The organism is Cryobacterium sp. TMN-39-2, assembly GCF_004402745.1.
In the GTDB taxonomy this organism is placed as follows: domain Bacteria; phylum Actinomycetota; class Actinomycetes; order Actinomycetales; family Microbacteriaceae; genus Cryobacterium; species Cryobacterium zongtaii.
Genome location: NZ_SOFX01000031.1, coordinates 1 through 55,306, shown reverse-complemented (window position 1 = coordinate 55,306; position 55,306 = coordinate 1). Strand labels below are relative to the sequence as shown.

The 55,306-nt window shown below is 68.7% G+C and carries 54 protein-coding genes, 3 tRNA genes and 1 rRNA gene (1 of these 58 cut by a window edge); 24 read left to right on the top strand and 34 right to left on the bottom strand.

Annotated elements, in window-relative coordinates; all coding sequences use genetic code 11:
* Both E3O57_RS11395 and E3O57_RS11390 read left to right on the top strand, forming a co-directional pair.
* Positions 1-722, top strand: the 3' portion of a protein-coding gene (locus E3O57_RS11395) for a hypothetical protein (protein ID WP_088454934.1). 82 nt of this gene lie to the left of the window's left edge; 722 of the gene's 804 nt are visible here — the last part of the coding sequence; the start codon falls outside the window, past its left edge; its stop codon occupies positions 720-722.
* 16 nt (positions 723-738) lie between these two features.
* Positions 739-1,473 carry an ABC transporter permease gene (locus E3O57_RS11390; protein WP_165787869.1) on the top strand — a complete coding sequence of 245 codons (735 nt, stop codon included), beginning with the start codon at positions 739-741 and terminating at the stop codon, positions 1,471-1,473.
* 11 nt (positions 1,474-1,484) lie between these two features.
* Here the strand turns inward: E3O57_RS11390 and E3O57_RS11385 are convergent, their stop codons facing one another.
* Positions 1,485-2,426: a diacylglycerol kinase family protein gene (locus E3O57_RS11385; RefSeq protein ID WP_103478758.1), complete on the bottom strand. Its 942-nt coding sequence runs from the start codon at positions 2,424-2,426 to the stop codon at positions 1,485-1,487.
* Between the two features lie 129 nt (positions 2,427-2,555).
* Here E3O57_RS11385 and E3O57_RS11380 point away from each other — a divergent pair, with 129 nt between their 5' ends.
* The 3 genes from E3O57_RS11380 to E3O57_RS11370 all read left to right on the top strand — a co-directional run bounded on the left by E3O57_RS11380 (position 2,556) and on the right by E3O57_RS11370 (position 4,147).
* On the top strand, positions 2,556-3,002 hold the full coding sequence (locus E3O57_RS11380) for a MarR family winged helix-turn-helix transcriptional regulator (protein ID WP_088454931.1): 447 nt from the start codon (positions 2,556-2,558) through the stop codon (positions 3,000-3,002).
* Positions 3,003-3,247: 245 nt separating this feature from the next.
* On the top strand, positions 3,248-3,433 hold the full coding sequence (locus E3O57_RS11375) for a DUF1918 domain-containing protein (RefSeq protein ID WP_088454930.1): 186 nt from the start codon (positions 3,248-3,250) through the stop codon (positions 3,431-3,433).
* 93 nt (positions 3,434-3,526) lie between these two features.
* Positions 3,527-4,147, top strand: a complete 621-nt coding sequence (locus E3O57_RS11370; protein ID WP_241990385.1) for an NUDIX hydrolase — start codon at positions 3,527-3,529, stop codon at positions 4,145-4,147.
* A gap of 18 nt (positions 4,148-4,165) precedes the next feature.
* On the opposite strand, the gene glsA is transcribed toward E3O57_RS11370, so the two are convergent.
* The 5 genes from glsA to E3O57_RS11345 all read right to left on the bottom strand — a co-directional run bounded on the left by glsA (position 4,166) and on the right by E3O57_RS11345 (position 7,670).
* On the bottom strand, positions 4,166-5,092 hold the full coding sequence (gene glsA / locus E3O57_RS11365) for a glutaminase A (RefSeq protein ID WP_103478757.1): 927 nt from the start codon (positions 5,090-5,092) through the stop codon (positions 4,166-4,168).
* Between the two features lie 65 nt (positions 5,093-5,157).
* Positions 5,158-5,230 (bottom strand) — tRNA-Arg (locus E3O57_RS11360).
* A gap of 52 nt (positions 5,231-5,282) precedes the next feature.
* Complete coding sequence (locus E3O57_RS11355) at positions 5,283-5,690, bottom strand: MmcQ/YjbR family DNA-binding protein (RefSeq protein ID WP_103478756.1); 408 nt, start codon at positions 5,688-5,690, stop codon at positions 5,283-5,285.
* 2 nt (positions 5,691-5,692) lie between these two features.
* Complete coding sequence (locus E3O57_RS11350) at positions 5,693-7,078, bottom strand: MFS transporter (protein ID WP_241990384.1); 1,386 nt, start codon at positions 7,076-7,078, stop codon at positions 5,693-5,695.
* Between the two features lie 4 nt (positions 7,079-7,082).
* Complete coding sequence (locus E3O57_RS11345) at positions 7,083-7,670, bottom strand: nucleoside deaminase (protein WP_088454926.1); 588 nt, start codon at positions 7,668-7,670, stop codon at positions 7,083-7,085.
* A 234-nt stretch (positions 7,671-7,904) separates the two neighbouring features.
* On the opposite strand from E3O57_RS11345, the gene E3O57_RS11340 reads away from it, so the two are divergent.
* Genes E3O57_RS11340 through E3O57_RS11330 form a run of 3 tightly spaced genes read left to right on the top strand, consistent with a single transcriptional unit; the run spans position 7,905 to position 11,512 of the window.
* Positions 7,905-9,104, top strand: a complete 1,200-nt coding sequence (locus E3O57_RS11340; protein WP_103478754.1) for an MFS transporter — start codon at positions 7,905-7,907, stop codon at positions 9,102-9,104.
* A 32-nt stretch (positions 9,105-9,136) separates the two neighbouring features.
* Positions 9,137-9,865 carry a flavodoxin family protein gene (locus E3O57_RS11335; RefSeq protein ID WP_088454924.1) on the top strand — a complete coding sequence of 243 codons (729 nt, stop codon included), beginning with the start codon at positions 9,137-9,139 and terminating at the stop codon, positions 9,863-9,865.
* A 57-nt stretch (positions 9,866-9,922) separates the two neighbouring features.
* Positions 9,923-11,512, top strand: coding sequence for a carboxylesterase/lipase family protein (locus E3O57_RS11330; protein ID WP_103478753.1), 1,590 nt, complete (start codon positions 9,923-9,925; stop codon positions 11,510-11,512).
* A gap of 20 nt (positions 11,513-11,532) precedes the next feature.
* Here the strand turns inward: E3O57_RS11330 and E3O57_RS11325 are convergent, their stop codons facing one another.
* On the bottom strand, positions 11,533-11,871 hold the full coding sequence (locus E3O57_RS11325; RefSeq protein WP_241990386.1) for a helix-turn-helix domain-containing protein: 339 nt from the start codon (positions 11,869-11,871) through the stop codon (positions 11,533-11,535).
* A gap of 216 nt (positions 11,872-12,087) precedes the next feature.
* Between E3O57_RS11325 and E3O57_RS11320 the strand changes: the two genes are divergently transcribed.
* The 3 genes from E3O57_RS11320 to E3O57_RS11310 all read left to right on the top strand — a co-directional run bounded on the left by E3O57_RS11320 (position 12,088) and on the right by E3O57_RS11310 (position 15,416).
* Positions 12,088-12,942: an SDR family oxidoreductase gene (locus E3O57_RS11320; RefSeq protein ID WP_103478751.1), complete on the top strand. Its 855-nt coding sequence runs from the start codon at positions 12,088-12,090 to the stop codon at positions 12,940-12,942.
* A 122-nt stretch (positions 12,943-13,064) separates the two neighbouring features.
* Positions 13,065-13,562: an FBP domain-containing protein gene (locus E3O57_RS11315; RefSeq protein WP_088454920.1), complete on the top strand. Its 498-nt coding sequence runs from the start codon at positions 13,065-13,067 to the stop codon at positions 13,560-13,562.
* 87 nt (positions 13,563-13,649) lie between these two features.
* Positions 13,650-15,416: a bifunctional diguanylate cyclase/phosphodiesterase gene (locus E3O57_RS11310; protein WP_088454919.1), complete on the top strand. Its 1,767-nt coding sequence runs from the start codon at positions 13,650-13,652 to the stop codon at positions 15,414-15,416.
* On the opposite strand, the gene E3O57_RS11305 is transcribed toward E3O57_RS11310, so the two are convergent.
* Positions 15,403-15,924, bottom strand: coding sequence for a metallophosphoesterase family protein (locus tag E3O57_RS11305; RefSeq protein ID WP_088454918.1), 522 nt, complete (start codon positions 15,922-15,924; stop codon positions 15,403-15,405). The two genes, E3O57_RS11310 and E3O57_RS11305, sit on opposite strands and share 14 nt — an antisense overlap.
* Positions 15,925-15,977: 53 nt before the next feature.
* On the opposite strand from E3O57_RS11305, the gene E3O57_RS11300 reads away from it, so the two are divergent.
* On the top strand, positions 15,978-16,967 hold the full coding sequence (locus E3O57_RS11300; RefSeq protein WP_088454917.1) for a DUF389 domain-containing protein: 990 nt from the start codon (positions 15,978-15,980) through the stop codon (positions 16,965-16,967).
* A gap of 53 nt (positions 16,968-17,020) precedes the next feature.
* Here E3O57_RS11300 and E3O57_RS11295 read toward each other — a convergent pair.
* The 5 genes from E3O57_RS11295 to serS form a co-directional block, all read right to left on the bottom strand.
* Positions 17,021-17,111, bottom strand: a tRNA-Ser gene (locus E3O57_RS11295).
* 92 nt (positions 17,112-17,203) lie between these two features.
* On the bottom strand, positions 17,204-18,481 hold the full coding sequence (locus tag E3O57_RS11290) for an LCP family protein (protein WP_241980016.1): 1,278 nt from the start codon (positions 18,479-18,481) through the stop codon (positions 17,204-17,206).
* Between the two features lie 42 nt (positions 18,482-18,523).
* A tRNA-Ser gene (locus E3O57_RS11285) sits at positions 18,524-18,608 on the bottom strand.
* Positions 18,609-18,760: 152 nt separating this feature from the next.
* The gene (locus E3O57_RS11280; RefSeq protein WP_088454915.1) at positions 18,761-19,573 is read right to left on the bottom strand and encodes an HAD family hydrolase; all 813 of its coding nucleotides are present in this window, start codon (positions 19,571-19,573) and stop codon (positions 18,761-18,763) included.
* A complete protein-coding gene (serS, locus tag E3O57_RS11275) occupies positions 19,570-20,835 on the bottom strand; it encodes a serine--tRNA ligase (RefSeq protein ID WP_088454914.1) in 1,266 nt (421 codons plus the stop codon). The genes E3O57_RS11280 and serS overlap by 4 nt, the downstream gene beginning before the upstream one ends.
* Before the next feature lie 49 nt (positions 20,836-20,884).
* On the opposite strand from serS, the gene E3O57_RS11270 reads away from it, so the two are divergent.
* On the top strand, positions 20,885-21,928 hold the full coding sequence (locus tag E3O57_RS11270) for a diacylglycerol kinase family protein (protein ID WP_174776337.1): 1,044 nt from the start codon (positions 20,885-20,887) through the stop codon (positions 21,926-21,928).
* A 4-nt stretch (positions 21,929-21,932) separates the two neighbouring features.
* On the opposite strand, the gene E3O57_RS11265 is transcribed toward E3O57_RS11270, so the two are convergent.
* Together E3O57_RS11265 and pheA are read right to left on the bottom strand one after the other, a co-directional pair.
* Positions 21,933-22,469 carry a hypothetical protein gene (locus E3O57_RS11265; RefSeq protein WP_103478750.1) on the bottom strand — a complete coding sequence of 179 codons (537 nt, stop codon included), beginning with the start codon at positions 22,467-22,469 and terminating at the stop codon, positions 21,933-21,935.
* Positions 22,466-23,410, bottom strand: a complete 945-nt coding sequence (gene pheA, locus E3O57_RS11260; RefSeq protein ID WP_088454912.1) for a prephenate dehydratase — start codon at positions 23,408-23,410, stop codon at positions 22,466-22,468. Before pheA ends, E3O57_RS11265 begins: the two co-directional genes overlap by 4 nt.
* Before the next feature lie 36 nt (positions 23,411-23,446).
* On the opposite strand from pheA, the gene pgm reads away from it, so the two are divergent.
* Positions 23,447-25,063, top strand: a complete 1,617-nt coding sequence (gene pgm, locus E3O57_RS11255; RefSeq protein ID WP_088454911.1) for a phosphoglucomutase (alpha-D-glucose-1,6-bisphosphate-dependent) — start codon at positions 23,447-23,449, stop codon at positions 25,061-25,063.
* A 27-nt stretch (positions 25,064-25,090) separates the two neighbouring features.
* Here the strand turns inward: pgm and E3O57_RS11250 are convergent, their stop codons facing one another.
* Positions 25,091-25,771, bottom strand: a complete 681-nt coding sequence (locus tag E3O57_RS11250) for an amidase domain-containing protein (protein WP_165787868.1) — start codon at positions 25,769-25,771, stop codon at positions 25,091-25,093.
* 212 nt (positions 25,772-25,983) lie between these two features.
* Positions 25,984-26,841, bottom strand: a complete 858-nt coding sequence (locus E3O57_RS11245) for a D-alanyl-D-alanine carboxypeptidase family protein (protein WP_241990383.1) — start codon at positions 26,839-26,841, stop codon at positions 25,984-25,986.
* A gap of 93 nt (positions 26,842-26,934) precedes the next feature.
* Here E3O57_RS11245 and E3O57_RS11240 point away from each other — a divergent pair, with 93 nt between their 5' ends.
* The gene (locus E3O57_RS11240) at positions 26,935-27,630 is read left to right on the top strand and encodes an NAD(P)H-binding protein (protein WP_103478748.1); all 696 of its coding nucleotides are present in this window, start codon (positions 26,935-26,937) and stop codon (positions 27,628-27,630) included.
* A 57-nt stretch (positions 27,631-27,687) separates the two neighbouring features.
* On the opposite strand, the gene E3O57_RS11235 is transcribed toward E3O57_RS11240, so the two are convergent.
* The 3 genes from E3O57_RS11235 to E3O57_RS11225 form a co-directional block, all read right to left on the bottom strand.
* Positions 27,688-28,599 (bottom strand): carbohydrate ABC transporter permease, encoded by a 912-nt coding sequence (locus E3O57_RS11235; protein ID WP_088454907.1) that lies wholly within the window; start codon positions 28,597-28,599, stop codon positions 27,688-27,690.
* Positions 28,596-29,648 carry a carbohydrate ABC transporter permease gene (locus tag E3O57_RS11230; protein WP_103430255.1) on the bottom strand — a complete coding sequence of 351 codons (1,053 nt, stop codon included), beginning with the start codon at positions 29,646-29,648 and terminating at the stop codon, positions 28,596-28,598. The genes E3O57_RS11235 and E3O57_RS11230 overlap by 4 nt, the downstream gene beginning before the upstream one ends.
* A gap of 81 nt (positions 29,649-29,729) precedes the next feature.
* A complete protein-coding gene (locus E3O57_RS11225) occupies positions 29,730-31,058 on the bottom strand; it encodes an ABC transporter substrate-binding protein (protein ID WP_103478747.1) in 1,329 nt (442 codons plus the stop codon).
* Positions 31,059-31,319: 261 nt separating this feature from the next.
* Here E3O57_RS11225 and E3O57_RS11220 point away from each other — a divergent pair, with 261 nt between their 5' ends.
* Positions 31,320-32,348 (top strand): LacI family DNA-binding transcriptional regulator, encoded by a 1,029-nt coding sequence (locus tag E3O57_RS11220; protein ID WP_103478746.1) that lies wholly within the window; start codon positions 31,320-31,322, stop codon positions 32,346-32,348.
* Positions 32,349-32,366: 18 nt separating this feature from the next.
* On the opposite strand, the gene E3O57_RS11215 is transcribed toward E3O57_RS11220, so the two are convergent.
* Entirely contained in the window at positions 32,367-33,293 is a 927-nt protein-coding gene (locus tag E3O57_RS11215) for an LLM class F420-dependent oxidoreductase (protein WP_088454904.1), read from the bottom strand.
* Positions 33,290-34,195: a site-specific DNA-methyltransferase gene (locus tag E3O57_RS11210; protein ID WP_103478745.1), complete on the bottom strand. Its 906-nt coding sequence runs from the start codon at positions 34,193-34,195 to the stop codon at positions 33,290-33,292. The genes E3O57_RS11215 and E3O57_RS11210 overlap by 4 nt, the downstream gene beginning before the upstream one ends.
* A 34-nt stretch (positions 34,196-34,229) precedes the next feature.
* On the opposite strand from E3O57_RS11210, the gene E3O57_RS11205 reads away from it, so the two are divergent.
* Complete coding sequence (locus tag E3O57_RS11205) at positions 34,230-34,550, top strand: GNAT family N-acetyltransferase (protein WP_241983728.1); 321 nt, start codon at positions 34,230-34,232, stop codon at positions 34,548-34,550.
* A 42-nt stretch (positions 34,551-34,592) separates the two neighbouring features.
* Here the strand turns inward: E3O57_RS11205 and E3O57_RS11200 are convergent, their stop codons facing one another.
* Both E3O57_RS11200 and E3O57_RS11195 read right to left on the bottom strand, forming a co-directional pair.
* Positions 34,593-35,642, bottom strand: a complete 1,050-nt coding sequence (locus E3O57_RS11200; RefSeq protein WP_088454901.1) for a biotin/lipoate A/B protein ligase family protein — start codon at positions 35,640-35,642, stop codon at positions 34,593-34,595.
* A 9-nt stretch (positions 35,643-35,651) separates the two neighbouring features.
* The gene (locus E3O57_RS11195; protein ID WP_103478743.1) at positions 35,652-36,581 is read right to left on the bottom strand and encodes an alpha/beta fold hydrolase; all 930 of its coding nucleotides are present in this window, start codon (positions 36,579-36,581) and stop codon (positions 35,652-35,654) included.
* Between the two features lie 162 nt (positions 36,582-36,743).
* Between E3O57_RS11195 and E3O57_RS11190 the strand changes: the two genes are divergently transcribed.
* The 4 genes from E3O57_RS11190 (at position 36,744) to E3O57_RS11175 (ending at position 39,551) form a co-directional block, all read left to right on the top strand.
* Positions 36,744-37,259 carry a MarR family winged helix-turn-helix transcriptional regulator gene (locus E3O57_RS11190; RefSeq protein ID WP_103478742.1) on the top strand — a complete coding sequence of 172 codons (516 nt, stop codon included), beginning with the start codon at positions 36,744-36,746 and terminating at the stop codon, positions 37,257-37,259.
* Complete coding sequence (locus tag E3O57_RS11185; RefSeq protein ID WP_165787867.1) at positions 37,256-38,647, top strand: MFS transporter; 1,392 nt, start codon at positions 37,256-37,258, stop codon at positions 38,645-38,647. Before E3O57_RS11190 ends, E3O57_RS11185 begins: the two co-directional genes overlap by 4 nt.
* Before the next feature lie 64 nt (positions 38,648-38,711).
* Positions 38,712-39,107: a sortase gene (locus tag E3O57_RS11180; RefSeq protein WP_240632329.1), complete on the top strand. Its 396-nt coding sequence runs from the start codon at positions 38,712-38,714 to the stop codon at positions 39,105-39,107.
* 78 nt (positions 39,108-39,185) lie between these two features.
* A complete protein-coding gene (locus tag E3O57_RS11175) occupies positions 39,186-39,551 on the top strand; it encodes a LysR family transcriptional regulator (protein WP_088454897.1) in 366 nt (121 codons plus the stop codon).
* A 50-nt stretch (positions 39,552-39,601) separates the two neighbouring features.
* On the opposite strand, the gene rocD is transcribed toward E3O57_RS11175, so the two are convergent.
* Entirely contained in the window at positions 39,602-40,867 is a 1,266-nt protein-coding gene (rocD, locus tag E3O57_RS11170; protein ID WP_165787866.1) for an ornithine--oxo-acid transaminase, read from the bottom strand.
* Complete coding sequence (gene ddaH / locus E3O57_RS11165) at positions 40,864-41,655, bottom strand: dimethylargininase (protein ID WP_088457798.1); 792 nt, start codon at positions 41,653-41,655, stop codon at positions 40,864-40,866. The genes rocD and ddaH overlap by 4 nt, the downstream gene beginning before the upstream one ends.
* Positions 41,656-41,962: 307 nt before the next feature.
* Here ddaH and E3O57_RS11160 point away from each other — a divergent pair, with 307 nt between their 5' ends.
* The 3 genes from E3O57_RS11160 (at position 41,963) to E3O57_RS11150 (ending at position 43,798) form a co-directional block, all read left to right on the top strand.
* Positions 41,963-42,400, top strand: coding sequence for an Lrp/AsnC family transcriptional regulator (locus E3O57_RS11160; RefSeq protein ID WP_088454895.1), 438 nt, complete (start codon positions 41,963-41,965; stop codon positions 42,398-42,400).
* A gap of 70 nt (positions 42,401-42,470) precedes the next feature.
* Complete coding sequence (locus tag E3O57_RS11155) at positions 42,471-43,439, top strand: hypothetical protein (RefSeq protein WP_103478740.1); 969 nt, start codon at positions 42,471-42,473, stop codon at positions 43,437-43,439.
* On the top strand, positions 43,436-43,798 hold the full coding sequence (locus E3O57_RS11150; RefSeq protein WP_103462024.1) for a GntR family transcriptional regulator: 363 nt from the start codon (positions 43,436-43,438) through the stop codon (positions 43,796-43,798). Before E3O57_RS11155 ends, E3O57_RS11150 begins: the two co-directional genes overlap by 4 nt.
* Positions 43,799-43,838: 40 nt before the next feature.
* On the opposite strand, the gene E3O57_RS11145 is transcribed toward E3O57_RS11150, so the two are convergent.
* The 8 genes from E3O57_RS11145 to rrf form a co-directional block, all read right to left on the bottom strand.
* Entirely contained in the window at positions 43,839-44,279 is a 441-nt protein-coding gene (locus tag E3O57_RS11145) for a YdeI/OmpD-associated family protein (RefSeq protein ID WP_088454892.1), read from the bottom strand.
* 336 nt (positions 44,280-44,615) lie between these two features.
* A complete protein-coding gene (locus tag E3O57_RS11140) occupies positions 44,616-45,587 on the bottom strand; it encodes an NAD(P)-dependent oxidoreductase (RefSeq protein ID WP_103478739.1) in 972 nt (323 codons plus the stop codon).
* Positions 45,584-48,325: an alpha/beta fold hydrolase gene (locus tag E3O57_RS11135; RefSeq protein WP_103478768.1), complete on the bottom strand. Its 2,742-nt coding sequence runs from the start codon at positions 48,323-48,325 to the stop codon at positions 45,584-45,586. Before E3O57_RS11135 ends, E3O57_RS11140 begins: the two co-directional genes overlap by 4 nt.
* The gene (locus E3O57_RS11130; RefSeq protein WP_088454890.1) at positions 48,322-49,323 is read right to left on the bottom strand and encodes a 3-oxoacyl-ACP synthase III; all 1,002 of its coding nucleotides are present in this window, start codon (positions 49,321-49,323) and stop codon (positions 48,322-48,324) included. Before E3O57_RS11130 ends, E3O57_RS11135 begins: the two co-directional genes overlap by 4 nt.
* Positions 49,324-49,542: 219 nt before the next feature.
* Positions 49,543-50,169 (bottom strand): hypothetical protein, encoded by a 627-nt coding sequence (locus E3O57_RS11125; protein WP_103462027.1) that lies wholly within the window; start codon positions 50,167-50,169, stop codon positions 49,543-49,545.
* Positions 50,170-50,205: 36 nt separating this feature from the next.
* Positions 50,206-53,832 (bottom strand): bifunctional proline dehydrogenase/L-glutamate gamma-semialdehyde dehydrogenase, encoded by a 3,627-nt coding sequence (locus tag E3O57_RS11120; protein ID WP_103478738.1) that lies wholly within the window; start codon positions 53,830-53,832, stop codon positions 50,206-50,208.
* Positions 53,829-54,848 (bottom strand): adenosine deaminase, encoded by a 1,020-nt coding sequence (locus E3O57_RS11115; protein ID WP_103478737.1) that lies wholly within the window; start codon positions 54,846-54,848, stop codon positions 53,829-53,831. The genes E3O57_RS11120 and E3O57_RS11115 overlap by 4 nt, the downstream gene beginning before the upstream one ends.
* A gap of 175 nt (positions 54,849-55,023) precedes the next feature.
* Positions 55,024-55,140, bottom strand: a 5S ribosomal RNA gene (rrf, locus tag E3O57_RS11110).
* Positions 55,141-55,306 lie beyond the last annotated feature (166 nt).

The following is a 55,306-nucleotide window of genomic DNA, read 5'->3' as shown; positions in this document are numbered from 1 at the left end:
TGCTGCCCGTGCTGACCATCGCCCTCACCGGTTCGTTGACCTACCTCGCGGGCCGCTCGGAGGTGGCGGCAACCGGGGGCGACCTGGCCGGGGCAACCTCGGCGACCAACCCGCAGCTGTACTCCGCTCAGCCGCTGCCCGTGGAGTATCAGGGGTTCGACATGATGAACATCGGGCTCATCCTGATGATCGCGCTCGGCGCACTGTATGCCGGCAGCGAGTACCGCACCGGGCTGCTCCGCAGCTCCCTCATCGCTGACCCGCACCGGCTCCGACTCTTCGCTACCCGGACAGCGGTTCTCGCTCTCGTGGTCGCGGTGACCGCCAGCGCGGCGATGGGTGGCGGCACCGTGCTCCGGCACCTCGCGCTCGGCGACCAAGGCCTGGACCCGCTGGCCTTTCCGCCGCTCGTGTGGCGAAACATCGCCGGCGTCGCGCTGACCTGGACGGCACTCGCCCTGCTGGCGTTCGCGATCGGCGTGCTGGCCCGCAACGCGATCCTGCCGCTGGTCGTCATCGTGCCGCTGTCGGTAGGCCTGGGCGACTTTCTCACCACCCTGTGGGCACCCGCACGATTCGTCCCGCCGGCCGCCGGCGCCAGCCTGTACACGCCGGCGGACGGCACCCACCTTGGCGCCGCGGCCGGCGCGATCGTGCTGGTCGCGTGGGTTGTCGCTAGCCTCACACTGGCCGGCATCGTGTTCCGGCGCCGTGATGCGTAGCCGGGGCGGAGCGCTCATGTATCGAGCGATCGCCGCGGAGCTGACGAAGATCCGCACGTTCCCCGCCGCCCTGGCGACGATCAGCGCCGCCCTCGTGCTGCCGCCGGCGCTGTCTTTCGCGATGGGGCTGAATGTCGCCGCCTCCCGTTCACCGGCCGCGACCGGCGACGACACGGGCGGGTTCGAGGTCGCCGGCTTCGGCCAACCGCTCGTCATCCTGCTCGCTGCACTCATCGTCGGCTGCGAGTACCAGAACGGTCTGCTTCGCAGTTCCCAGCTGGCCGTCCCGAACCGGCTGCGACTCCTGGGCGCGAAGGCGATCGTCGTCGCCGCCCTCGCCTTCCTGCTGGCGGTCGTCGCCGTCGGGTTCGGCGTCGCCGTGCGTCAGGTATCGACCGGGGGAGCGGGCATCGCCGAGCTGGAGCTCACCCCGGCGATGACGCTGAACCTGCTCATGGTCGGCCTGAACTGGACCTGCATCAGCCTCATCTCGGCCGCGCTGACAGTTCTCGCCAGGTCCATCCTGCTTCCGGTGATCGTCCTAATCCCCCTGGTCCTGGGGCTCGGGGTGGCGCTGGTCGGTCTGCTCCCCTGGCTGAAGTTCGCCCCCGACCTCGCGGGGCTGCAACTCATCTCGCGGTACCCGGGCATGGGGCTGCTCGAGCCACTCCCCGGCGGTGTCGTCATGGTCGCCTGGGTCGTCCTGCTCCTGGCTCCCGCGTTCGTGCTCTTCGGTCGTCGGGATGCCTGATCCGAAGCCGCTCAGCGCCGGCCGAGCCTGGCGGGAACGGGCAGCCGCACGACCAGGGCGCCAGGATCAACACTGAACCGACCGGCACGGGTCTCGCCGACCGGGTCACCGTCGATCTCGGCGAGCACCGGGCGGTCGAGCTGAAACCCGAAGTCGCGACCCGACCATTGGCGCAGCGATGCGGCCCCGTTGCGGATCCGCGCGGCGACCTCGACCGCCACGCCCAGCCAACCGGCAACGACGTTGGGCCGCAGCACCACCAGGTCCAGTCGTTCATCGTCGACCTTCGCGCCGGTGGCGAGTTCGATGTTGGCCACCACCGAGCTGCAGTTGCAGGCCAACACCATGAGGCACTCGTGGCTCGTGTGCTCCTCACCGTCGACAGACAGGGTCACCCCGAATCCCTCGCGGAACATCGTCGCTCCACCGGCGACGACATAGGCGCCCCAGCCCACCTTCTTCTTGAGGCCATCATCGGTCTGCGCCATGATGTCGGCGTCCAGGCCGACTCCGCCCATGACGACGAACACCCGTTCTTCGCCATCGTCGAAGGTAGCCAGTCCCACGTCGATGGCGTGGTTCTGCCCCAGGAACGCGATCTCCAGGGCGTCATCGAGAGAATCGACCGGGATGCCCAGGTTGCGGGCGAGCAGGTTTCCCGTGCCGCTGGGGAGCAGACCGCACGGCACCGAGGTGCCGCGCAGCACGCCCGCTGCCGCCCGCACCGTGCCGTCGCCGCCCATGACGCAGACGAGGTCCAGGGCAAGCGCCAGTGCCGACCGGGCCGCGGCGACGCCCGAATCATCCCTGTTCGTCTCGAACCACAGGGGGTCATCCCAGCCGAGGCGGCTCGCGGCGGCGCCAACCCGAGCCTTCGTTTCCTCAAGATCCGGGAACTTGCTCGGATTGATGACGACGGCGACGGACGGGGTTCGACTTCGCGAGGCATCCATACGCGCACTATAGAACGGTCCGGCCGCACGGGCGGCAATGCGCGATCGACCGGGCTAGGCTGCCGGGGACGCCGCGCCGATCCCATATTGTTGAACACGGGATGCCCGGGGGCACGGTGAGGAGGCAACATGGTCGATCGTGCAATAGCCGTCGGCGCGTGGGAGTCGCTGTTTCGCGCCCAGGTCGCCATCATGCGCAGCCTGGCCGAGGACTTCCCGTCCCGCGAGATCTCCTTCAACGAGTACGACGTGATGTTCAATCTGTCCCGCCAGCCCGAACGCAGCATCCGGTTGCGGGAGTTGAACAAGCATGTGTTGCTCACCCAGCCCAGCGTGAGCCGGCTGGTGGACCGCCTGGCGTCCAGGGGCTACGTGCTCAAGCACGCCGACCCCGACGACGGTCGCGGCGCCATCGTGCAGCTGACGGATGCCGGCTTCGCGCTCTTTCGGCGGGTGGCGCTGGACCACATGGGCTCGATCAGCACGCGGGTGGGCGACAGCCTGAGCGACGATGAACTCCTGCAGCTCACCGCCCTGTGCGACCGGCTACGGCTGGGACCGGACCAGCCGGTCTGAGCCGCCGCGGGTGGCGGCGAGGTAAGGGCCCTACCCCTCACCTCGCCGTGGCACTCCCTTGCAGGACTGCCATCTCGGCCAGACGACCCGAACGCTGCCTGACTGAGAATCCGTGTGGCGCGTTGGATAAAACTAAGGTTAGCTCAGTTTTGTGCCCGCTGCGGCGCTGCGGGAATCTCGCCGAGCGCCACCGCCCCTGTGCAGGCGGAGGCCGCGAGCGTAATCTCCCCGACAGGAGGTGCGTTATGCGCGCAGCAGAGAACGACCGGATCATCATCCGCGGCAAAACCGATTCAACGCCTGACCGGCACGGCACCATTCGCGAGGTCCGCGGCCCCGAGGGCGAGCCGCCCTACCTGGTCTCCTTCGACGACGGTCACGAGACCCTGGTCTTCCCCGGCACCGACTTCGTGGTCGAGCACGCCCGCTGACCGGCGCAACCGTTGCCGCAGCGGACAACTGCGCCCGGCGTACCGGGCGCAGTTGTCCGCACGGGCACCAGTTGCCGGCGGCTACCCTCAGGTATGCCCGATCCCGACCTCCGCTCCCCCGCCACCGATCCGGCCGGCGGACCCGTCGCCGCGCGCGCTGACGATCTGATCGACCGGCTTCGGGCCTGGATGCCGCTCGCACCCGGGCAGGCCGTGCTGCGGGACGAGTACCTCGGGTTCGTCCTCGGCTCGCCCGAGGCAGCGCTGGAACGCCACGGCGGCCCCGAACACGTCACCGGGAGCTGCTTCGTCTTCACCCCCGACCTGGCGCAGGTGCTGCTGTGCTTTCACAAGAAGGGCCGGTTCTGGGTGCAATTGGGCGGTCACGTCGAGGCGGCCGACGGCTCCGTTGTCGACACCGCCCTCAGGGAAGCCCGCGAGGAATGCGGAATCGACGACCTCGATCCGGTCGGCGGCGGCATCCTGGATCTGGACCGGCACAACCTCGGTGACGGCTTCAGCTGCCGTACGCACTGGGACGTGGGCTTTGCGGCGATGGCCAGACCGGAGGCCGCCCCGGTGGCGAGCGACGAAAGCGACGATGTCGCGTGGTGGCCGGTGGATGCGCTGCCGCAGAACGTTCCCCCGCAGTTCGCGCTCCGCCTGGCCGGTGTGCTCGCCGAGCTCGGCCACCGGCAGCGGGCGACGCACTAAGCGCCGACCGGGTGGCGGTCAGCCGAAGGCGTGGAGGCCGAGGTCGACGCTGAGCCGATCGCTCACGAGACGCCCGCGCACACTGGTGCCCTGCGCGTCCAGCGGCGGGCTGACCACGGCGGCGCCGAGCCGGCCGGGTGCTGCCAGCACGATGGCGCCGGAGACGCTCGACTTCGCCGGAATCCCGACACTCTGCATCCACCGGCCCGACCCGTCGTAGACCCCGCAGGTGGCCATCACCGACACGACGTCGCGGGCGATCCCGGCCGGCACCACCCGCTCCCCGGTAACGGGGTTCACGCCCCGGCAGGCCAAGGTCGCGCCCATCACCGCGAGGGCCCGGGCGTCGACGAGCACGGCGCAGGCCCTGGCGTACACTTCCACGGCGTCGTCGGCGCTGACCCGCAGGGTGCCCTCCGACCGCATCAGGTGCGCCAGAGCGTGGTTGCGGTCGCCGAGTAGGTGTTCGGTGCGGGCGATGCCCTCGTCCACCTCGAGCGGGCGCCCGGCGAAAGCCGACAGGCCCCGCAGGATGCGGTCGTTCCGGGCGGCGACGTCGTCACCGTCGACGAGGGCGGCGGTGAGCAGTGCTCCGGCGTTGACCATGGGATTCGGTGGGCGGCCGGTGCCGCTTTCGAGCTTGATGGCGTCGAAGGCCTCACCGGTCGGTTCGATGCCGATGCGATCAAACGCTTCGCCGTGGGTGTCCAGCAGGGCCAGGGCGAAGAGGAAGGGCTTCACGGCCGACTGCACACTGAAGAGCACGTCGGCCTGTGCACTGCTCCGCACGGTGCCGTCCGGCAGCACGAGCGCGATTCCGCACAACCCCGGGTCGGCGTCGGCCAACTGAGGGATGCTGTCATCGACCGCTCCCCCCGCTTCGGGGACCACCCGGTCACGGAGCGAATCGAGGTCGTACGTGCGAGGGTCCGAGGAGCGGCTCATCAACCCATCCTGTCACGGCCGGAAACGACGAAAGCGGCCCACCGAAGTGAACCGCTTTCAATCTGTGCGCCCGAAGGGATTCGAACCCCCAACCTTCTGATCCGTAGTCAGATGCTCTATCCGTTGAGCTACGGGCGCAGTGATGAATTCGGGACCGAAACCCTCGAAGACAACTTAGAAACTATAACAGTTATTTTGAGCCCTCTGGTGCGCCTGGGGCCCTCCAGCGGTCCAATTGCGCCAGTTGGCGCTTCAGGGCGACCTGTCGATACGAGGTCTCCACCAGTTCCGCCAACTCCACCCAGTCGGTCCGGGGTGAATCGAAGTCGATGGCGAGCCAGCCGGCCGGGCCGAAATAGGGCGGGATGAAGAAGCGCGCATCCTGCACGAGGGCCCGCCGCTCCTCGGGGTCGGGCTTGAAGACCATGCTGTGCGGCCGGTCCATGCTCGCACCGACGGTGACGAAGATCTTCTTGCCGGCACGGAAGGTGGGCCGCCCCCAGGCGAGCACCTCGACGGCCTCGGGGAAGGCCAGGCACAGGGCGCGCAGGCGCTCCAACGCGGCATCCGGTTCGTCGAAGAGCAGCGGATGCTCCATGACTACCCGGGCTCCCCGACAGCCGCGACCGGCGCATCCGTTGTGGGCACGGCCGTGCGGATACCCAGCCAGGAAACGATGCCGCCCGCGAACATCAACGCGGCCACCAGCATCATCGCGCGCTGGAAGCCGGCGACATCCAGCGCAGACCCGACGATGGTGCCGGTCAGGGCGATCGCGACGAGGCCGGCGACGCGGGCCACGGCGTTGTTGATCGCCGAACCGATGCCCGCCTGGCCGGAGTGGATGGAGCCGAGCACGGCCGAGGTGAGCGGCGCCACCGTGATCGCCAGGCCGAGTCCCACCAGCACTATTCCCGGCAGCACCTGCAGGGCGAAGTTGACCGGCGGTACCGCCGTGGTCACCAGCAGGAAGCCGGCACCGGCCACGAACGGGCCGATCGTCATGAACAGCCGCGGCCCGTGTTTACCGGCCAAGGTGCCGAAGAGGGTGGCGAAGAGCAGCATCATCACGGTGGCCGGGATGCCGGCGAGCCCCGCGAGGGTGGCGGAGAAACCGCCGACCTCCTGGAGGTAGAGGGCGAAGAGGAAGAAGCCCAGGTTGAGCGCGGCGTAGATCCCGACGGTGGCGATGTTGCCCACGGCGAAGTTGCGCACCCTGAAGAGGCCCAGCGGCATCATCGGCTGCGGGGCCCGCGCCTCCCACCAGAGGAAGGCTGCGAACGCGATCAGGCCGATGGCCATCGGGAGGTAGACGACGGGGCTGCCCCAGCCGAACCGGCCCTGTTCGATCAGGGCGAAGACCGGCCCGCCCAGCCCCACCACGGCCAGGCAGGCGCCGAGCACGTCGACGCGGGCGCCTACGGCAGGCCGGGTCGGTTCCTGAACGCGGCGCAGCAGGAACATCGTGACGGCGATCGGAATGACGTTGATGAAGAAGACCAGCCGCCAACTCACCGCATCCACCAGGATGCCGCCGAGCAACGGGCCGGCGATGCCGGCGACCCCGGTCCAGCCGGTCCAGGCGCCGATGGCCTTGCCCTGCGCGACACCGCGGAAGGTGGAGGTGATCAGGGCCAGCGAACTGGGAACCAGCAGCGCCGCCGCCACCCCCTGAAGCAGTCGGGCGATGACGAGGAGGACTCCGGTGGGCGCCAATCCGCAGGCCAGGGAGGTGATCCCGAACCAGATCAGGCCCGCGCGCAGCACCCGCACCCGGCCGAAGGTATCGGAGAGCGACCCGGCCACCAGGATCAGCGCGCCCAGGCTGAGCAGGTAACCGTCGACCACCCACTGCTGCAGCGGCAGGCCGCCGCCGAGTTCCCTGGAGATGGCCGGCAGAGCGACGTTGATGATCGAGCCGTCCAGGAACGCCACGAATGACGACAGGATGGCCACAATCAGAATGCGCCGTTGGCTGGAGGTCACCCGATCAGTCAACACCACCGCGCGCGTTGTACACCAGCACATCCGCCGCGCCGTACTCCCGGAACACCCGTAGCGCCTCGTCGCGGCCGATGTCCTGCACCACGGTGATGCCCCGGGCCTCGAATTGCTCCGCCCAGTCCTCACGCATCGGGCCCTCATCGAAGCCGGTCAGAGTTTCCAGCTCGGCGCCGGAGCCGGCCACGACCAGTCGGCGCACCCCCGACCACATCGTTGCGCCGTAACACATCACGCAGGGGCGCCAGTTGACCACGAGTTCCAGGGGACGGGCCGGATCGGCGCCAAGGTCCCAAGAGCCTGTCGCACGTTGCGCCAGCCCGAGGGCCATGACCTCGGCATGAGCTCCGGCCACGCCGGTGGACAGCACCACGTTCACCCCGACCGACACGAGCTCGCCCGTACCGGCATCGACGACGATGGCGGCAAACGGTCCGCCGTTGCCCTCCCGGTAGTTCCGTGCGGCGAGCGAATTCACCAGGGCCATCCGCTCGTCCAGGGTCGGCAGCGTCTGCGGGAGTCCGGGCATGAGCTCGGTCAACCATGACGGCAGTGCCAGGGTGAATGTGGTTTCCATAGGGACCTTCCGTCAGAGGCGCCGCACCGCGCGAAGCCGAGACCCCACAGCGTACGAGGCGGATGTTTCCGGCAGGTTATGCCGCCGAGCCCCGCTCTCGGCGTTGTTTCCACCGACATCTCCACTGCAGCCGCCGAACACGGCTGCACCCTGATAACCTCCGGGCACCGCCCTGTGCACCGATGCGCCATTGTCCTCGTGCGGCCCGACCACCGACGATCTGGAGCCGACCGCATGAGCGCACCGACCACCATCCGCCCCGTGGTCGGCATCCGTCGTTCCCGGGTGGCGGTGAGCGCCAGCTACGCCGCGCAGGGCTTCGGCTACGCGGTGGTCGTCACCTCGCTGCCCAACCTGAAGACCCGGTACGGCATCGACGACACCGTGGTGTCGCTCATCGTTCTGCTGGTCTGCCTCACAGCGGCCGGCGGTTCGCTGCTGGCCGATCGACTCGCGGTGCACTGGGGCAGCAGGGTGGCCCTGGTGGTGGGACTGCTCCTCGAGGCCGTGGCCCTGCCGCTGATCGCCTCCCCGGTGGGGCTGCCCGCGTTCATCGCCGCGTTCGCGATCTACGGCGCGGGCCTGGGCATCGTCGATGCCGCCGGCGCCATGCAGGGCGTGCTGGTGCAGCAGCGCATCGGCGTCTCCGTGATGGCCGGATTCTTCGCCTGGTACACCGGCGCCGCCATCGCCGGCGCCCTGCTGATGTCGGCCGTTGCCGGCACCGCGGCCAACGCCGGCATCGCCCTGGTTGCGGGCGCCGTCGTCGCCCTCGCCGTCGCCGTCGTGGGTCTGCGCGGCTTCGACCCGCGGCGTACCAAGCTTCCACCGGCCCCGAATGCGGCCCCGCACGGCAAGCTGCCTCGCCGCGGCATCGTGTTGTTCGGCACCGTGGTGCTGGCCGCCTTCGTGGTGGACTCCGCCGTGAGCACTTGGAGCACGGTGTACCTGCACGATGTGCTTCTCACCGGCGCCGCGATCGCTCCGCTCGGCTACGCCGCCTACCAGGCCGCCATCCTGGTCACCCGCATCGGCGCCGACGTGCTGGTGCGCCGGTTCGGCCGGGTCGTGTTGGCCGCCTGCACCACGGTGCTGGCGATCCTCGGCTGCCTGGTCGTGGCGACGGTGCCCGTCACCTGGGCCGCCGTGGCCGGCTTCGCCCTGGCCGGTTTCGGGGTCGGTGCCCTGGTGCCGCTGGCATTCAGCGCGGCGGGCGAGCTGCACGAGGCCCGCAGCGACGAGGTGATCGCCAGGGTCAACCTGTTCAACTACGCCGGGGCGGTGCTCGGCGCCGTGCTGGTGGGTCTCCTCGCCGACTCCACCGGGCTCGCCCAGGCGTTCCTGCTGCCGATGGCGCTGCTCATCCCGGTGCTGTTCCTGGCCCGGCGGTTCGCGCCGCGCCCGGCCCGCACTTCCGCGCAGAGACCGGGCTAGACGATGCGCGGGCCAGGTGCTTGACTGCCCCCATGGTGCACACGCTCAGAAACACGCAGGCCTCGTTCGAATATCAGGGCCTGCGCGCCCTGTTCATCAACTGCACCCTCAAGCGCAGCCCGGAGATCAGCAACACCCAGGGCATCATTTCCCTCAGCGCACACCTCATGCGCGAGCAGGGTGTGCACGTCGAGGTCATCCGCGCCATCGATCACGACATCGCCACCGGCGTCTACCCCGACATGACCGAGCACGGCTGGGCGACGGATGCCTGGCCGGCCCTGTTCGACAAGGTCGCGGCCGCCGACATCCTCGTGCTCGGCGGGCCCATCTGGCTCGGCGACAACAGCTCGGTCACCAAACGGGTCATCGAACGGCTTTACGCGATGTCGTCCGAGTACAACGACAAGGGCCAGTACATCTACTACGGCAAGGTGGGTGGCGCCATCATCACCGGCAACGAGGACGGCGTGAAGCACTGCTCGTCCAACATCCTGTACAGCCTGCAGCACATCGGCTACACGATCCCGCCCGCAGCGGATGCCGGCTGGATCGGCGAGATCGGTCCAGGGCCGAGCTACCTGGATGCGGGCTCCGGCGGCCCTGACAACGAGTTCACCAACCGCAACACCACCTTCATGACCTGGAACCTGATGCACCTGGCCGCGATCCTCAAGGCCAACCGCGGCATCCCCGCTTACGGCAACCTGCGACAGGAGTGGGACGCCGGCGAACGCTTCGGGTTCGAACCGAATTCGTAAGTACCGCTAGGGCACGACAGGCCCCGAGCACGCGAACCGGGGCAGGAGGGACACACGATGCTCCGCCCTCTGCCGGACAACGCCCCGGCGCACCAGTCACCGTCCGCATTCCGGCCCTGGCCCCTGGAGGTTCTCGTCGCCGGCGGCCTGGTTCGGGGCAGCCTCCCCGTCGCGGGGGTGCAGACCTGGCGCGGAATCCCCTACGCGGCCCCGCCGGTCGGGCCGCTGCGGTTCCGCGCACCCCAGCGGGTGATCCCGTGGGCGGGCGTCCGCGACGCCGGCAGCTACGGCCCCGTCGCCCCGCAAGACCGGGGCACCCAGTTCAAGGGCGTCAGCCGCCGCACCCGCATGGGCGAGGACTGTCTCAGCCTGAACGTGCAGCGGCCCGCCGACCGGCCGGACGAGGCCGATCTGCCGGTGATGGTCTTCATCCACGGCGGCGGCTACGCCTCCGGTTCCTCACAAGACTTCACGGAACGCAGCCAGACCATCGTGCGGAGCGGCCGCACCGTCTACGTCGCCCTCAACTACCGGCTGGGCGCCCTCGGCTACCTCGACTTCAGTCGGTTCAGCACCCCCAACCGTCCCTTTGAGAGCAATCTCGGGCTGCGGGACCAGGTGGCCGCCCTGGAATGGGTGCGGGACAACATCCGGTCGTTCGGCGGCGACCCGCACAACGTCACCGTGATCGGCGAGTCTGCCGGCGGCAATGCCGTGGTGACGCTGCTCGCGACGCCCGCAGCCCGTGGACTGTTCGCCAGGGCGATCGCCCAGAGCCCGCCGTCGAACGCGGCGTACTCCCCCGCGTTGGCCGGCCGCTGGGCCTCCGAGTTCATCGAGGTGCTGCGGCAGGGCCGCGCGCCGGAGCTGGCCGGCGGCCGGCGGCCCGCCGCCGAATTGCTGGACACCGCCACGTGGCCCGCCCTGGTCCGTGCCGCCCTCGTGCTGCAACGACGCACCCCGGATGTCGACCCGGGCACCTTCTGCATGGCCCCCGTCGTCGACGGGAGCTTTTTGCCCGAACGCCCCCTCGACGCTTTCCGCCAGGGGCACGCTCATCCGGTGCCGCTGATCATCGGCACCAACGACAGGGAGGGCTCGATGTTCCGCGGCCGGATCGACATCTTGCCGCGGTCGATCCAGCGCATCCAGTCGCTCTTCGACGAGGCCCCGCCCGGCTCCCATCAGGACATGCGGGCGGTGTATTCCGCCCTGCCTGCCCTGCGCGCCGAAGTGGACTTCAGCGGCGACTATGCGTTCTGGTTTCCCAGCGTGCAGGTTGCCGAGCTGCACTCCCGGTCGGCACCGGTTTACCTCTACCGCTTCGACCTGGCTCCCCGGCTGTTACGCCTCCTCGGCTTCGACGCCACGCACGGACTCGAACTGCTCGCCCTCTCCACGTCGGCCACCGACAGTCAGCTGCGCAAACTCACGGCCCTGGGCGGCCGGGCGAGTTTTCTGCGCACCGGCGACCGGATGCGCGAGCACTGGCTGCATTTTGCGGCCACCGGCCTCACCGGGCCGGGCTGGCCGGTCTACACCGAGGGCGATCGCCTGACCCTCATTTTCGACGAGGAGGACCGGGTGGAATCCGACCCCCGCGGCGAGCGCCGGATGGCCTGGCTGCAGTTCCTGCCCAACCTGTAGCCGCCGCCGACCCCGCCGGCTCAGCGACCGCCCGCGATGTCGCCGGCGTTCACGCCCACCCAGCGCACCAGCGGCAGGAGATGAGCGGCGAGCTCGTGGCCACGGTCGGTGAGGCTGTAGTCCACCCGGGGCGGGATGGTGGGCTGCGCGTCGCGGTGCACGAGACCGTCGGCCTCGAGGGTGCGCAGGGTCTGCGCGAGCATCTTCTCGCTGATGCCCTCGATACCGCGGCGCAGTTCGCCCCAGCGCAGGCTGGTCTCGGTGAGCGCCACGATCACAAGCACGCCCCACTTGCTGGTGACGTGGTCCAGCACCACCCGGCTGGCGCAGCCGGCCGCGAAAACGTTCGCCGCCGGCATCCTGGCCCCGGCCGGTGCCGGATCGCCGACCAGCTGGGCAAGGCGCTCCCGCACGACTGCGTCGGCGGTGGACGGGGCGGCCGGGGTGGACAGTGCAGCGGTCATAGAAACCAGCTTACCTAAAGGTGGGTACCTGCGGTTGGGAAGTATTGGGCGGGCCGGCGGGTTGCACCGACCAGAAGGCACGCATCTTGCGGGTCGCGAAGGGAACATCCAATGTCTATCGTCGTCACCGGAGCCACCGGCCAGCTCGGGCACCTCATCGTCGAGCACCTCATCAACCGCGGCGTCACCCCGGCCGAGATCACCGCCGTCGGCCGGAACACAGCGCGTCTGGCCGACCTGGCCGGGATGGGCGTGGCCACGGCGGTCATCGACTACGCCGAGCCGGCCAGCCTGGCCGCCGCGTTCACCGGCGCCGACGTGCTGATGCTCGTCTCCGGCAGCGAGGTGGGGCAGCGTGTCGCGCAGCACAGCAACGCCATCACCGCCGCGGTCGCCGCCGGAGTGGGCCGCATCGTGTACACGAGCGCCCCGAAGGCCGACACCTCGGCCCTGATCCTCGCCCCCGAGCACAAGGCCACCGAGGAGGCCCTGCTGGCATCCGGCGTTCCGTTCACGATCCTCCGCAACGGTTGGTACACCGAGAACTACGCGGCCGCCGTGCAGCAGGCCCGGGAGACGGGCGTCTACCTCACCAGCACCGGTGCGGGCCGGGTGGCCAGCGCCTCGCGCAGCGACTACGCCGAAGCCGCAGCCGTGGTGCTCACCACCCCCGGCCACGAGAACGCCGTCTATGAGCTCGCCGGAGACATCGCCTGGACCGGCACCGACATGGCTGCCGCCCTCACCGAGGTCGTCGGCCGCCCTGTCGTCTTCACCCCGGTCTCCCCAGAGGAGCACACGGCCATCCTCACCGGCGCCGGCCTGGACGGCGGCACCGTCGGCTTTGTGGTGGCCCTGGACGGCAACACCCGCGACGGCCTACTGGCCGGCGGGTCGAGCGACCTGGCCACCCTGATCGGCCACCCCACCACTCCGTTGCTGGACGGTCTGCGCGCGGTCGCGTAACCCCCTGCGGCGGTGTTGCCGCCGCTCTGAGCCTCCGTCCCCGGCGCACCCTGCGCCGGGGGCGGAGCCATTGAGCCCGCCGGAGGCCTCGACTACGCTGTACGGATTATCGGAGGGAGATCATGAAACCGCTTTCTGCTACCGAGATCCGGGATTCCATCGTGAACGCCACCACCGACGAGATCGCCCGGATGCCGCTCCCCGGGCTGCACGAAACCATCTGGGACGAACGTGAGTACCTGGGTTGGCGTGACCCGCAGGCCGCACACCGCGGCTACATTGTGTTCTGGCGGGGCGATGCTCCATTGGGCATGATGCTGCGGGCCGCGGCGCGGGGGCCCGGTCGGTCGATGTCTGCGTTCTGTTCGCTGTGCCGCACGCAGCAGCCGGCGCACCAGGTGAGCCTGTTCAGCGTGCCCAAGGCCGGCCAGGCCGGTCGGGACGGCAACACCGTCGGAACCTACATCTGCTCCGACCTGGCCTGCTCCACGCTCATCCGCATCCTGCCGCCACCGTCGCAAATGCAACCCAACCCCGCCGAGATGATCACCTCCAGGGGTGCCGGGTTGCTGGCCCGTCTCGAGGGGTTCACGAACGAGGTCCTCAAACCGGCGGAGTAGTCGCGTGTCACGTCTTCGGGGGGCGGCGGGGTAGATTGTACACAACCCGGCGATGACGCCGACAACTGTGGGGCAGGGGGTGGGTGAATGGCGCGCTCTGCGCAACGTCTGGCCGCGGGCTACCGCCCCGGGCTCTTCAACGCCAACGAGTCGGCGGGCCTCCTGCTCGGCGTGGCTCAGGCCGGCTTCGGCCTGCCCCTGCTCCTGTACGCCTGGTACAAGTGGGTGCAGAACGATGAACCGATGCTCGTGCTCCTGTGCGTCGGAGCAGTCCTCATCGTCACGGGAGCGCTCTCCGCCGGGTTCCGCACCAGGATGCGGGTGCCGCTGCGCCATCTCGCCTTGTGCTGGATAGGCGTCATGGACCTGCTCTGCCAGGCGGCCACCGGCGCCGAGCCGGTCACCCTCACCTTCGCCTGGACCCCCAGCATGCTGGCGTTGGTCGCATTCGCGGTGCTCCCCGCCGCGCAATCCCTGATCTATCCGGCGGTCTTCATCCCCCTGTCGCTCATCGTGCTTGCGGTGCAACCTGGCGCCGACCCGGCGGATGTCGCCATGTCGTCGCTCCTCATGCTGGCGACCGGCCTGGGGCTCACCTGGTTCGCCCGCAGCGCCCTCCTCGCGGAGACAGATGAGCTCACCGGCATCCACAATTTCGCCGGATTCGAACAGGTGCTCAGCGCCGCCATGCGGGACGCCGCTCCCACCGAGCCGCTCTCCCTGGTGCGACTGGATATCAACGAATTCGCCCTGGTGAACAGGCGACGTGGCCGGGAGGGCGGCGACCTGGCCATCATGAAGTTCGTCGCCGATGTGGTCAAGGCTCTCCCGAGTGCGGCGACCATGGGCCGCGTGGAGGGCGATGCGTTTGCGATCCTGCTGCCCGGGTTCACCGCCGGCGACGCCTGCGACCTGATGGTGCGGGTGCAAGTCCAGGTGGCCAAGTTCTCAGCCGGCATCTCAGCCAGGGAGGGCAGCGAGTCCGAGAGCGAGCTCTTCGGCCGGGCCGGCAAGGCGCTCTTCGAGGCCCAGCGCGTGGGAGGCCACGGCAAGATGATCATCCACGGCGGCTACTACGCCTCCCCGGCAGCCGTGCTGGACGGCCTGCGGAACGGCGAGTTCTTTCTGCGCTTCCAGGCCGTGGTCGACCTGGCCACCGGCGCCGCAATCGGCGCAGAGGCCCTGGTGCGTTGGCAACACCCCACCAGGGGGCTGGTGCCCCCCGCCGAGTTCATCCCGCTCTGCGAGGCGAGCGGGTCCATCGTGGTCCTCGGGGAGTGGGTCGTCCGCGAGTCGGTCGCGGAGGCAGCACGCTGGCGCCGGCTGCGTGGGGAGGACGACCCGGTGAGCGTGGCGATCAACGCCTCGGCGCGCGAACTGACCTCGGCCGGCTACGGAGAGTTTGTTCTCACCGAGTGCGCCAATGTGGGTCTGCCGGCCGCCCTGGTGCACATCGAGGTGACCGAGACCCACTTCGGCAGCGATGCCGCGGCCGTTCGCGACAACATCCGGGTGCTGCGCGGCGCCGGAGTAATCATTTCGATGGACGATTTCGGCACCGGCCACTCCAGCCTGTCCAGGCTCACCGAGATCGAACTCGACGTGATCAAGATCGACCAGTCCTTCGTGGCCGTGATCGAGACCGAACGGGAATCCCCCGTCGCGGAACTGACGATAAAACTGGCGGCGACCCTCGGACTGCAGGTGATCGCCGAGGGTGTCGAAACCGAGACGCAAGCTGAGTGGCTGCGGGAGCGCGGTTGCCTGCTCGCGCAGGGCTACCTGTATTCGCGGCCCGTGGCCGCCGACGAGTTCGTGGCCAGGTTCCTCGTCCAGCCCGTTACCCGCGCCTGACCTCGTCCGGCAGAACCGGCACGAGGGTGACGTCGGTGAGCTGCCCGTTGTCGGCAACAGCCGTCAGGTAGGTGTGTGCCGGTTGCCTCCGGCGGTCAGTCGGCGACCCCGGGTTCAGCAGCCGCAGACCCCGGGGCGACACGCTGTCCCAGGGGATGTGGCTGTGCCCGAAGACGAGCACATCGGTGTCCGGAAAGGCCTCGTCCATGCGCTTCTGGCGCCCTGTGGCGGCACCGGTTTCGTGGATCATCGCAAAGCGGACGCCCTCGATGGTGTCCCGGGCGATCTCCGGCAGCACACGGCGCAGGTCGGCGCCGTCGTTGTTGCCGAACACGCCCAACAGCGCCGGTGCCCGGCGGGTCAGCTCCTCGTACAGGCTGAGGTCGACCCAGTCCCCGGCGTGCAGCACGAGGTCGGCCTCGTCGACAGCCCGCCAGACCTGCTCGGGCAGCCGCCGGGCCCGCTGGGGAACGTGCGTATCGGAGATCAGCAGAAGTCTGGTGGCCATGCCCCATTCTGCCCCGCCTACCGTCGGGTTCGCACGAGGGCTAGGTTCGCAGCGTGGCCGACCGATTCAACACCACCGAGAGCATGCGCGACTCCGTCTTCTTCGACGGGCCGGCGTCCAGCGCGCGGTACTCCAGATTCTGGATGCTGCTGGTGCTCGCATCGATCATCGCCTCGGCGGGCATCGTGGGCGATTCCACCGCCACGGTGATCGGCGCGATGATCGTCGCTCCGCTGATGACGCCCATCCTCGGCACGATGCTCGCGACGGTGCTCGGCGACAGGACGAACCTCATCCGCTCCCTGGTGTTGGTGCTGGGCGGCGCCGCCGCCGCCGTGGTGATCGGCTTCGCGGTCGGCCTCCTCGTGCAGACCGACGTGCTCGCCAGCACGAATGCCCAGGTCTCGGCCAGGGTGAATCCCCGTCTGATCGATCTGCTGGCCGCCCTCGGCACCGGCGTCGTCGGCTCGGTGGCGCTGGTGCGCCGGGACATCTCCGATACGCTGCCCGGCGTCGCGATAGCCATTTCCCTGGTCCCGCCGCTGACCGTGGCCGGCCTGGTCCTCGAGTCGGGCTCCGTCCCCCAGTTCCTGGGGGCGCTGCTGCTCTTCGTCACCAACGTCGTCGCCATCCTCGGCACCGGCATCGTGGTGATGTCGGTCTACGGGGTGAGCCGGCTCACTCGCCGGAAAGCACCCGGCGACACCGGGGCGCCCGGCCTGCTGCGCCCGGTGGCCGTGCTCGCCGTGATGCTGCTGTTGATCGGCATCCCCCTCACTCTCACCAGCGTCGAGGTCACGGCCCGCAGCAACGTGGAGGGTACCGTGCAGACCGTGGGCGAGAAGTGGGCCGCAGGCGTCGGTTGGACGGTCACCGGCGTCTCCACCCGAGGCGCCGAGGTGACCCTGCGGGTGGTGGGCGCACCGCCGGTGCCCGACACCGCCGCGCTGCAGGCCGCCCTCGCGGCGGCGGGGATCCATCCCGAGAGGGTGACCGTCGATCTGACCCCGGCCACCATCGTGAAGCTCTCTACAGTTCCCTGAGCGGAACGCAGAAAAGCCCGCCTGACCGGGGGTCTGGCGGGCTTTTCAAAGAGCGGAGACGGAGGGATTTGAACCCTCGGTGCCCTGTGAAGGGCACTCCACCTTAGCAGGGTGGTGCACTAAGCCGGGCTATGCGACGTCTCCCGGATGCCTGCTTGCGCAAACACACATCCACCATACTAACCGCACCACGACGTCAGTTTGAACACCATCCCCACGGGCGGGTGCCGACGGTGCTACTGGTCGGCCAGAGTGCGCCCGGCCGAGCAGGTGTACTGGGACGCGTCCTGCCCGTAAACATTGCTCGGCAGCGCCTCTTCGGTGGTGGCCGGATCGGTCGCGGCGGGATCGGTCGGCGCGGGCACGGCAGGGTCAACCGGCTCAACGGGCGCTTCGGTCGCGGCGGCGGCAGGGTCTGCCACGGAGCGGAAGTCGGCTTCACCGGGTGCCAGGGTCGGCGAGGCGTCGGCGAGGATGGACGCCATCAGATCGTCGGCGGCGGACTCGTCGGGTTCGACGCCCCCGTCGACGTTGTAGACCGGGTACTGCACGAACACGACCTTCTCCAGCGGAATGTCCTTGAGCGCCATCGCGATGGAGACCATCGTGTCCATGCTCTGCAGCGAGGTCGACAGCTCCATATTGTCCACGGCGGCCTTGGCGATCGAGTACAGCTTGATCGGGTCGCTCAGCGTCTCGGCGCTCTTGAGGGTGCGCACGAGCGAGGACAGGAAAACCTGCTGGTTGCTGATACGACCGAGGTCGCTGCCGTCGCCGACGCCGTAACGGGTGCGCAGGAACTGCAGTGCCTCCAGGCCCTTGAGCTCGTGCTCGCCGGCCGCGAGGTCCAGGTCGGTGTGTTCGTCGACGATGGGCTCCGCGATACAGACGGGCACCCCGCCGACGGCCTCTGACATGGCCGCCACGCCGTTGAACTGTACGACGGCGGCGTACTGGATCGGCAGGCCGGTGAGTTCCTCGACCGTCGACACCGTGCAGTTGAGCCCGCCGTAGCTGAGGGTGCTATTGATCTTCTGGCTGCTCATGGCCGAGTAGGTTTCCCCGTCGGGGCCGGTGCACTCCGGGATGGGCACGTAGGTGTCCCTGGGGAAGCTGACCACGGTGGCACTGCTGTGGTCTTCGGCGATGTGCAGCAGCATGGTGACGTCGTTGAGGACCGCGGTCTCTTCTTCGGGATCGCCGTAGCCGCCGCCCTGGCCGACACGGCTGTCGCTGCCGACGAGGAGCAGGTTGGCCCCGCCGTCGATGGAGCTGATCTGCGGGATCGGACCCGCGGTCTCGCTGTCCAGGCGGATGGGTTCCTTGACGCTGGTGGCCACGTTGAGGGTGGCGAGGGCCGCGACCGAGACACCGCTGACCATGACCACGGCGAGGGCGGCGGCGAGCACCTTGGCGATGTTGGCGAATGCGTTGGACCGCTTGAGCCTGCCGTGCCGGGCGATCGGGCTGGTCTGCTTCGATCGTTTCGAGCGGGGGCGCAATTGGTCGCTCACGCAGATCCTTTCGTCGTTATGCAGGTGCAGCGCCTCGCGGCGCGGAGGGCGTGGGATTCGAACCCACGAGACATTTCTGCCCACCAGTTTTCAAGACTGGCTCCATCGGCCGCTCGGACAGCCCTCCCGATTCAACGCGGGACCGCCCCGTGACGGGCCGGATCCAACATCGAACTTCGCCCGATCTTAGCCGATCACGGAATAAGTAGCCTGACACGCGAAACTGGCAACGCCCTGCACGGCGGCCGACCCCCGCGAATTACCGTGTGTACTGGAGTGCTAGAGGCTGCTCAGGACCACGGCCAGGCCATCGTCCTGCACGCTCACGGTGAGCTCGCTGGCGGCCTCGAGGACGTCGTCCGGGGACTGGCCCATGGCCACACCGCGGCCCTCCGCGCCGGCCCAGAGCAGCATGTCGATGTCGTTGCGCCCGTCGCCGACGGCCATCACCCGGCTGCGTGGGATGCCGCACTCGGCACGCACCCGCTCCATGGCGGTGGCCTTGTTCACACCGTCGGGGGCGATATCGAGCCAGGCGGTCCAGCCGATCGCGTAGCTCACCCGGTTCAGACCCATCTGCTCGACCACCGCGAGGAAGTCCTCCATGTCGTGGTCCGGCGAGACGACGACGACGCGGGTGGCGTCGTGGCGCAGCAGCTCGTCGAAGGCGACGTGCTCACTGTCGATGCCGATCGTGGCGTCGGGGAACACCTCCGTGTACCGGTAGAAGCCGTGCTCGTCCTCCACCGCGTACCGGGCATCCGTGAGGTGCGAGCGGATGGAGAGCAGCACGTCGCTGGGGTCGAAGGTTTCGACCCATTCGCGGCGGTACCCGGTCGGGGCATCCGCGTCTCGGTGCAGCGTGATGGCGCCGTTGGAGCAGACCACGAATTGCGGCGTGATCCCGAGACGCTCGAGCACCGGGAGGGTGGCGGCGGCGCTTCTGCCGGTTGCCAGCATGATCTCGTGGCCCGCCTGGTGCACCCGGCGCACCTGGCGGATCACGGCCTCGCTGATGGTGCCGTCCTCGTGCAGGGTGGTGCCGTCGATGTCGAGGGCGACCAGCCAGGGCGCGTCGGTGGTGGGGCTCATCGGATGGGTGTGAGGACGTCGAGCCCGCCGAGGTAGGGGCGCAGTGCTTCCGGCACGAGAACCGAACCGTCGGCCTGCTGGTGCGTTTCCAGGATGGCGACGATCCACCGGGTCGTGGCGAGGGTGCCGTTGAGGGTGGCGACCGGGGCGGTCTTGCCCGACTCGGTGCGGTAACGGATGTCGAGGCGCCGGGCCTGGAAGGTCGTGCAGTTGCTGGTGCTGGTGAGCTCCCGGTAGGCACCCTGGGTGGGCACCCAGGCCTCGATGTCGTACTTACGGGCGGCGCTGGAACCCAGGTCGCCTGCGGCGACGTCGATCACCCGGTAGCTCAGGCCGAGGGCCTGCAGCATGCCCTCCTGCAGGGCGACGAGGCGGTTGTGCTCGGCCTCGGCATTTTCGGGCAGCACGTAGGTGAACATCTCGAGCTTGTTGAACTGGTGCACCCGGATGATGCCGCGGGTGTCCTTGCCGCCCGACCCGGCCTCGCGGCGGTAGCAGGTGGACCAGCCGGCGTAGCGCAGCGGACCGTCGGACAGGTCGAGGATCTCGTCGCTGTGGTAGCCCGCGAGGGCAACCTCGCTGGTGCCGGTGAGGTAGAGATCGTCGGCGGGCAGGTGGTAGATCTCGTCGGCGTGCTCGCCGAGGAACCCGGTGCCGTCCATGATCTCCGGGCGCACCAGGGTGGGCGTGATCATCGGGATGAAATCGGCCGCGAGAGCATGGTCCAACGCCATGTTCATCAACGCGATCTCGAGCCGGGCGCCGATGCCACGCAGGAAGTAGAACCGGGCACCGGAGACCTTGGCGCCGCGGGCCATGTCGATGGCGCCGAGCATCTCGCCCAGTTCGAGGTGGTCGCGGGCCTCGAAGTCGAAGGTGGGGATCTCGCCGTGGGTGCGCAGGGTGGCGAAGTTGTCTTCGCCGCCGGCGGGCACGCCGTCGATGATCGGGTTGGCGATGGTGCGCATCACGCTCGTGAAACGCGCCTCGGCCTCCGCGGCGGTCACTCCGGCCGCCTTGACCTCCGCGGCCAGGCTCTGCGCCTGGGCGACCAGGGCCTTCTTCTCGGCGGGCGGCGCCTGTGCCACGGTCTTGCCGAAGGCGTTCTGCGAGGCACGCAGCGCCTCGAAGGTGGTGATCGAGGATCGCCGGTCGGCGTCCGCGGCGAGCGCGGCGTCGACGGCCTCGACAGAGTCGCCCCGCGCCTCCTGCGATCGCTTGACGAGGTCGGGATTTTCGCGTAGCAGCACCGGATCAATCACTCGGTCAGTCTACAAGCGCCAGCCGTTGCCCCCTTGCTAGCCTGAGCGGGTGCCAGCCTCCAGTTCCGGACCCAGCGACATCCCCTCGAGTTTGCGCCGTGCCGCGGTGGTCTACAACCCCGTGAAGACGGATGTCGACAGGCTTCGCCTCGGCGTGAACACCGCGGCCGCCGCGGCGGGCTGGGCCGAACCGCTCTGGTTGGCGACCTCCGTGGCCGACCCCGGCCAGCGGGTCACCCGGCAGGCGCTGCGCCAGGGTGTGACCATGGTGCTCGCTGCGGGTGGCGACGGCACCGTGCGGGCGGTGGCCGAAGCGCTGCGTGGGTCGGAGGTGAGCCTGGGCATCCTGCCGGTGGGCACCGGCAACCTGCTGGCCCGCAATCTGCAGCTGCCCCTGAACAGCCTCGACGACGCCATCAGCATCGCCTTCGGCGGGGCCGACAAGGCCATCGACCTCGGCGTGGCCTCGGTCACCTACGCCGACAACAGCATCAACGACCAGGTCTTCCTGGTGATGGCCGGGCTCGGCCTCGACGCCCAGATGATCGCCGAGACGCGCCCGGACCTGAAGAAGCAGGTGGGTTGGCTGGCCTATGTGGATGCGGGGATGCGCGCCATCCCCAAGGCCGAACCGTTCCGCATCCGCTACAGCCTGGGCACCCGCAGCGAGCACCAGGCGCTGGTGAGCACCATCCTGATCGCCAACTGCGGGGTGCTGCCCGGAAACATCCAGTTCCTGCCCGACGCCCTCCTCGACGACGGCGTCCTGGACATCGCCGTGTTGCAGCCCAAGGGTGTGCTCGGCTGGCTCATGATCTGGCGACGGGTGACCTGGCAGAACGGGGTGCTGCGGCGCTCCGCCGTGGGCCGGCGGATCATCGAGCTCACCGATACCGACAGCGAACGTGCGATGACGACGCTGGTCGGCACCGACATCCGGATCGTGCCGGACCACCCGCAGCAATTCGAGCTGGACGGCGACGAATTCGGGCTGGTGACAAGCGTGTTCCTCCGGGCGGATGCCGGTGCCCTGCTGGTGCGGGTACCGGCCGGCTGGCCGATGCCGACGGACGGATCCGCGGGAGTCCGGTGAGCCGTCAGAGGCCCTGGGCGCTTCGGCGCCGGCGAGCCCGCCAGCCCCAGGCGTGCCAGAACAGCAGGCCACCGAGAATCACGATCCCGCTCGAGATCAGGGGTGGCGCGACCAGGTAGCTGAACTGTTGGAGGACGAACGCGACCGGCGGTTCCCCGTTTCCCGTATACGAATTGTTCCCGAACATTCCGCTCACGGCCTGCCACTGCAACACCATGCCACCCGCCGGAAGCGCGAGGGCCACCACCCAGAGCAGCGCGATGTACGGGTTCCACCTCGAGGGCTCCAGCTCGTCCTGGAAGGTGTCGCCGTCGAAGGCCAGGGCGTCGAGATCGTCGAATGCACCGTCGGTGCCGACGACGAGGTCCTCGAACGGCGCCGCGGCTCCGCCGACCGCGGCGGCAGGTTTCGCCGGCGACGCGCCGATCAGCCCGGGGCGAGCGGCGGGCCGGGGTGGATCACCGGGCTGGTAGCCGCGTTGAAACCTGGCGTCGTGCCGCGGGTCGAACGCCGGCCGTTCGGGCCCCCCAGGCTCGGTCACGCTGTCGGCTCCCCCGAGACCAGACCGCGCAGCCAGTCCCTGGCTTCGATGAAAACACCGTCGTCGTACCGGTCGGTGAACACATTGGCCGCTTTGTCGGCTCGCGGATACGAACCGAGGAAGATCACCTTGGGGCTGAACCGGCGCAACCCCAGCAGGGCGTCCGCCACCCGTTCGTCGAGGATGTGCCCGTCGGCGTCAATGACGAACCGGTACCGGCCGAGGGAGTCACCGATCGGCCGGGACTGGATCAGGCTGAGGTTGACGCCGCGGGTGGCGAACTGCTCGAGCATCTCCAGCAGGGCGCCGGCCCGGTCCTCCGGGAGCTCCACGATCACGCTGGTCTTGTCGGCGCCGGTCGGCTCCGGGATCACGGTGGTGCGTCCGACGAGCACGAACCGGGTGACGGCGTTGGGGTTGTCACCGATGTTGCGGGCGAGCACCACCAGGTCATGGTGCTTTTCGATACCGGGCGGCGCGACGGCGGCATCCGCTGGTCCCGGCTCGAACAGGGCGGCGGCGGCGGAGACATTGCTCGACGAGGGGATGTGCCCGTGCCTGGGCAGTGTCGTTTCGAGCCAGCTGCGGCACTGCGCGTAGGCCACCGGATGCGCGTTGACGATCTTGACGTCCTCGAGGGCGGTTCCGGGCCTGGCGACGAGCACAAAGTTGACCGGTACCAGGTATTCGCCGATGATCCGCAGGTTCGGCACGCTGGCCAGGGCGTCCTGGGTGGCGCTCACCCCGCCGTCGACCGAATTCTCGATAGCGATCATGGCGGCGACGCTGCGCCCGCTCACGACGTCGGCGAAGGCCTCCCCCACGTTGTTGACCGCGCGCCACGGCAAGCCCCTGGCCTGGGGAACCTGGGCGAGGGCGGCCTCGGTGAAGGTTCCCGCCGGCCCCAGGAAGCTGTAGTGCACATCGGGAGTCTCTGGCATGGCTCACAGCCTAGTTGGAGTGCAAGACTGGGCACTATGAACGCACGCGCAGGCACCCCGGCCCAGAAATCCGATCTGATCGACGTTGAGGCCCTCATCAGGGCGTATTACGACCTCAAGCCGGATGTGTCGGTGCCCGCCCAGCGGGTTGTCTTCGGCACTTCCGGGCACCGCGGCAGTTCGCTGAACACCGCGTTCAACGAGAACCACATCCTCGCCACAACGCAGGCGATCGTGGAGTACCGCGCCGCCCAGGGCATCACCGGCCCGCTGTTCATCGGCGCCGACACCCACGCCCTCAGCGCCCCGGCCACCACCACGGCCCTCGAGGTGCTGGTGGGCAACGGCGTGCGGGTGCTGGTCGACGAGTTCGACGACTTCGTGCCCACCCCGGCACTGTCGCACGCGATCCTCGCCTACAACCGGGCCGGACACGACGACCAGGCCGACGGCATCGTCGTCACCCCGAGCCACAACCCGCCCATGGACGGCGGCTTCAAGTACAACCCGCCGCACGGCGGACCGGCCGACAGCGACGCCACCTCCTGGATCGCCAATCGCGCCAACGAGATCATCGCCGACGAGATGCGCGCCGTGCTCATGGCCGAGCCCAGCGCCGTGGAGACCTACGACTTCCGCGGCCAGTACGTCGACGACCTCGAGAACATCATCGACATGGCGGCCATCAAGAAGAGCGGCATCCGTATCGGCGCCGACCCGCTGGGCGGCGCGAGCGTCGGCTACTGGGGCGCCATCCGCGACCGCTACGAGCTCAACCTCACCGTGGTCAACCCGCTGGTCGACCCGACCTGGGCGTTCATGACCCTGGACTGGGACGGCAAGATCCGGATGGACCCGTCCAGCCCCTCGGCGATGGCGTCGGTGCTGGCGCACAAGGACGACTTCGACATCCTCACCGGCAACGACGCCGACGCCGACCGGCACGGCATCGTCACGCCGGACGCCGGCCTGATGAACCCCAACCACTTCCTGGCCGTGGCCATCGAATACCTCTACAGCCACCGCGACGGCTGGCGGGCGGATGCCGCGATCGGCAAGACCCTGGTCTCCTCCACCATGATCGACCGCGTCGCCGGTTTCCTCGGCCGTGAGCTGTGGGAGGTCCCGGTGGGCTTCAAGTGGTTCGTGCCCGGCCTGATCGACGGCTCGGTCGCCTTCGGCGGCGAGGAGAGCGCCGGCGCGAGCTTCGTGCGCTTCGACGGCACGGTCTGGACCACCGACAAGGACGGCATCCTGCTGGCCCTGCTCGCTGCGGAGATCGTCGCCGTGACCGGCAAGTCGCCCAGCGTGCGGTACGCCGAACTGGCCGAGCACTTCGGCGCCCCGGCCTACGAGCGCATCGACGCCGTCGCGACGCCGGCGCAGAAGACCGCCCTCGGCAAGCTCGACGGCGCAGCAATCACCGCCACCGAGCTCGCCGGCGACAAGATCATCGGCGCGCTCAGCAACGCCCCGGGAAACGGCGCGGCCATCGGCGGAGTGAAGGTCTTCACCGAATACGCCTGGTTCGCCGCCCGCCCCAGCGGCACCGAAGACGTCTACAAGATCTACGCCGAGTCGTTCAAGGGCCCGGAGCACCTCAAGCTGGTGCAGATCGAGGCCAAGGCCATCGTCGACGCGGCGATCAGCTAGCCTCGACCGGTCACCGGGCTCGGTGGGCTACGGGATGCTCCAGTAGTACGCGGTTCCGCCCGGGTGCTTCTCGGTGATCGCGAAGTCCACCGAGAGGTAGTCGGTGTCGTCGGTGTGCCCGGCGTAGTAGATCACGATGTCGTCGCCGGTGCCCTCGATGCGGGAGACGACGGCGGTGTGGTCACGGTCGCCCGTGTTGTCCCAGTCGAACTGGACGACATCACCGAGCTTCACCTGATCGCGCTGGTCGTCGGTCAGGGCGGTGGCCCGGCCGGAGTCCGCGAGGTAGTTCATGAACGCGGTCGAACTCACCCACGGTGAGGAGAAGTCGAAGTCGGAGCCGGTTCCGCTGGTCCACCAGGTCTCGTCCATGGCCCAGCCCCTGGCCACCAGGGACTGACTGGTGAAGTTCACGCAGTCGTTTCCGGTGACCACACCGTACTGGTCGGTGTTGTAGTCCTTCCAGTGCGCCAGCGCGTAACTCAGCTGAGCCTGCACGGCGGGGTCAACGTCGACGGGCGCGGCCGTCATCGCCGGAGTCTCGCGCGGCGCGGTCTCGACCGTGGCAGCGGCGTCCGCCGCAGTGGAACCGCGCTGAGCCGAACCGGTTCGATCCACGCCGGACGTCGCCAGGGCCACGGTTCCCACGGCGAGTCCGCCGAGGATCAGGGCGATGACCCCGATCCGTGCTGGTCGAGCTACAGCCACAACTACCTCCATTCGGGGGGGGATCTCAAGCCAACCACACTATTTGGTGAAGAGTCTGGGACCGGACCGGCCACCGATCTTCGGGCGGTGTTGTGAGCGTGCCAGGCATAGTAGACCTCATCGCGGGCAGGGTGTTCTCGAGCCGCGGACCGTGAGCGTCGGGACCCCCGAGGCTGTGGGGGTGGCGTGTGAGTGGAATTCAGCCGAGGGCTTTAGCCGTAGGACGGTGCGGCCGGTAGGCCGAAGAACTCCTCGAGCGTGGTGACGCCCTGGTCGTGCATTTCCGTGGCCAGGTCGATCCCGATGTACCGGAAGTGCCAGGGCTCGAACTCGTAGCCGGTCACCGGGGTCTTGTCGGCGGGGTAGCGCAGCAGGAAGCCGAATCGCCACGCGTTTGCGGCGAGCCACTGGCCGTGTGGGGTGTCGGCGAAGCACGCGTTGAGTGAACACTGCCCGGGCTGGGCGCTGATGTCGATCGTGAGACCGGTCTGGTGTTCACTCGTACCCGGCCGCGCGGTACTCAAGTCGGCACCGGCCTGACCGAGGTTCGCGAGATCGTTGTTGTAGACCCGCGTCTGCGCGTCGAAGCTGCGGTACGCGCTCTGCGATTGCAAGGCCAGGCCGGTTTCGGCCGTGAAGGCGGAGAACAGGGCCACGACGGCGTCGGAGGCCTCCTGCCGCAACTGCGGGGGGTTCGCGAACGGGATCGGCACATCGACGAGGTCGTCGGGAGCGTAGTCGGTGGGGTTGAGCGGGCGGAGCTTGTCAACGACCACCCAGATGCTGTTCGGGTCGTCGATCGACCGGGCAGCGCGGTCGAAGGTGGGTGCCGGAGCCGGGTCAGGCGAGGCCGACGGCGACGGGCGCGGTGGTTCGGTCGGCGTACTGGCCGACGGGCCGGGCGATGCGGATGTGGTCGGCGTGGTCTCGCTCGATGCGGCGCGGCCGGTGTGCTGGCCCAGGATGAGGGCTCCACCACCGGCGACCAGTAGCAGTGCGGCGGCGGCCGCGACGAGTGCGCGTCGACGGCGTACGCGCGGCGACGCCCCCCGGCGCGATTGAACTGACACGCTGCCGAGCATATCCTGCGCCGACGCCACTCCCCGGCATCGGCATCATCGCCGCCGGGGAATTCCAGCGCCCCGTAGTCTGTTTCACCCCGTATGCGAATTGTTATAGCAGGAGCACACGGAAAAATTGCACGGTCCCTCACCCGGGAGTTGACCCTCGACGGACACACTGTGATCGGGCTGATCAGGAACGCTGAGCAAAAGGAAGACCTCGTCCTCGATGGAGCCCAACCGGTTGTCCTCGATCTCGAGAACAGCTCGGTCGACGCCGTCGCCGAGGTCATGGCCGACGCCGACGCCGCGGTCTTCGCGGCCGGCGCGGGTGCGGGCAGCGGCGACGCACGTAAGAACTCGGTCGATCTGGGGGCTTCGGTGTTGTTGGCGGATGCCGCCGAATCCGCCGGGGTGCGCCGGTTCGTACAGATCTCCTCCACCGGAGCGGATCTGGTGCGTGACGGAGCCACCCCCGACAGCGTCCCCGCCGACTTCGTCGCCTACCTCCAGGCCAAGCTCGGCGCAGAGGAAGACCTCGCGGGCAGAGACCTCGACTGGACCATCGTGCGGCCGGGCACCCTGACCGATCACGACCCCATCGGCTCGGTTCGGCTTGAGCGCACGGGACCCGACGAGAGCGGAACCGTGCAGCCGGAGACCCAGGGCAGCGTGCCCCGGGCCGATGTGGCAGCGGTGCTGGCCGAGTTGCTCCGCACCGGAGCAGGCAGCCACTCGGTGCTGCACCTCATTTCCGGCCCGACCCCGGTGGCGAAGGCCGTGGCCGTCTTCGCCTGAGACACCACACACGTCGCTCCCCTGACCGATTCAGGGGAGCGACGTGAGGCGGCTGGATCAGCCCTTGACGGCGCCCGCCATAATGCCGGAGATGAGCTGCTTTCCCGCAAGCACGAAGAGCACGAGCAGCGGCAGTGTTGCCAGCACGGCACCTGCGAGCACGACCGAGTAGTCGATGTATCGTGCGGACTGCAGCTGACTGAGAGCCACCTGTAGGGTCGGGTTCTGCGGCGAAACGATCATCGGCCAGAGAAAGTCCGTCCACGCCATCATGAAGGTGAAGAGCGACAGGATCGCCATCGCCGGACGAGCGGCGGGAACCGCGACGTTCCAGAACGTGGTGATCATGTTCGCGCCGTCGACGCGGGCCGCCTCAATGAGCTCGTCCGGAATCACGTCGACGAGGTACTGGCGCATGAAGAACACGCCGAAGGCCGTCACCAGGGTCGGGACGATGATCGCGCCGATGGAGCCGGTCCAGCCGAACTCGCGCATCAGGATGAACAGCGGAATGATGCCCAGCTGGGTGGGGATCGCCATCGTCGCGACGACGAAAACCATCAGCCCGTTGCTGCCACGGAACTTGAGCTTGGCGAACGCGTACCCGGCGAGAGTCGAGAACGACACGACGGACACGGTGATGATCGTCGACACGATCACGCTGTTGAGCAGGGCCTGCCAAAACGGAATGGTGTCGAAGACTGCGGCGACGTTGGTCCAGAACTGCCCGCCAGGAAGAAGCGGCGGCCAATCCTGGGACAGCACAGACGACGGGCTCGCACCGACGACAACGGACCACCAGAGCGGGTAGGTTCCGCCGGCGAAGAGCGCGATCAGGATGCCGTAGGTAAGGAAGCCTGGACGACGGTCGATGCCGAGGCCTTTGTGCTTGGTCTTGCCCCGCTTGACGGTGACCGTCTGACCCGGTACCTCCGGGGTGGTTTCTGGGCGGGCGATGGTGTCGGTCATGCTCGGGGCTCCTTCGCGCCGTTTCGGAGCGTGCGGCGAACCGCGCGTTTGTTGTTCTTGGCGTCGGACCGGCTGTCTGCCGTGGCGATCCGTTGCGAGATCAGGTAGTTGAGCACGCCGAACGCCACGATGATGACGAACAGGATCAGGGCGATCGCCGAGGCCTTGCCGAAGTTCTGGCGCTGGAAGGCCATCTCCCACAGGTAGAGCACCGTGGTCTGGAACTGTCGGTGCGCACCACCGGCCGTGGAGCTGGTCGCGTCGTACAGGCGCGGCTCGGTGAAGATCTGCAGCCCACCGATGGTCGCCGTGATGATGACGAAGATCATGGTGGGGCGGATGCTCGGCAGGGTGATGGAGAAGAAGCGGCGGACAAACCCGGCGCCGTCCAGGGCGGCGGACTCGTGGATGTCCCGCGGCACCGACTGCATGGCGGCGAGCAGGATCAGGGCGTTGTAGCCGGTCCAGCGCCAGTTCACCATGCCGGCGATGGCCAGGTGGCTGGGCAACACATCGGTCTTCCAAAGGATCGGGTCCACGCCGACGAAGCTGAGCAGGTGGTTCACCAGACCGCTCTGCTCGCTGAACATGCTGGAGAAGATGAGGGCGACCGCGACAGGGGTCACGACGTAGGGGATGAGGATGCTCATGCGCCAGAAGGTCTTGGCGCGCAGGTTCTGGTCGAGGATCGCGGCGATGGCCGTGGCCACCACGAGCTGCGGAATGCTCGAGAGCAGGAAGATACTCATGGTGTTGAACAGTGAATTCCAGAACAAGGGGTCACTGAGCTCTGCGGCGTAGTTGTCGAAGCCGACCCACTCCCCCGGCCCGCTCAGCAGATTCCAGTTGTTCAGGGACACCACAAAGGTGTAGACGAGAGGGAACAGGCCCACCAGGCCGAACAGCACGAAGAACGGTGCGACGTACAGGTAGGGCGAGACTTTCACATCCAGGCGGCTCAGCCGGTGCTTGTAGGTGAGGGCGCTCGCGCGGCCGGGACGCTTGAGAGGCGCGGGAGCGCTGGTCTCTGGTTCAAGTGTGCGTGTCATGGTGACTTTCTGCCTTCGAGCCGGGCTTCCGGTGCCGCGTCGCGGCGCCGGAAGCCCGGCAAGAGCGGATTGGTGCTGCTACTACTTGTTGACGATGAGCTGGTCGAACAGGGTCATGGCGTCGTCCCATGCCTTGTCGCCCGCGACACCCTGGTCGAGCGCGATCGCGGACGGGCCGAAGACCTGCTCCTGGATCGTGGAGTCATCCGGACCCTTGAACTGGGCCTTCACGCCGTCGGCACGCTTGGTGAGGATTTCAGCGATCGGCGCGTCGTTGAAGAACGCGGAGACTCCGGTTGCCTCAGACAGTGCGGGGTCCGTCTGTGCAGCGGTGACGCTGGGGAACGGGCCCTCGGCCTTGAACTCGGCGACCTGCTGGTCGGCCTCGGTCAACCAGGCAGCCAGGTCCGCGGCTTCCTGCGGGTGCTTGGACTGCGTCGGGACGGTCAGGAAGGTTCCGCCCCAGTTGGTCGCTCCGCCGGGGAACACGTCGGCGAAGTCCCAGCCGGCCGTCGCGCCGGTGGCGTCGCCGCCGGCGGTCTCGACCTGGCCCTGAACGACTCCGAGCATCCAGCCCGGGCACATGAAGGTCGCGAAGGTTCCGTCGGTGAACGACGAGCCCTTGTTCCAGTCCCACTGAGCCTGCTTGCCGGAAAGGCCGGCCGCGTTGGCGTCGGCCAGCTGCGTCCAGGCCGCCTTCAGCTCGGCGTTGTCAACAACGTTGAGCTCGCCGTCGGCGGTGTAGTAGCCCTCGTCCATCTGGTTCACCATGGAGTTCCAGATGAAGCCGGACTGGTCGAACCACGCCTTGCCGGTGGCCTCCTGGTACTTCTTGCCCAGGGCGAAGTAGCTTTCCCAGCTTGCGTCGTCGCCGCCGAGAAGCGTGGCTACTTCGGCACGGTCGGTGGGCAGCCCGGCGGCTTCGAAGGCTGCGCTGTTGTAGCAGAGTCCCTCCGGGCCGATGTCGGTGCCGTAACCGATGATGCGTCCTTCAGCGTCGGTGCCCTGTTCGAGCTTCCACGGAACCCAGCGGTCCTTGATGTCGTCGGCGCCGTATTCCGACAGGTCGACGAACTGGTCGGAGACGGCCATGATCGAACCCAGCCAGCCTTCCTCGACGGCGACAACGTCCGAGAGGCCGCTGCCGGCGGCAATTTTGGTGAAGGCATCCGTGCGAGCGTTGCCACCCGTGTCGATGTTGTTCGCCTTGATGGTGATGATGGGGTTGGCTGCCTCATACTCGGCGTACAGGTCAGCCATACCCATGCTGCCGAATGTGGTGACGGTCAGCTCGATGTCACCGCCGGAGACGCCGTCGGTGCCCGCCGACGAACAGCCTGTGGCGATGAGGGCGAAGGATGCGGCGCAGGCTACTGCGGCGCCAACCTTGGTGCGTTGTGAGAACTTCACTTTCACTCCTTTGTGTGCGTGTGCTTGTGCGATTGCAAGACATACGTGCGGGAATGAGAGCGCTCTCATTCAAACGTGAGAGCGCTCTCATCAATCACCGTCACCATAGAGCAGGAGAAGCAGGCTTGTCAATACGACCACGACGTACCGGTGATTTGACGGCGCGTCGTGACCTCGAACGGGGGCGCTGAAGGGCGGCCTGGGCACGGGCGCACCGGATTCACGCGGGACCAATGGCCCGGGCGCAAATAGACTGACCCCATGACAATGGGAACCCGGAGTGCGCGTCCGCCCCAGCCGACCCTCGAGATGGTCGCCGCCGCGGCCGGAGTCTCCAGAGCAACGGTCAGCCGGGTTGTCAACGGCTCCCCCAAGGTCAGGCAGGAGGTCGTCGATTCCGTCAACGCCGCGATCGAACAACTCAACTATGTACCCAACCGCGCCGCCAGGTCACTGGCCAGCCACCACACCCAGTCGGTCGCCCTGGTCGTGCCGGAAGACATGACCAAGTTCTTCGGCGACCCGTACTTCGCCGCCGTCGTGCAGGGCATCACTCAGCGCCTGGACGAGAGTGACTACACGCTCAACCTCCTCGTCGCGTCGAGCGACCCCCGGCACAAGACCATGCGCTACCTGCGCTCGGGTAACGTCGATGGAGCCATCGTCATCTCGCACCACACCGGCGATGATTTCGTGGCGAACCTGGAGACCACCATGCCCGTGGTCTTCGGTGGCCGACCCACGAACCACTCCGGCCCGGATAATTACTTCGTGGACGTCGACAACGTGGCCGGCGCCATCAGCGGCGTGCAGCATCTCATCAACCTCGGCCGGCACCGCATTGGCACCATCACCGGACCGGTCGACATGCCCGCCGGCATCGACCGACTCAATGGCTTCCGGCACGCACTCGCGGCCGCCGGGCTCGAGTCAGATGCCGTGGAGCACGCCGACTTCACGGCCGCGGGCGCCGCCGCGGCAACTCGCCGTCTGCTTGAACACAGCCCGCACGTGGATGCCTTGTTCGTCGCGAGCGACCTCATGGCCGTGGGCACGATGGGGGTCTTGGCCGAACAGGGCCGCTCGGTGCCCGGCGATATCGCGGTGGTCTCGTTCGACGACAGCCCGGCCGCCACCTCCGGTCCGATCTCGCTGACCACGGTGAGCCAGCCATCGAAGGAGATGGGCTTCGCGATGGCGGACCTGCTCTTGCGCCTGCTCGCCGGCGACGAGACCGTGCCGCACCATAACTTCATGCCGACGCGCTTGGTGCTTCGCGACTCGGCCTGAGCCGCCCAGGTCATCCGTTCAGTCGAGCTGCGGCATAACCTCTCTGGCCAGAAAATCAAGGTGCTCGAGGTCGGCCAGGTCCATGATCTGCAGGTAGACGCACTCCACGCCGTCGGCGGCGAGGGCTCCCAGCCTGTCGACGACCTCACCGGTGGTCCCGGCGATCCCGTGCTCGCGGAGTTCGGCGGGCTCCCGGCCCACGGCGGCAGCGCGTCGGGCGAACTCGGCCTCGTCGGCGCCGGCCACCGCGATCAGCGCAGTCGAGTAGACCAGTTCCTGCGGGTTGCGGCCGATGGCCTCGCAGGCTGCGCGCACCCCGGCGAACTTGGCGGGGATGTCGGCGAAGTCGGGGAAGGGCAGGTTGAATTCGGTGGCGAACCGCGCGGCCATCGCCGGGGTGCGCTTGGCTCCGCCACCGCCCACGATCACCGGCACGCGGGACTGCGTGGGCTTGGGCAGGGCGGGAGAGTCGACGAGGGTGTAGTGCTCGCCGGCGAAACTGTAGGTCTCACCGACGGGCGTTCCCCACAGGCCGGTGATCACTTCGAGCTGCTCCTCGAGCATGCCGAACCGCTTGGCCGGGAAGGGGATGCCGTAGGCCAGGTGTTCCTGTTCGAACCAGCCGGTGCCCAGGCCCAGTTCCACGCGGCCGCCCGACATCTGGTCGACCTGGGCGACCTGGATCGCCAGGACCCCCGGCGGACGGTAGGTGACCGAGGACACCAGGGTGCCGAGGCGGATGCGCTGCGTCTCGCGCGCCAGTCCGGCCAGGGTGGTCCAGGCATCCGTCGGCCCGGGCAGCCCGGAGACGTGATCGCCCATGGCGAGGTAATGGTCTGAGCGGAAGAAGGCGTCGAAGCCGAGAGTCTCGGTGGCCTGCGCGACCGCGAGGAGGTCGTCGTAGCTGGCGCCCTGCTGGGGCTCGGTGAAAATGCGGAGTCTCATGCTCCCAGTCTTGTCTCCAGCTCGGCGTCGACGAAATCCACACCGGGCAGGGCGCCGAGCCTCTCGTGCATCACCGCGAGCGACTCCGGGTTCTGGTCGATGAGAAGGAACTTGCGCCCCAGGGCAGCCGCGACGGCACCCGTCGTGCCGCTGCCGGCGAAGAAGTCCAGCACCCAGTCGCCCTCCCGGCTGGAGGCTTGGATCATGCGCCGCAGGATGCCGACCGGCTTCTGGGTGGGGTAGCCGGTTTTCTCCTTGCCCGTGGGCGAGACGATGGTGTGCCACCAGACATCCGTGGGCAGTTTGCCCTTGGCCACCTTCTCGGGGGTGACCAGGCCCGGCGCCATGTAGGGCTCTCGGTCCACGGTGCTGGAGTCGAAGTAGTAATCCTTGGGGTTCTTCACGTAGACCAGGATCGTGTCGTGCTTGGTGGGCCAGCGGTTCTTCGATTTGGCGCCGTAGTCGTAGGCCCAGATCAGCTCGTTGAGGAAGCAGTCCCGGCCGAAGAGAGCGTCGAGGAGCACCTTGGCGTAGTGCGCCTCACGGTAGTCCAAGTGCAGGTAGAGGGTGCCGTCATCGGCCAGCAGGCGCCAGGCCTCGATCAAACGGGGCTCCAAGAACGCCCAGTAGTCCTCGAACTGGTCGTCGTAGCCGAGCAGATCGCCCTTGATGCGCTCGTAGCGCTGGCCCTTGAACCCGGTGATGGTTCCGGTGGCGTGGGCGCCGCTGGCCAGGGTGCTCCGCACCGAGGTGGTCGACTGCCGCTTCTGGCTGCGGCCGGTGTTGAACGGCGGGTCGAGGTAGATGAGGGTGAACGCGCCGTCGGGCAGCGTCGGCAGCACAACCAGGTTGTCCGCCTCGATGACCCTGCTGGGAGAGGACTGAGTCCACGCGTTTGGCATTCCCTCATTCTGTCAGTCGGCTTACGCTGTTCCGATGACAAGTGAAGAGATGACCCGTGCCGACAGCACCGCGCACATCAGGCACGAACCGGACCTCTCGCGCTACACGCTGTGGCAGGACGGCGAGCCGGTGGGCCTGGCCGACTACACGCTGGCGGGCCAGTCAGTGACCTTCACCCACACCGAGGTCGACCCGGCCAAGCGCGCACACGGGCTCGCGGGCTTCCTCATCGAGCAGGCGCTCGACGACGTGCGCACGCGCACCGACCTCACCGTGGTGGCGGCCTGCCCGTTCGTCGCGGACTGGATCGACCAGCACGCCGAATACCAGGACCTGCTCATCCGCGGCACCTGATCCTGTGCTCGCCAGGCGCTGTGCTGGCCAGGGCCGTCCTGGTTAGGGCACGCGGCCGATCCAGGCGTCGGTGCTGAACTTGCTCTCCACCAAGTCGGCGGCCTTGGCGTATTCCTCATCGGTGATGTCGCCGGGTTTCGCCCCGTACAGGCTCGTGAAAGTCTGCTTCATGCGGTCGATGATCTCGGCGCGGCTGAGCCCGGTCTGGCTGCGGAGCGGATCCACCCGCTTGGCGGCGCTGGTGATGCCCTTGTCGCTGAGCTTCTCCCGGCCGATGCGCAGCACCTGCACCATCTTCTCGCCGTCCATGTCGTAGCTCATGGTGACGTGGTGCAGCACGGCGCCGCTGCCGAGGCGCTTCTGGGCCGCCCCGCCGATCTTTCCGGTGGGGCTCGTGATGTCGTTGAGCGGCTGGTAGTGCGCGTCGATGCCCAGTGACTTGAGCGCCGTGATGACCCACTCGTCGAGGAAGGCGTAGGAGTCGGCGAAGCTCATACCGTGCACCAGCTCGGTGGGAGCGTAGATCGAATACGTGATCACCGAACCGGCCTCCATGAACATGGCGCCGCCGCCGGAGACCCGGCGCACCACCGTGAAGCCGTGCTTTTCGGCGTTGACGGGGTCGACCTCGTTCTTCAGCGACTGGAAGCTGCCGATCACGACGGCCGGTTCATTCCACTCCCAGATGCGCAGGGTGGGGCTGCGGCGGCCCTCGCCGACCTCGACGGCGAGCACCTCGTCGAGAGCCATCTGCATGACCGGGGGCACGGCCTTGGTGTGGATGATCTGCCACTCATAGTCCCGCCAGCCGCTGGCGTGGGCGAGCGAACGACGGATGGCGACGGCGACCGACTCCGGAGAGAACCCGAGCAGGGTGGCCTGGGGCGGCAACGCGGCCCGCACCGCGGCCGCGATGGTGGCCGCGTCGCTGTCGGCGGCGAGGCCGTTCACCGCTGCGTTGATGTCCTCGAGGGCGTCGTCCGGCTCGAGAAAGAAATCACCGGCCAGGCGAAAATCGGTGATGAGATTGTCGACGACATTCAGATCGACCACAACGAGTTTGCCGCCTGGAACCTTGTATTCACCATGCATGTGATCAGCCTAATCGTCGGCAGCGGACTCGGAGACGGCGGCCGGGAGATGCGCGTCGAGCCAGGCGACCAGGTCGGCCAGCACCTCGTCGCGGTTGATCTCGTTGAGGACCTCGTGCCGGGCGCCGGGGTACACGATCAGGCGCACATCCCGCAGGCCGGACCGGCGCCGGAAGGCGTCCACAAGCTTGCGGGCGCTGCGTTCCCCGCCCACGGGGTCGTCGCCGCCGACCTGGATGAGCACGGGCAGGTCCGCGGGGAGCCGCCGGGCGGGGCGACCGAGGATGCGGGCGGCGTCGCGCAGGCCGAACAGCTTGGCGAGCGGCACGCTCGTGGTGAGCGGGTCGGCCACAAAAGCCGCCGCGACCGCCGGGTCCCGGCTGAGCCACTCGGCACCGGTCGAGCCGAGGTGCTTGTGCCTGGCGTTGAGATCCCCGCTGTTGAGGTAGCCGGGCCAGCGGTAGGCCGTGCCGGTGAGCACGACCGCCTGGTAGTCCTGGGGATACCGGTTGAGGATCATCTGCGCCATGAAGGATCCCCAACTGTGCCCGAGCAGCACCAGCGGCACCGGCTGTGCCTGCGGTTGCCCGGTCTGCGCAGCCGGTCCCTCGCCCCGCGCAACGGTCTGGTGGCGGGTGGCCTGCAAGATCACGCCGGTGAAGGCGTGCACGGCGGCGACGGCCGCGCGCAGACCGCCGACGCCGAGCCGACCGAGCTGGCCGGCGTCGCCACCGTGCTGCAGCATCCCGGTCTGGCCGTGCCCGCGGTGGTCGTCGGCGTAGACGGAGTAGCCGGCCGCGTTGAGCGCGCGGGCCACCTCCCGGTAGCGCAGGGCGTGTTCGCCGACCCCGTGCACGAGCTGCACGATCGCGCGCGGGTTGTCGACCGGCCAGGCGTAGTAGACGATCGGGACGCCGTGTTCATCGATGAAGGTGGGCACGGGCTTATTCTGCCGTACCTGTTGCCCGTGCGGACATTTGCGCCCGGCGTACCGGGCGCAATTGTCCGCTTCGGGAACAGTCGCGGCGATTCAGTGGCGATTCGGCGGCGATTCGGTGAGCTGGGAATCATTAGCATAGCTAATTTGTTAGGCTAAGTAATCATGTCAGAGAGCCCCATTGCGCCCAGTCCCCCCGCACCCGCACCCGCACCCGCGCCAGCGCCGGCCCCCGCGGCGGCGCACGCGCACACCAAGCGCCGCTCCGTCGCCGAGTTGAGCCACGACTTCAGGCTCGCCAACGGCCGACTGGCCCGCCGGGTGCGCCAGGAGCAGGCCGACAACGAACTCACCAGCGGCCAGTTCTCGGCCCTCGGCGCTGTGTTCAGACTCGGCCCGATGACCCTGAGCGCGCTCAGCGAAGAGGAACGGGTCACCCCGCCCTCGATGAACCGCACCGTGAACGCCCTCGTCGAGGCCGGCCTGGTCAACCGCGCCGGCTCCGCCGAGGACGGCCGCAAGGTGGTGCTCACCGTCACCGACACCGGGATGACTCTGGTGCGCGAGACCCGCCGCCGCCGAGACGACTGGATAGCCACGCGCATCCTGCGGCTCACCCCCGAACAACGCCAGATCCTGGCGTCCGCCACCGAAATCATGAAGGAGCTCGCCAACAGTTGAGTGCAATGTTCCGCTCCCTGAGCGTGGTCAATTACCGGATCTGGTTCGCCGGCGCCCTGGTGTCCAATGTGGGCACCTGGATGCAGCGCACGGCCCAGGACTGGATCGTGCTGACCCAGCTCACCGACTACAACGCCACCGCAGTGGGCATCGTGATGGCCCTGCAATTCGGGCCGCAGCTGGTGCTGATGCCGTGGTCGGGCCTCATCGCCGACAGGTTCGACCGCCGCAAGCTGCTGATGCTCACCCAGGCTCTGATGGGCGCACTCGCCCTGGGCCTCGGCCTGATCACCATCACCGGCGTCGTCGAGCTCTGGCACGTCTACCTCTTCGCCCTCGGCCTGGGCATCGTTGCCGCCATCGACGCGCCCGCCCGGCAGACCTTCGTCTCCGAGCTGGTGCCGGACGACAACCTCTCGAACGCCGTGGCGCTGAACTCGGCCTCGTTCAACGGCGCCCGGCTGATCGGCCCCGCCGCGGCCGGCCTCCTCACCGTCGCCGTCGGCGCCGGCTGGGTATTCATGATCAACGCCGTCACCTTCGCCTTCACCGTCGCCGCCATGACGCTGCTGCGCACCAAGCAACTCCGCAAGCAGCCCCGCGCACCGCGGGAACGGGGCCAACTCATGGCCGGCTTCCGCTATGTCTGGCATCGGCCCGACATCGTCGCGGTGCTGATCACGGTGTTCCTGGTGGGCACATTCGGCTTCAACTTCGCCATCTTCACCTCCACCATGGCCACCGTGGAGTTCGGCATGGGCGCCAGCGAGTTCGGCATGCTCAGCTCGATCATGGCGGTGGGCAGCGTGGTCGGCGCCCTGCTCTCGGCCCGGCGCAGCCGACCACGGATGCGCCTGGTGGTGGGCGGCGCGTTCTTCTTCGGCCTCACCTGCGCCATCGCCGCCGTGATGCCCAGCTACATCACCTTCGCGATTTCGCTCGCCTTCGTGGGCCTCACCTCGCTGACCCTGATGACCACCGCGAACGCCTACGTGCAGACCACCACCGAGCCGGCCATGCGCGGCCGGGTGATGGCGCTGTACATGGCCATCTTCGCCGGCGGCACCCCGCTCGGCGCTCCACTGGTCGGCTGGGTCGCCGACCAGTACGGCCCGCGCTGGGCCATCGGCGTCGCCGCGGTCTCCGGCCTCCTCGCGGCGGCGGCGGTGCTGTTCTGGATGATCAGGTACCAGCGCCTGCGGGTCCGCATCCGCCCCCGCACCTCACCGCGCACCGCGCGGCTGCACGTGCGGCACCGCGGCGACGGCCATCCGCTCACCTCGGCCATCCGCATCGTCACGGCGAAGGCCGACGCGGCACGGCAGGACCGCGACCGGGAGACGGCCACCCGCGAGATCGCGGTCGTCGAGGCGACTGCTCCACGCTGACCCAGGGGGGTGCCGCGCGCGCTAACATTTCACCCTAGGCAGACGACGGGAAACGGCGGCACGGGTGGACCTTCACGACATCGTCTCGATGCTCAGCGAGATCTTCACCATCGTCGGGCTCCTGGTGGGCGTTCCGCTCTACATCATCGGCCTATCGGTGCGCGGCTTCGGCGGCCGGTGGGTCGAGGCGGATGGCGTCGTCGCGGCCACCACGTCCGGCCCGGTGATCCGCTGGTTCGACACCACCGGCGAGGTGCACGAGGCCCGGGCAGACAGCCACGAGACCGTGCACCTGGAGCCCGGCGACGACGTGACCCTGTGGTTCAACGCCAGGGCCCCTGAACGATGCCGCACCCATTCGCCGGACCACGACGGCAAGGCCTTGCGGCTGACCGGCTTGATCCTGACCAGCCTCGGCCTCGGCTCGGCGGTTCTGGGGATCGTGCTGCTCTTCGTGTGACCCGAAGAGTGAAGGCCGTCACGACCGCGTAGCCTGTACTGAGGCACGCGACCCGCGCGTGCGGCAGAGAGGATGCCCGTGGACACCACACTGCTCCGGCGTTTTGTCGCCGTCGCCGAGGAACTGGACATCGCGCGCGCCGCCAAGAACCTCAACGTGTCGCGCACGACGCTGATGAAATCGGTCGCCGCCCTGGAAGCCGAGCTCGGCGTTCCCCTCTTCGAGCCCGCCGCCGACAACCCGTATCTCACCGAGGCCGGCATCGCCCTGCTCGCCGAAGCGAAGGGGCTGATCGCTCACATGCCGCCGGCCGGCGGCCCGTCCCAGGGATCGGGCAACAGCAGCGGATCCGGCGGCGGCAAGGCCAAGGCGTCCAAGGGCCGCGGTCGCGCGCCCGCCGTCAAGGGCCAGGCCGCGCCCGGCAAGCGCCGCCAATCCCGCTGAGCTGACCCGGCGTCGACCGGGCCAGCCGGATTCTCTCCGAGCTAGGTGGCCTAACGAACGGAGGCGCCGAACTCCTCGAGCACCGCGGTGAGCTGGTCCACCGCCCAGTCCAGGTCTTCAGCCGACACCACCAGGGGTGGGGCGAGCCGGATGGTGGAGCCGTGGGTGTCCTTCGCCAGCACACCGCGCTCCATCAGGGCCTCGCAGACCGCGCGCCCTGAGGCCAGCGCCGGGTCGATGTCGATACCTGCCCAAAGACCCGCACCGCGCACCTCGAGCACACCGTGGCCGACCAGGCCGAGCAGCCTCTCGTGCAGGTGGGCGCCGAGGTCCCTGGCTCGCTGCTGATACTCGCCGGTGGCGAGCATGTTCACCACCGCCAGCCCCACGGCGGCGGCCAGCGGGTTGCCCCCGAAGGTGGACCCGTGCTCACCCGGGCGCAGCACGCCCAGGATGTCGGTGTTGCCGACGACCGCGGAGACGGGCACGATGCCGCCGCCGAGGGCCTTGCCGAGCAGGTACAGGTCGGGCACCACACCGGCCTGCTCCACCGCGAAGGTGGCGCCGGTGCGGCCGAGGCCGGACTGGATCTCATCGGCGATGAAGAGCACGTTGTGCCGGGAGGTGATCTCCCGCACGGCGGGCAGGTACTCCGCCGGCGGTACCACGATGCCGGCCTCACCCTGGATGGGCTCCAGCAGCACCGCCACGGTGTTCTCGTCGATGGCCGCCTCCAGCGCGGCGGCATCCCCGTAGGGCACCGTGCGGAAGCCCGGCGTGAACGGGCCGAAGTCGGCGCGCGCCGATTCGTCGTCAGAAAAGCTGATGATGGTCGTGGTGCGGCCGTGGAAGTTGCCGCCGGCGACGATGATGTTCGCCATCCCCGCCGCGACGCCCTTGACCCTGTAGCCCCAGGCGCGGGCTACCTTGACACCGGATTCCACGGCCTCCGCGCCGGTGTTCATCGGCAGCACCATGTCCTTGCCGGCCAGCTTGGCCAGGGCGGTCACAAACGGGCCGAGCTGGTCGTTGTGGAAGGCGCGGCTGGTGAGGGTGATCCGGCCCAGCTGCGCGCGCGCGGCATCCAGCAGCACCGGGTTGGAGTGACCGAAGTTGACGGCGGAGTATGCGGCGAGGCAGTCGAGGTACCGCTTGCCGTTGATGTCGGTGACCCAGGCGCCGTCTCCGGACGCGACCACGACGGCCAGCGGGTGGTAGTTGTGCGCGGCGTGCTGGTTCTCAAGCGCGATCGCCGCGCTCTGGTCGGTCAGGCCCACCTGAGCGGTGAGGCCGGTCGCATCGGTCAGGGCGCTCATCGGCGCAGCTCCAGAGTGCAGCATTTGACTCCTCCTCCGCCGAGCAAAAGCTCGGACAGGTCCACGCCGATCGGGTTGAAGCCGCGTGCACGCAATTGGCGTTCGAAGTCCTTCGCCTTGGCGGCGATCACGACGTTGTAACCGTCGGAGTAGGAGTTGAGGCCGAGGATCGCGGCGTCTTCCTCGGTGACGAGGATGGCATCCGGGAAGCGTTCGCGCAGGATGGCCAGGCTGGGTTCGTCGAACGCGCTGGGCAGGTAAGCGATCTCGCCGTTCCCCGATGTCGGGGAGGCGTCAAGCACGGCGATGGCGGTGTCGAGGTGATAAAAGCTGGGGTTCACCAGGGTGAGGGTTATCACCGGGCGATCGTAGATGGCCGAGACCTCTTCGTGGCTGTTCGACGCGCTGCGGAAGCCGGTGCCGGCCAGGATCACGTCGCCGACGAGCAGGAAGTCGCCCTCGCCCTCATTGATCTCGACGGGCTCGCGCACGTCGAAGTCGTTGGCGCCGAACCAGTCCATGTAGGCGGGGCCCTCGGGCTGGCGCTGCGGGTAGGTGAATTTGGCGCCGTAGGCGATGCCGTCGATGACAAAACCGCCGTTGGCGGCGTAGACCATGTCGGGCAGACCGTCGATGGGGTCGATCAAGTGGACATCGAAGCCGAGTCCGATGTAGGTGTCGTACAGCGTCTGCCACTGGGCGACGGCCAGGCTCGTGTCGGTCGGCAATGCCGGGTCCATCCAGGGGTTGATCCGGTAGACCACGGTGAAGAACTCCGGTTTGCACATCAGGATTGTGCGTTTCACCGGCGTACGAGTCACCGCGGCTGGCGCGACCGACTCGTTCGGGGTAGCGGATGCGACATCTATTGACACTGGAGCTCCTCTGTTGGCGGTCCGCCGGCCAAGGCGTTGGCGGAACGCGGGTGGGTGGCGGACCAGGTCGCTCTCGTGAGCCCTGTACAACGGTGAGGCCGATCACACAGGGACGCCGGTTCTAGTCTCACACAGCATGAATCAACGTTTCGTGCGAATCGGCGCATGTAATGCGCGTTGCAAGCGGCGCGCACGCAACTTCGGCGCGTACACTGGTCGAATGGACAACCTCGATCGCGGCATCCTCGACCTTCTCCGCCAGAACGCCCGGGCGGGCTACGGAGACATCGGTTCTATCGTGGGCCTCTCTGCCTCCGCGGTGAAACGCCGCGTGGACCGGCTGGTCGCCGACAAGGTCATCCGCGGCTTCACCATCCAGGTCGACCCGTCGATCGACGGCATGAGCACCGAGGCATACGTCGAGCTCTTCTGCCGGGGCACCGTCGCGCCCGACGAGTTATTGCGCATCCTCTCCGGCGTGCCCGAGGTCGTGGACGCCGGGACCGTGACCGGCAGCGCCGACGCCATCGTGCACATCCGGGCCCGCGACATCCCCGGCCTCGAGGCGGCGCTGGAGAAAGTTCGGCTGGCCCCCAACGTCGACCACACCCGCAGCGCGATCGTGCTCACCAGGCTGATCCACCGCAGCGCGGAGTAGCCGCACGGCCCTTGACGGGCGCACCCCGGCTTGGTAGCTTGGTACAAATACCAAACAAACGAGGATGCCCGTGGACGCGTACGAGATCACCTTGCTGGTCGTGGCCGGACTGCTGACGGTCGTCTTCGCGTGGCAGCTTCGGCCAGGTGCCGTCATTCGCCCGGATGCGCTGCGAGATACCGCCCGACGCGCCGGCCTGGCCATCACACCGGAGGTCGAGCCTGTCCTGATCGCGCGCATCCGTTCGCGGACCCGCGGCGTGTTGGTCGGCACCCTGATCGCTCTGCTCGTTTCGACAGCCTCTCTTATCGCGCTACCGGGATCACCGGACGGCGGCATATGGTCCGGGCTGATGCTCATCGTTCTGACCGGCCTGGGTGGCGCCGTCGGGCTGTGCGTTGCGGAGTTCAGGTCGGCGTTCATCTCGCTCGGCGATCGTCCTCGCGTGGCGCGGGCGCCCACGCCGCGCCGTGCGGACTATCTCTCCACCGTCGACCTCTGGTGCGGTCCCGTTGCCATGGGTGTCAGCGGAGTGGCACTGGCCGGCGTGGCCGCGCTGATCCTGGTCGATCCCGACGACGCACTCAGTGACGCGAGCATCCCTTCTCTGTGGTGGCCCGGCTTTGTGCTGTGGATCATCTCGCTCGCATCGGCCGGAGTCGGCCGCATCCTGTCGACTCGCTTGGTGGGGCGGGGCCAGCCCGCCGGCAACGACATGGAGTTGGCGTGGTCCGACGCTCTCCGCAGTTGGACGCTGCGCGCACTGGTGCAGACTCCCGCGCTGGGGGCGCTCTGCAGTGTGGTCGTGGTGCTGACCTCCGTCAGCTCGGCGGTGACACCCTCGTCGGGAACCGGAATCGCCATATCTGTGGCCTTTTCCATCGTGCCACTGGTCATGGGCTCGGTGGGTGTGGCTCTACTCTCGATGGGGTCACGCCGTCCGCCGCACTACCTCACCCGGCTCTGGCCGGACGTGGCCGCGGAGCTGCGCCGCGGCACACACGGAGTAGCCGCTCCGGTCGAGAGCGGCCGCCCGTGAGACTCGTCGTCGACCCACGCTCAACCACGCCCCCATTCGAGCAGATCCGCATCCAGGTGATCGAGGCCGTGCGCACCGGCACCCTGACGCCCGGCGACAAGCTGCCCACGGTGCGCCGTCTGGCCGAAGACCTGGGCCTCGCCCCCAACACCGTGGCGCGCAGCTACCGTGCGCTGGAGCAGGACGAGGTGATCGAGACGCGCGGGCGGCTGGGCTCCTTCGTGGCTGCCACCGGGGATGCGACGCAGCGGCAGATGCAGCTCGCCGCGGTGGCCTACGCCGACCGGGCGAAATCGCTCGGGATCGACCCCGGTGAGGCACTGACCATCGTGCGCGGGGCGTTGGGGCTGCCGGGCTGAGCCGACCGGGCGGGCGAGGTCCGGCATCGCGTAGCTGAGGTCAGGCACCGCGCAGCTCAGCGAGAACCGCGTCGAGACGGCGCTGACGGGTGGCGTCGGTCTTGGCGCTTTCGAGCGCGAGCACGTGCTTGCGCTGGTTGCTGTAGGAGAGGGCGTCGAAGGCGGTGCGTGCTGCCGTGTCCGCGGCGAGCGCGGCCCGCAGCACGTCGGGCTCATCGACGGTGCGCGGTTGATCGTCGAGTTCGATGGTCACGTCCACCTCATCGCCGCCCGCCACCCCGGCCTTGATGCGGTTCTCGGCGCTGAGGGCGATCATGTAGGCGCCCCGGTACGGTGCCACCGAGCTGCGGTAGCTGTGCCCGTTGAGGGTGACGGTGATGGCGTGCCGCTTGCCGGGGCCGAGCGCCGCGACCACCTCCTCTGGCACGGGGATGCCCGTGGCGGTGGCACCGGATTGCTCGATGACGGTGCGGAAGTCCATGGTGCGAGTATGCCGCCGTCGGTCGGATGTCGACAAGCACGCGGCGCGCATCGCCTGCGAATTGCGGCGTTGCGCCCCTTCAGCACGCCCGAAGGGGCACCTTGGCGCGACTCACGGCCTCCCCGCTCGCGCGCGCTGTGCGGGTCAGGCGCCGCTGTGCGGGTGAGGCGCCAGGGGCATCCGGGGCTTTGAGAGCGATATGCGGGTCAAGCCCCGGTAGGCGGTTGGCGTGCCACCCGCGCAGCGGCGCCTACCCCGCCCGCCGAGCTATGCGGGCCACGCGCCGCTTTGCGGGCCACGCGCCGCAGTGCGGGTGAGGCGCCGTTAGTCGAGGGCTCAGGCGGTGCGGTAGTGCTCTGCGAGGCGGGCCAGGCCCTCGTCGAGGGAGACCGCCGGGGTCCAGTGCAGGTCGGCGCGGGTGCGGCGCTGGTCGAACCAGTGCGCGGTGGAGAGCTGCTCGGCGAGGAACCGGGTCATCGGCGGTTCGTCCTCGCCCGGGACCACCCGCCAGGCCGCCTCGATGACGGAGCCGGCCGCGCGGGCCACACTCGCCGGCACGCTCCAGGTCGGTGGCTCAACTCCCGCTGCCGTGCAGATGCCGGCCAGTAGCTCGGCCACCGGCCGGGGCTCTCCGTTGGTGATGACGTAGGCGTTGCCGTGTACGGCATCCACCCGCTCGAGAGCGGCCGCGATGGCGCCGGCGGCGTTGTCGATGTAGGTGCTGTCAATGAGCGCGGCGCCGTGCCCGAGCAGCGGCAGCCGGCCGGCCCTGGCGCGTTCCACGATCCGCGCGACCAGCTGGGTGTCGCCGGGTCCCCAGACCAGGTGCGGCCGCACCGCGACGACCCGCAACTCGGGTGAGTCGGCGGCGAGCGCCAGGAGTTCGGCGGCGGCCTTGGTCCGGGCGTAGTCGCCTCGGGCGTGGGCGGGGTCGGCCGGCAGCGCATCGCTGCCGGTGATGGATGCCCCGGAGTGGGCGACCGACGGCGACGACACGAAGACCAGGCGCTGCACATTCGCCGCGCGGGCGGCGGCGATCAGGGTGCGGGTTCCGCCCACGTTCACGGTCTCGAACTCGGCGGGCGGGCCGGCGAGGGAGACCTTGGCGGCCAGGTGCACGATGGCGTCGATCCCGGCGACGGCCGAGGTGACGTCGGCCGGTTCGGTGATCGAGCCCAGCGCATCAGTGGCGCCGGCGACGCCGCTGGGCCGGCGCTGGAAGCAGCGCACCTCGTGGCCGGCGGCGACGATGGCGGCCGCGACAGCCCGGCCGAGAAAGCCGCTGGCACCGGTGACGAGCACCCTCATGGCTGGGTGAGCCTGGCGCCGGTGAGGATGCCGTGCGCCCAGCCGGCCAGGCGCGTGCGGTCGATCTTCGAGTTGTGGCGGATGTCGGTGGGCAGGTGGGGAACGACGAGCACGGCCGCGACCGGCTGGCCGGCGACGCCGCGCACGGCCACGGCGAGCGCAGGCTCGGCCAGGCCGACCCGGGTGGCCGGCGGCACAGTCTCGACGACGATGACGACCTGCTGGCTGCCGGCCGGTCCGACGCCCACGGCGGCGGCGCGGTCGACGCCGGCCAGGGCCGAAACGGCTAACTCCGGTCCGACGGGGGTGACGACACCGTGCGGCGTGGTGATCACGTGTGGCAGGCGACCCTCAACCCAGAGCCGGCCGGAGGCGTCGAGGTGACCGACGTCGCCGGTGCGATGCCAGCGCTCTCCGGGGGTGACCATGCGGGTGGCGGCCTGGTCGGTGAGCCAGAGCCTGTCGTAGTGGTCCTTCACGTGCGGAGCCGAGACCACGATCTCGCCGGTGACCTGCGGAGCTTCGGAGAGCTCTCCGACGGCGGTTCCCGTTTCGTCGAGGGCGCTGATGCGCACTCGGGTGGTCGCCGTGGGGCGGCCGACGCAGACGCCGCCGGGGCCGCGCGCCTCGTCGTCGATGGCGGCCTCGCGGATGCCGTCGAGGGTGATGTCGGTCATCAGCAGGCCCTCGGTCATGCCGTACGGCGTGTGGGCGCTGGCTCCGGGCATCAGGGCGGCGGCCGAGGCCAGCAGAGGTTCGGACACCGGGGCGCCCGCTGAGAGGAAGCTCGTCACCCGGACCAGGGCGGCACGGTCGGCCGGGGTCAGTTCACCCTGGGTCGCCACGACGTTGGCCAGCGCGGCCGGGGACAGGAACACGACGGTGGCGTCGATCGCGGCCACGGCGGCGGCGACCGCGGTGGCGGTCAGCGTCTTCGGGGCGGTGACGTCCATGTCCGGGGTCACCGAGCGGGCACCCAGAGCCGGGCCGAGCAGAGCGAACGGTGCGAAGCCGGCTACCAGGCCGGTGCCGCGGCCGACGCCGTACTGGGCGTGCAGCGCACGGCTGACGGCCGACAGCTGGCCGTGGGTGTAGACGACGCCCTTGGCGGGTCCGGTGGAGCCGGAGGTGAACAGCACCGCGGCGACGTCGTCCGGCTGGGGCGGTTCGGGAAGCTCTTCGTCCCGCCCCAGCGAGATCAGATCGGCGAGGGCGTAGGAGACGCCGAGGGCGCGACGGCTGGCGGTGGGAAGCCGGTTGACGGAGATCCTCTGGCCGGGCCAGCCGAGGGCCCTGGCGGCCATCAGGCCGGGCAACGCGCCGATGACGTGGTCGGGGCGGGCGCCGCGGACCGCGCGGGTGAGGCCGGTGAGTCCGAGACCGGCGTCGGCCACGACCACGATCGCGCCGAGGCGGATGCACGCGTAGAGCACCGCGGTGAGGTCGGCGCTGGGCGGCACGAGCAGGGAGACGCGGTCGCCGCGGCGCACGCCGATCTGGTGCAGACCGGCCGCGATCTCGCGGACCCGGCGGGAGAGCAGCCGCCAGCTGACCACGCGGGGGTCGGTGCCCTTGCCGGGAGCCATGTCGATGAGGGCGGTCTCGTCGCTGTCCCGCAGCTCGTCGAGGTAGTGCCAGAGGGGCTGGAGTACGTCGGCAGGCGCCGTCTGGGCCTCGACAAGCTCGACCAACGGGCTCAGCTCGACCAACGGGCTCAGCTCGACCAACGGGCTCAGCTCGACCAGGCTCTCGGCAAGCCAGCCGAGTGCGGCGCCGGCGTAGTCCACGTCTTCGGCGATGAGGTGTCCGGCACCCTCGAAGCGGTGCACGGCGGCGTGCGGCAGCCGGTCGCTGAGGTCGTCGAGGTACCTGTCGCTGAAGATCGGGTCCCGCGGGCCCCAGAGCAGCAGGGCGGGAACCGTGAGCGAGCGGAGCGACTCGGCGATGCGGTCGAGCTCCGCGTGGCTGTCGTGGCGGGCATCCACCGGGATGTCGGCGACGAAGCCGCCGATGCCGCCGCGGCGGGCGGGGGTGCGGTACGGCGCCCGGTAGGCGTTCTTGACCGCGGCCGGCAGGGCCGGGTGCCCGAGCGCGAGGGTGGTGTCCAGGAACGCCGTGGTGGTCACGGTGCCGGCACCGAGCACACCGCGGGCGAGCGCGAGGCGCAGCGGGGCGGGGATGGGTTCGGTGTCGCTCTGGTGGATGGCGGTGTTCAGCAGCATGACGCCGGCGAGGTGCTCGGGGTGGTCGACGGCCCAGCCCAGGGAGACCACGCCGCCCCAGTCATGGCCGAAGGTCACCACCGGACCGGTGAGGCCGAGGGCACGGGTCAGGTCGTCGAGGTCGCGCACTCGTCGGGCGAGCGGGCGGGCGACGCCGGTGCGCTCGGAGAAACCCATGTCGAGCTGGTCGACCGCGATGACGCGCCAGGCCGGCCGACCGGTGGTCGCCGCCGCGGTGGCCTGGGCCACGAGGTCACGCCACAGGTAGGACCAGGTGGGGTTGCCGTGTACGCACAGGATCGTGCCGACCGGCTCCGCCCCGAGCGCGGCCAGCTGTTCGCCGTTGTCGAGCAGGTGCCAGGCGTGGCTGGCACCCGGCGTCGTGCCGTCATCGGCCAGGCTGCTCTCGACTACATCGACGATCCGGGACCAGTCCGGGTCCAGGCCGGGCAGCCCGCTCGGCGGCACGCTCGCCGGAGCGAGGGCCGTCGCGGATCGCGGCAGCCGGAAGCTCACCACTGAATCTCCATCATGGCCGTGTTGAGGCCGGAGCCGACGCCCATCAGCAGGACCCGGTTGCCGGGCTGGAGCCGAGCGGCCTCTTCGGAGAGCGTGATCGGGATGGAGGCGGGTCCCACATTGCCATAGCTGGGGTAGGTCAGCGGCACCCTGCTGCGGTCCAGGCCGGTGGCCTTCACAATGGCGTTGGTGTGCACATCAGACACCTGGTGCAGGATGTAGCGGTCCATGTTCGACCAGCTCCAATCCCGTTTGGCTTCGGTCCAGGCCGACACGACGAGTTCCATGCCGCCCTTGAGCAGGGCCTTGGCGTCGGTGAACATGCCGTCGACGCTGCCGACGCAGAGGTCGTTGAACTGGGTGGCCGCCCGGGTCACGCCGCCGAGGATGCGGTGTCCCTCCGGATGCGCGTCGGCCCGGCCGAGCACGGCCGCAGCGGCGCCGGAGCCCAGCGTGAGGCTGGCGAACTCGCTCATGAAGTCCTTGCGTCCGATGTCGGGCCGGCCGAGGCGTTCGATGGTGTTGGTCTGGATCTCGTCGGCATCCTCGCCGTCGATGATCACGGCGTACTTGATCTGGCCGGAGTCGATGAGCTGGGCGGCCAGGGTCATGCCGTTGACGAAGCCCAGGCAGGCGTTGGCGATATCGAAGTTCGTGGCCGACGACGGCAGGCCGAGTCCGTGGTGGATGCGCACCGCGACAGAGGGTTCCAGGTGCTTACGGGTGACCGAGGTGTTGATCATCAACCCCACCTCGCTGGGATCGACCCCGGCTTGAGCGAGGGCTCGTTTGCCCGCGGAGACGGCGGCGTCGTCGAAGGCCTGCCCCACGTCCCAGTTGCGTCGTTCGTGCACTCCGGCGACGCGCTGCAGCAGCCCCTTGGGCAGGCGCAGTCGCTTGAGCGCCGGCTGCAGGCGAGCGTCGATCTCTTCGGAGGTGGTGATGCGCGGGGCGATGGTCGTGGCGACCGACAACAACGCGACATTGCGGTGCATCGTTGTTGCGTTTCCGTCCAACGGGGTCCCCTGTCGAGTTATGGGTGGCGACAAATCATGTCCTATCGATTTTCTCCCAGAAGTCTGGGTGTCAACCGTGCGTAAGCTGATGCCCGCAGCGGCTCCGGATGTCGGTGGATGCGGCGACGCTTACCTTCCATTATCAGCCTTTCTGACGGTGGTGCCGTCACCGGGCCGCGCGCCCGGGTTCGGGGAGGGTCAGGAGAGGCGTGGCGTACCGGGTCTGGTGAGGGCGGCGGCCACCAGGAAGCAGGCACCACCCGTGATGGTGCCGACAGTAGCCCAGCTCGCCAGAAACTGTTGGCCGGACTCCGCTATCGGATACGCGCCGACCGCAGCGATGCCGAAGGCCACCGACCCCAGGAGGTTCAGCCAGGCACCCCGCCAGGTTCGGGCCTTCGGGTCCCACAGGGTATCTCGCCCGGTGGTCGCAACAACGGCGAGGAGACTGGAGAGCAGGAAGCAGACAGACCCGTAGGCATCCGGACGCCACCCGGTGCGCTCGGTGCCGCCGAGACTGGCCGCCAGAGCCGTCGCGGTGCTCAGGTTGAAGAACAGGGTGCCGGCGAACTGGATGGCCGCGGCCCACCAGTCGAACCGGTCCGGCCGGTTGGTGGTGCTGCGCGGCGGCCGCCGACCGCTGAGATTGAGTTGGATGAACGCGGCGAGGGTGAAGAACAGTGAGCCGATGAAGAAGGTCAGGTTGTCGGCCACCGGGCCGACGGCATCCAAAAAACCGGGAACGGCACCCACGATGAAAAGCACCGACCCGATGATGAATCCCCAGGCCTCACGGCGCAGCCGGAGGAACGTCGGTGCTGCCACTGGATCACCTCGCCTTCGGCCGCAGCCATTATTGCGCTAGATGACCTCATCAGTGAGGGTGCTCGGGTTGCCGAACCTGTGCGCGGTGATCGAGATCGCCTGTTCCCGGAGGAACGGCAGCAGCTCGACCCGTCCGGACTGGGTGACCGGATGCGCGTAGACGGCGATGTCCGGGCTGCCGCCGAGGGCGTGGGCGAAAGCCGTGGCTGCAACAGCGGCTCCGGCCTGCGGGTCGCTGCCGATCAGCCGCACCCGGCTCGTGCTGATTCCGCCGGCGGCGGCCCTGGCCAGCCATTCCTCGTCGCTCTCGATGATCACGGGGATATCGCGGGGAGCGAGGACCGCTCGCACCCTCGGCGGCACCGGCACGGCGCTGGAGACGACGAACCTGGACTTGGACAGCAGGCCGGCCGCGATCACGCGCAACAGCAGGGCCAGGCTGCCGTCGTCGCCCAGCCGCACGGTGACCGGCAGCGGGCGGTACCGGAACAGGTTGCGCTCCAGCCCGAGCGCGGACACGTCCGCGACAACGTCGAACTCCTCACGCCAAGCGAGGGCGTCGCTGAGCGCCGAGCGGCGCAACACGTCGAACTCCTCGTAGGGCAGCGACGGCTGAGAAGCCTCGATGAGATCGGTGATGCGCTGTTCGAGGCCCCGCAGGTGCAGGGTGGAGCTGTTGACTCCCGGATCGGTGACCCAGCCGCCCAGACCGAAGAGGTAGTTGGGGCCGCCGGCCTTGGAGCCGGGTCCGACCGCCGAGCGCTTCCAGCCGCCGAACGGCTGTCGCCGCACGATCGCGCCGGTGATCCCGCGGTTCACGTAGAGGTTGCCGGCCTGAACCGTGTCGACCCACTGGGCGATCTCGTCGGCGTCGAGCGAGTGCAGCCCGGCCGTGAGCCCGTAGTCGACGGCGTTCTGGTAGCGGATGGCTTCCTCGAGATTCCGGGCGTGCATGACACCGAGCACCGGGCCGAAGAACTCGGTGAGGTGGAAGTACGAGCCGGGGGCGACGCCGCTGCGGATGCCGGGCGACCACAGCTGCCCGACCCCGGTCTCGAGGTCGTCATCGAGCAGCTGGGGCTTGACCAGCCAGCTTTCGCCGGCGCCGAGCTCGGTCAGCGCGTGTAACAGCTTGCCGTCGGCGGGCTCGATGATGGGGCCCATCTGGCTGTCCGGGTCGGCGGGGCGGCCCACCCGGAGCGATGTCGCGGCATCCACCAGCTGGCCCAGGAATCGGGTGGACCGCGCGACCGACCCGACCAGGATCACCAGGCTGGCGGCGGAGCACTTCTGGCCGGCATGGCCGAAGGCGCTCTTGATCACGTCGGCGGCGGCCAGGTCGAGGTCGGCGGACGGGGTGACGATGATGGCGTTCTTGCCGCTGGTCTCGGCCAGGAGCGGGAGGTCCTCTCGCAGGCCGCGGAACAGCGTGGCGGTCTCGTAGGCACCGGTGAGGATGACCCTGTCAACGTCGGGATGGGCCAACAGCCGGCTACCGAGAGCCCGGTCGGGCAGGTCGACGAGGGCGAGAAGCTCGCGCGGAACCCCGGCCTCCCAGAGCGCTTCGACCATCACGGCGCCGGTGCGCTGGGCGAGAGCCGCCGGCTTGATGATCACGCCGGAGCCCGCGGCAAGGGCGGCGAGCACGCCGCCGGCCGGGATGGCCACCGGGAAGTTCCACGGCGGCGTGATCACGGTGAGCCGTGAGGGTACGAAGATGGCGCCCTGCACCCTGTCGAGCTCGCGGGCTTGTGCTGCGTAGTAGTGCGCGAAGTCGATGGCTTCGCTGACCTCCGGGTCACCCTCGGCGATGGTCTTTCCGGTTTCGGAGGCCATCACCTCGATCAGGCGGTCGCGGTTGGCAGCCAGGGCCAGACCCGCGCGGTGCAACACCTGGGCGCGCTCGATGCCCGGCTTCTGCCCCCAGGCGGCTCCGGCCGCGGTGACGGTGGCGATGACCTCATCGAGCCTGTCGGCGTCATCGATGCGGGCCTGCTTGATGCTCTCCCTGCCCAGCATCGACGTCTCGACCCTGGCCAGGATGCTCCGGCCCCAGGCGCGGTTCGCCGGGAGGGACGGGTCGGTGTCGGGTTCGTTGTGGAAACCGCCCAGAACCGACCGGCTCGTGGAGACCGAACCCCGGGTCAGGCCGAGCACCATCGCGGTGAGGTTGGGGTCGTCGGCGTCGGCCGGCGGGGTCGTCAGCGGGGGCGAGTCGATGTCGGGCAGGGGCTCGAGAGGCACAACCACCGAGCGGTCCTGGTCCCGGTTCGCCGGCGGCACGAACACGGTGCCGCCCGGCGCGCCCGGGGCGGTCTCGAGGGCGGCCAGAGAGTCGAGGAAGCGCTGTTTCTCCCGCTCGAACAGGGCGGGGGTGTCGGCCAGTTCGAACACCGCCGACATGAAGTTCTCCTCGCTCGCGTTCTCCTCGAGGCGGCGGATGAGGTAGCTGATGGCCACATCGAACTCCGCGGGGTTCACCACCGGCGTGTAGAGCAGCAGCCGGCCGACGTCCTTCTTCACGGCCTCGGCCTGGCTCGTGGCCATGCCCAACAGCATTTCGAACTCGATGCGGTCGTCTACACCGCGCTGCTCGGCGAGCAAGTGCGCATAGGCCACGTCGAACAGGTTGTGCCCGGCCACCCCGATGCGCACGGCGTCGGTGTTCTGCGGGGTGAGCGCCCAGTTGAGCACACGCTTGTAGTTGGTATCGGTGTCCTGCTTGCTGACGTAGGTGGCAAGCGGCCAGTCGTGCACCGTCGCATCCACGTGCTCCATCGCAAGGTTGGCCCCCTTGACCAGGCGCACCTTGATGGGGGCGCCGCCGCCGGCTCGGCGGGCGTGCGCCCACTGGGTGAGGCCTTGCAGCGCGCCGAGCGCGTCGGGCAGGTAGGCCTGCAGCACGATTCCGGCCTCGAGGCCCTGCAGCCGCGGCTGGTCGAGGATGCGTTCGAAGACCGCGATGGTGAGGTCGAGGTCGCGGTATTCCTCCATGTCGAGGTTGATGAACTTGGGTGTCGGTGACGCCGCGGCGAGCTCGTACAACGGGGTCAGGCGTTCGACGACCCTGTCGACGGCCTCGTCGAACGCCCACATCGACAGCTGGCTGGCGATCGAGGAGACCTTGATCGACACATAGTCCACGTCGTCCCTGGCCAGGAGTTCGCGAGTGCCGGCGAGGCGACGCAGCGCCTCTTTCTCGCCCAGCACGGCTTCGCCGAGCAGATTGATGTTGAGCCGGTTGCCGGATTCCTTGAGTGCCTCGATGGAGGGGCCGAGCTTGTCTGCCGTCGCATCCACCACCAGGTGACCGACCATCTGGCGCAGCACCTTGCGGGCTGCCGGGATCACGACCCACGGCAGTACCGGGCCCATGACGCCGCCGACGCCGATGGCGCCTCGCAGAACCGGCGGCAGGAAGGCCGGCGCGAGCTTGGCCACCCGTTGCAGGTTGTAGCCGGCGACCATCACGTCCTCCGGTCGCATGACGCCGTCGACGAACCCCACGGTGAAGTCGAGCCCGTTGGGGTCCTTCAGTACGCCGGCGAGCCGCTCAGCGGAAACGTCTGCTGGGATCGTCGCACTGTCGGCCAGCCACTTGGTGACCAGGGCCACGACCTCCACACGGAGGTCCTGCTGCACGTTCGGGAGGCTATTGCTCATGCTCCCGAGGTTAGTCGCAGCAGCCCCTCAAGGTGCTCGTCCACGGCCGTGATGTGTCGGCGTTTCTCATCTTCGGGCAGGAACGAGGCCACGAACGAGTTGCGGGCCAGCGTCGCCATCTGGTGGGGATCCAGGCTGAACTCGCGCTGCAGGGCCGCCAGGTTGTCATCGACGTAGCCACCGAAGTAGGCGGGGTCGTCGCTGTTGACGGTCACCAGAAGGCCGACGGCGAGCATGGCGGGCAGCGGATGCAGGCCGAGCATCGGAATGGCCCGCAGGCACACATTCGAGAGCGGGCACACCGTGAGCGGGATCTGCCGCTTGCGGAGAATCTCGACGAGGTCGTGGTCTTCGATGGCGCGGATGCCGTGATCAATCCGCTCCACCCCCAACAGGTCGAGGGCTTCGCGCACGTAGTCCGGCCCGCCCTCCTCGCCCGCGTGCGCCACCCTGTGCAGCCCGAGGGCCGTGGCCTTGGCGAAGACCTCGGTGAACAGGGAGGGCGGGAAACCGACCTCGGCGGAGTCGAGTCCGACGCCGATGAACTGGTCGAGGTACGGGAGGGCCGCCTCCAAGGTCTCCATTGCGGCCCGACCGCCCAGATGACGGAGGAAGCAGAGGATGAGGTCGGCGGAGATGCCCAGCGTGGCTCGGGCGTCGCCGAGGGCGCGGGTGAGGCCGCCGAACACCACGTCGAGGGGGATGCCGTTGGCCAAGTGGGTCTGCGGGTCGAAGAAGATCTCGGCACGGCGCACTCCTGCGGCGGATGCGCGGGTGAGGTACGCCATTCCGAGATCGTAGAAGTCGGCCTCGGTGCGAAGCACCGCCAGGTTTTCGTAGTAGATGTCGAGGAACGACTGCAGATCGGTGAACCTGTACAGCTCTCGCAAGGCCGCGGGGTCGTAGCTGGGCAGTTCGACGTTGTTGCGTCGGGCCAGGGTCACGAGCAGCTCGGTCTCGAGGGTGCCCTCGATGTGCACGTGCAGTTCCGCGACGGGCCAGGTGGCGACGGTCATAGCTCTCTCCCCCGGATTAAGGTGAGTCCCCATCGTGCCATGTCCGCGAACTGTGAGTTGAGCACCGAAAACTCGCGGAACCGGGGGTNCACCGAAAACTCGCGGAACCGGGGGTGGGGTTAAACGCAGAAAAGCCACCCCGGTGGGGTGGCTTTTCTGTGTGTTTCTAAGTTAAGTCCGGCGGTGTCCTACTCTCCCACAGGGTCCCCCCTGCAGTACCATCGGCGCAAAGAGTCTTAGCTTCCGGGTTCGGAATGTGACCGGGCGTTTCCCTCTTGCTATAGCCGCCGAAACACCTGGTGATGGTGAATCGAATCTATATTTTTTAATTATAGAGCTCACACGCTGTGGTGTGAGCGTTGTTCTCGACCGTACATCGAGAACCACATAGTGGACGCATAGCAGCTTATTCAAACTGAGTGTTATCAAATTATCGGCTTATTAGTACCGGTCAGCTC

What these genes read in the sequence shown, in the direction of transcription:
- E3O57_RS11390 (WP_165787869.1), top strand. Translation starts at nt 739, where the DNA reads ATGTATCGAGCGATCGCCGCGGAGCTGACGAAGATCCGCACGTTCCCC.
- E3O57_RS11385 (WP_103478758.1), bottom strand. Translation starts at nt 2,426, where the DNA reads ATGGATGCCTCGCGAAGTCGAACCCCGTCCGTCGCCGTCGTCATCAAT.
- E3O57_RS11380 (WP_088454931.1), top strand. Translation starts at nt 2,556, where the DNA reads ATGGTCGATCGTGCAATAGCCGTCGGCGCGTGGGAGTCGCTGTTTCGC.
- E3O57_RS11375 (WP_088454930.1), top strand. Translation starts at nt 3,248, where the DNA reads ATGCGCGCAGCAGAGAACGACCGGATCATCATCCGCGGCAAAACCGAT.
- E3O57_RS11370 (WP_241990385.1), top strand. Translation starts at nt 3,527, where the DNA reads ATGCCCGATCCCGACCTCCGCTCCCCCGCCACCGATCCGGCCGGCGGA.
- glsA (WP_103478757.1), bottom strand. Translation starts at nt 5,092, where the DNA reads ATGAGCCGCTCCTCGGACCCTCGCACGTACGACCTCGATTCGCTCCGT.
- E3O57_RS11355 (WP_103478756.1), bottom strand. Translation starts at nt 5,690, where the DNA reads ATGGAGCATCCGCTGCTCTTCGACGAACCGGATGCCGCGTTGGAGCGC.
- E3O57_RS11345 (WP_088454926.1), bottom strand. Translation starts at nt 7,670, where the DNA reads ATGGAAACCACATTCACCCTGGCACTGCCGTCATGGTTGACCGAGCTC.
- E3O57_RS11340 (WP_103478754.1), top strand. Translation starts at nt 7,905, where the DNA reads ATGAGCGCACCGACCACCATCCGCCCCGTGGTCGGCATCCGTCGTTCC.
- E3O57_RS11335 (WP_088454924.1), top strand. Translation starts at nt 9,137, where the DNA reads ATGGTGCACACGCTCAGAAACACGCAGGCCTCGTTCGAATATCAGGGC.
- E3O57_RS11330 (WP_103478753.1), top strand. Translation starts at nt 9,923, where the DNA reads ATGCTCCGCCCTCTGCCGGACAACGCCCCGGCGCACCAGTCACCGTCC.
- E3O57_RS11325 (WP_241990386.1), bottom strand. Translation starts at nt 11,871, where the DNA reads ATGCCGGCGGCGAACGTTTTCGCGGCCGGCTGCGCCAGCCGGGTGGTG.
- E3O57_RS11320 (WP_103478751.1), top strand. Translation starts at nt 12,088, where the DNA reads ATGTCTATCGTCGTCACCGGAGCCACCGGCCAGCTCGGGCACCTCATC.
- E3O57_RS11315 (WP_088454920.1), top strand. Translation starts at nt 13,065, where the DNA reads ATGAAACCGCTTTCTGCTACCGAGATCCGGGATTCCATCGTGAACGCC.
- E3O57_RS11310 (WP_088454919.1), top strand. Translation starts at nt 13,650, where the DNA reads ATGGCGCGCTCTGCGCAACGTCTGGCCGCGGGCTACCGCCCCGGGCTC.
- E3O57_RS11305 (WP_088454918.1), bottom strand. Translation starts at nt 15,924, where the DNA reads ATGGCCACCAGACTTCTGCTGATCTCCGATACGCACGTTCCCCAGCGG.
- E3O57_RS11280 (WP_088454915.1), bottom strand. Translation starts at nt 19,573, where the DNA reads ATGAGCCCCACCACCGACGCGCCCTGGCTGGTCGCCCTCGACATCGAC.
- pheA (WP_088454912.1), bottom strand. Translation starts at nt 23,410, where the DNA reads ATGCCAGAGACTCCCGATGTGCACTACAGCTTCCTGGGGCCGGCGGGA.
- pgm (WP_088454911.1), top strand. Translation starts at nt 23,447, where the DNA reads ATGAACGCACGCGCAGGCACCCCGGCCCAGAAATCCGATCTGATCGAC.
- E3O57_RS11240 (WP_103478748.1), top strand. Translation starts at nt 26,935, where the DNA reads ATGCGAATTGTTATAGCAGGAGCACACGGAAAAATTGCACGGTCCCTC.
- E3O57_RS11235 (WP_088454907.1), bottom strand. Translation starts at nt 28,599, where the DNA reads ATGACCGACACCATCGCCCGCCCAGAAACCACCCCGGAGGTACCGGGT.
- E3O57_RS11230 (WP_103430255.1), bottom strand. Translation starts at nt 29,648, where the DNA reads ATGACACGCACACTTGAACCAGAGACCAGCGCTCCCGCGCCTCTCAAG.
- E3O57_RS11220 (WP_103478746.1), top strand. Translation starts at nt 31,320, where the DNA reads ATGACAATGGGAACCCGGAGTGCGCGTCCGCCCCAGCCGACCCTCGAG.
- E3O57_RS11215 (WP_088454904.1), bottom strand. Translation starts at nt 33,293, where the DNA reads ATGAGACTCCGCATTTTCACCGAGCCCCAGCAGGGCGCCAGCTACGAC.
- E3O57_RS11210 (WP_103478745.1), bottom strand. Translation starts at nt 34,195, where the DNA reads ATGCCAAACGCGTGGACTCAGTCCTCTCCCAGCAGGGTCATCGAGGCG.
- E3O57_RS11205 (WP_241983728.1), top strand. Translation starts at nt 34,230, where the DNA reads ATGACAAGTGAAGAGATGACCCGTGCCGACAGCACCGCGCACATCAGG.
- E3O57_RS11200 (WP_088454901.1), bottom strand. Translation starts at nt 35,642, where the DNA reads ATGCATGGTGAATACAAGGTTCCAGGCGGCAAACTCGTTGTGGTCGAT.
- E3O57_RS11190 (WP_103478742.1), top strand. Translation starts at nt 36,744, where the DNA reads ATGTCAGAGAGCCCCATTGCGCCCAGTCCCCCCGCACCCGCACCCGCA.
- rocD (WP_165787866.1), bottom strand. Translation starts at nt 40,867, where the DNA reads ATGAGCGCCCTGACCGATGCGACCGGCCTCACCGCTCAGGTGGGCCTG.
- ddaH (WP_088457798.1), bottom strand. Translation starts at nt 41,655, where the DNA reads ATGTGCAAACCGGAGTTCTTCACCGTGGTCTACCGGATCAACCCCTGG.
- E3O57_RS11160 (WP_088454895.1), top strand. Translation starts at nt 41,963, where the DNA reads ATGGACAACCTCGATCGCGGCATCCTCGACCTTCTCCGCCAGAACGCC.
- E3O57_RS11145 (WP_088454892.1), bottom strand. Translation starts at nt 44,279, where the DNA reads ATGGACTTCCGCACCGTCATCGAGCAATCCGGTGCCACCGCCACGGGC.
- E3O57_RS11140 (WP_103478739.1), bottom strand. Translation starts at nt 45,587, where the DNA reads ATGAGGGTGCTCGTCACCGGTGCCAGCGGCTTTCTCGGCCGGGCTGTC.
- E3O57_RS11130 (WP_088454890.1), bottom strand. Translation starts at nt 49,323, where the DNA reads ATGCACCGCAATGTCGCGTTGTTGTCGGTCGCCACGACCATCGCCCCG.
- E3O57_RS11120 (WP_103478738.1), bottom strand. Translation starts at nt 53,832, where the DNA reads ATGAGCAATAGCCTCCCGAACGTGCAGCAGGACCTCCGTGTGGAGGTC.
- E3O57_RS11115 (WP_103478737.1), bottom strand. Translation starts at nt 54,848, where the DNA reads ATGACCGTCGCCACCTGGCCCGTCGCGGAACTGCACGTGCACATCGAG.